The 55,250-nt window shown below is 70.9% G+C and carries 54 protein-coding genes and 1 pseudogene (1 of these 55 cut by a window edge); 34 read left to right on the top strand and 21 right to left on the bottom strand.

Annotation, left to right across the window (positions count from 1 at the left end; genetic code table 11):
* The first annotated feature begins 68 nt into the window (after positions 1–68).
* Positions 69–1,043 (top strand): phosphotransferase family protein, encoded by a 975-nt coding sequence (locus tag P2Q00_RS12185; RefSeq protein ID WP_275772710.1) that lies wholly within the window; start codon positions 69–71, stop codon positions 1,041–1,043.
* A gap of 380 nt (positions 1,044–1,423) precedes the next feature.
* Here the strand turns inward: P2Q00_RS12185 and P2Q00_RS12180 are convergent, their stop codons facing one another.
* Positions 1,424–2,347 (bottom strand): SDR family oxidoreductase, encoded by a 924-nt coding sequence (locus P2Q00_RS12180; RefSeq protein WP_275772254.1) that lies wholly within the window; start codon positions 2,345–2,347, stop codon positions 1,424–1,426.
* Positions 2,348–2,433: 86 nt separating this feature from the next.
* Between P2Q00_RS12180 and P2Q00_RS12175 the strand changes: the two genes are divergently transcribed.
* Complete coding sequence (locus P2Q00_RS12175; RefSeq protein WP_275772253.1) at positions 2,434–3,000, top strand: TetR/AcrR family transcriptional regulator; 567 nt, start codon at positions 2,434–2,436, stop codon at positions 2,998–3,000.
* 8 nt (positions 3,001–3,008) lie between these two features.
* On the opposite strand, the gene pstS is transcribed toward P2Q00_RS12175, so the two are convergent.
* On the bottom strand, positions 3,009–4,154 hold the full coding sequence (pstS, locus tag P2Q00_RS12170; protein WP_275772251.1) for a phosphate ABC transporter substrate-binding protein PstS: 1,146 nt from the start codon (positions 4,152–4,154) through the stop codon (positions 3,009–3,011).
* Positions 4,155–4,539: 385 nt separating this feature from the next.
* On the opposite strand from pstS, the gene P2Q00_RS12165 reads away from it, so the two are divergent.
* Positions 4,540–5,379, top strand: a complete 840-nt coding sequence (locus P2Q00_RS12165; protein ID WP_275772249.1) for a hypothetical protein — start codon at positions 4,540–4,542, stop codon at positions 5,377–5,379.
* 333 nt (positions 5,380–5,712) lie between these two features.
* Here P2Q00_RS12165 and P2Q00_RS12160 read toward each other — a convergent pair whose 3' ends face one another.
* Positions 5,713–6,306, bottom strand: a complete 594-nt coding sequence (locus P2Q00_RS12160) for a TetR/AcrR family transcriptional regulator (protein ID WP_275772247.1) — start codon at positions 6,304–6,306, stop codon at positions 5,713–5,715.
* Between the two features lie 199 nt (positions 6,307–6,505).
* Here P2Q00_RS12160 and P2Q00_RS12155 point away from each other — a divergent pair, with 199 nt between their 5' ends.
* The 3 genes from P2Q00_RS12155 to P2Q00_RS12145 all read left to right on the top strand — a co-directional run bounded on the left by P2Q00_RS12155 (position 6,506) and on the right by P2Q00_RS12145 (position 9,247).
* On the top strand, positions 6,506–7,525 hold the full coding sequence (locus P2Q00_RS12155) for an aldo/keto reductase (RefSeq protein ID WP_275772245.1): 1,020 nt from the start codon (positions 6,506–6,508) through the stop codon (positions 7,523–7,525).
* Between the two features lie 26 nt (positions 7,526–7,551).
* Positions 7,552–8,433, top strand: coding sequence for an LLM class flavin-dependent oxidoreductase (locus P2Q00_RS12150; RefSeq protein ID WP_275772243.1), 882 nt, complete (start codon positions 7,552–7,554; stop codon positions 8,431–8,433).
* A gap of 157 nt (positions 8,434–8,590) precedes the next feature.
* The gene (locus P2Q00_RS12145; protein WP_275772242.1) at positions 8,591–9,247 is read left to right on the top strand and encodes a DUF1326 domain-containing protein; all 657 of its coding nucleotides are present in this window, start codon (positions 8,591–8,593) and stop codon (positions 9,245–9,247) included.
* 19 nt (positions 9,248–9,266) lie between these two features.
* Here P2Q00_RS12145 and P2Q00_RS12140 read toward each other — a convergent pair.
* Together P2Q00_RS12140 and P2Q00_RS12135 are read right to left on the bottom strand one after the other, a co-directional pair.
* Positions 9,267–10,150: pseudogene (locus P2Q00_RS12140) on the bottom strand (LysR family transcriptional regulator).
* A 54-nt stretch (positions 10,151–10,204) separates the two neighbouring features.
* Positions 10,205–10,411: a hypothetical protein gene (locus tag P2Q00_RS12135; protein ID WP_275772241.1), complete on the bottom strand. Its 207-nt coding sequence runs from the start codon at positions 10,409–10,411 to the stop codon at positions 10,205–10,207.
* Between P2Q00_RS12135 and P2Q00_RS12130 the strand changes: the two genes are divergently transcribed.
* Complete coding sequence (locus tag P2Q00_RS12130) at positions 10,403–10,585, top strand: SRPBCC family protein (RefSeq protein WP_275772239.1); 183 nt, start codon at positions 10,403–10,405, stop codon at positions 10,583–10,585. The two genes, P2Q00_RS12135 and P2Q00_RS12130, sit on opposite strands and share 9 nt — an antisense overlap.
* A gap of 21 nt (positions 10,586–10,606) precedes the next feature.
* Here P2Q00_RS12130 and P2Q00_RS12125 read toward each other — a convergent pair whose 3' ends face one another.
* On the bottom strand, positions 10,607–12,907 hold the full coding sequence (locus P2Q00_RS12125) for an FdhF/YdeP family oxidoreductase (protein WP_275772237.1): 2,301 nt from the start codon (positions 12,905–12,907) through the stop codon (positions 10,607–10,609).
* Positions 12,908–13,068: 161 nt separating this feature from the next.
* Here P2Q00_RS12125 and P2Q00_RS12120 point away from each other — a divergent pair, with 161 nt between their 5' ends.
* The 4 genes from P2Q00_RS12120 (at position 13,069) to P2Q00_RS12105 (ending at position 18,501) form a co-directional block, all read left to right on the top strand.
* Positions 13,069–13,980, top strand: a complete 912-nt coding sequence (locus tag P2Q00_RS12120; RefSeq protein ID WP_275772235.1) for a LysR family transcriptional regulator — start codon at positions 13,069–13,071, stop codon at positions 13,978–13,980.
* Positions 13,981–14,228: 248 nt separating this feature from the next.
* The gene (locus P2Q00_RS12115) at positions 14,229–16,496 is read left to right on the top strand and encodes an MMPL family transporter (RefSeq protein WP_275772233.1); all 2,268 of its coding nucleotides are present in this window, start codon (positions 14,229–14,231) and stop codon (positions 16,494–16,496) included.
* A gap of 122 nt (positions 16,497–16,618) precedes the next feature.
* Positions 16,619–17,824 carry a sensor histidine kinase gene (locus P2Q00_RS12110; RefSeq protein ID WP_275772232.1) on the top strand — a complete coding sequence of 402 codons (1,206 nt, stop codon included), beginning with the start codon at positions 16,619–16,621 and terminating at the stop codon, positions 17,822–17,824.
* Entirely contained in the window at positions 17,821–18,501 is a 681-nt protein-coding gene (locus tag P2Q00_RS12105; RefSeq protein ID WP_275772231.1) for a response regulator, read from the top strand. The genes P2Q00_RS12110 and P2Q00_RS12105 overlap by 4 nt, the downstream gene beginning before the upstream one ends.
* A gap of 7 nt (positions 18,502–18,508) precedes the next feature.
* Here P2Q00_RS12105 and P2Q00_RS12100 read toward each other — a convergent pair whose 3' ends face one another.
* Positions 18,509–18,865: an MmyB family transcriptional regulator gene (locus P2Q00_RS12100; protein WP_275772230.1), complete on the bottom strand. Its 357-nt coding sequence runs from the start codon at positions 18,863–18,865 to the stop codon at positions 18,509–18,511.
* On the opposite strand from P2Q00_RS12100, the gene P2Q00_RS12095 reads away from it, so the two are divergent.
* The 3 genes from P2Q00_RS12095 to P2Q00_RS12085 all read left to right on the top strand — a co-directional run bounded on the left by P2Q00_RS12095 (position 18,855) and on the right by P2Q00_RS12085 (position 21,401).
* On the top strand, positions 18,855–19,202 hold the full coding sequence (locus P2Q00_RS12095; RefSeq protein ID WP_275772228.1) for a hypothetical protein: 348 nt from the start codon (positions 18,855–18,857) through the stop codon (positions 19,200–19,202). The genes P2Q00_RS12100 and P2Q00_RS12095 overlap by 11 nt on opposite strands.
* A 155-nt stretch (positions 19,203–19,357) precedes the next feature.
* Positions 19,358–20,464 carry an NAD(P)/FAD-dependent oxidoreductase gene (locus P2Q00_RS12090; protein ID WP_275772226.1) on the top strand — a complete coding sequence of 369 codons (1,107 nt, stop codon included), beginning with the start codon at positions 19,358–19,360 and terminating at the stop codon, positions 20,462–20,464.
* A gap of 157 nt (positions 20,465–20,621) precedes the next feature.
* The gene (locus P2Q00_RS12085; protein WP_275772225.1) at positions 20,622–21,401 is read left to right on the top strand and encodes an SDR family NAD(P)-dependent oxidoreductase; all 780 of its coding nucleotides are present in this window, start codon (positions 20,622–20,624) and stop codon (positions 21,399–21,401) included.
* A 30-nt stretch (positions 21,402–21,431) separates the two neighbouring features.
* Here the strand turns inward: P2Q00_RS12085 and P2Q00_RS12080 are convergent, their stop codons facing one another.
* A complete protein-coding gene (locus tag P2Q00_RS12080; RefSeq protein ID WP_275772222.1) occupies positions 21,432–22,382 on the bottom strand; it encodes an alpha/beta fold hydrolase in 951 nt (316 codons plus the stop codon).
* Positions 22,383–22,528: 146 nt separating this feature from the next.
* On the opposite strand from P2Q00_RS12080, the gene P2Q00_RS12075 reads away from it, so the two are divergent.
* Positions 22,529–23,326 (top strand): SGNH/GDSL hydrolase family protein, encoded by a 798-nt coding sequence (locus tag P2Q00_RS12075; protein WP_275772221.1) that lies wholly within the window; start codon positions 22,529–22,531, stop codon positions 23,324–23,326.
* A gap of 33 nt (positions 23,327–23,359) precedes the next feature.
* Here P2Q00_RS12075 and P2Q00_RS12070 read toward each other — a convergent pair whose 3' ends face one another.
* Positions 23,360–23,521, bottom strand: a complete 162-nt coding sequence (locus tag P2Q00_RS12070; protein ID WP_275772220.1) for a hypothetical protein — start codon at positions 23,519–23,521, stop codon at positions 23,360–23,362.
* 139 nt (positions 23,522–23,660) lie between these two features.
* On the opposite strand from P2Q00_RS12070, the gene P2Q00_RS12065 reads away from it, so the two are divergent.
* The 3 genes from P2Q00_RS12065 (at position 23,661) to P2Q00_RS12055 (ending at position 25,882) form a co-directional block, all read left to right on the top strand.
* Complete coding sequence (locus tag P2Q00_RS12065; RefSeq protein WP_275772218.1) at positions 23,661–24,308, top strand: TetR/AcrR family transcriptional regulator; 648 nt, start codon at positions 23,661–23,663, stop codon at positions 24,306–24,308.
* A gap of 40 nt (positions 24,309–24,348) precedes the next feature.
* Positions 24,349–24,942, top strand: a complete 594-nt coding sequence (locus P2Q00_RS12060) for a PadR family transcriptional regulator (protein ID WP_275772216.1) — start codon at positions 24,349–24,351, stop codon at positions 24,940–24,942.
* 238 nt (positions 24,943–25,180) lie between these two features.
* Positions 25,181–25,882 carry an SDR family oxidoreductase gene (locus tag P2Q00_RS12055; RefSeq protein WP_275772214.1) on the top strand — a complete coding sequence of 234 codons (702 nt, stop codon included), beginning with the start codon at positions 25,181–25,183 and terminating at the stop codon, positions 25,880–25,882.
* Positions 25,883–25,919: 37 nt separating this feature from the next.
* Here the strand turns inward: P2Q00_RS12055 and P2Q00_RS12050 are convergent, their stop codons facing one another.
* Complete coding sequence (locus P2Q00_RS12050; protein ID WP_275772213.1) at positions 25,920–26,369, bottom strand: ATP-binding protein; 450 nt, start codon at positions 26,367–26,369, stop codon at positions 25,920–25,922.
* A gap of 225 nt (positions 26,370–26,594) precedes the next feature.
* Between P2Q00_RS12050 and P2Q00_RS12045 the strand changes: the two genes are divergently transcribed.
* Entirely contained in the window at positions 26,595–27,245 is a 651-nt protein-coding gene (locus P2Q00_RS12045) for a TetR/AcrR family transcriptional regulator (RefSeq protein WP_275772211.1), read from the top strand.
* Positions 27,246–27,346: 101 nt separating this feature from the next.
* On the opposite strand, the gene P2Q00_RS12040 is transcribed toward P2Q00_RS12045, so the two are convergent.
* Both P2Q00_RS12040 and P2Q00_RS12035 read right to left on the bottom strand, forming a co-directional pair.
* Positions 27,347–28,144 carry an LmeA family phospholipid-binding protein gene (locus P2Q00_RS12040; RefSeq protein WP_275772210.1) on the bottom strand — a complete coding sequence of 266 codons (798 nt, stop codon included), beginning with the start codon at positions 28,142–28,144 and terminating at the stop codon, positions 27,347–27,349.
* A 10-nt stretch (positions 28,145–28,154) separates the two neighbouring features.
* Positions 28,155–28,796, bottom strand: coding sequence for a TetR/AcrR family transcriptional regulator (locus P2Q00_RS12035; RefSeq protein WP_275772209.1), 642 nt, complete (start codon positions 28,794–28,796; stop codon positions 28,155–28,157).
* A 130-nt stretch (positions 28,797–28,926) separates the two neighbouring features.
* Here P2Q00_RS12035 and P2Q00_RS12030 point away from each other — a divergent pair, with 130 nt between their 5' ends.
* A complete protein-coding gene (locus tag P2Q00_RS12030) occupies positions 28,927–30,546 on the top strand; it encodes an MFS transporter (RefSeq protein WP_275772207.1) in 1,620 nt (539 codons plus the stop codon).
* A gap of 18 nt (positions 30,547–30,564) precedes the next feature.
* Here P2Q00_RS12030 and P2Q00_RS12025 read toward each other — a convergent pair whose 3' ends face one another.
* Positions 30,565–31,221 carry a TetR/AcrR family transcriptional regulator gene (locus tag P2Q00_RS12025; protein ID WP_275772205.1) on the bottom strand — a complete coding sequence of 219 codons (657 nt, stop codon included), beginning with the start codon at positions 31,219–31,221 and terminating at the stop codon, positions 30,565–30,567.
* A 136-nt stretch (positions 31,222–31,357) separates the two neighbouring features.
* On the opposite strand from P2Q00_RS12025, the gene P2Q00_RS12020 reads away from it, so the two are divergent.
* From P2Q00_RS12020 to P2Q00_RS11990, 7 genes are all read left to right on the top strand, one after another.
* The gene (locus P2Q00_RS12020; protein ID WP_275772203.1) at positions 31,358–32,476 is read left to right on the top strand and encodes a VOC family protein; all 1,119 of its coding nucleotides are present in this window, start codon (positions 31,358–31,360) and stop codon (positions 32,474–32,476) included.
* A gap of 30 nt (positions 32,477–32,506) precedes the next feature.
* Complete coding sequence (locus P2Q00_RS12015; RefSeq protein ID WP_275772201.1) at positions 32,507–33,445, top strand: fumarylacetoacetate hydrolase family protein; 939 nt, start codon at positions 32,507–32,509, stop codon at positions 33,443–33,445.
* Positions 33,446–33,464: 19 nt separating this feature from the next.
* Positions 33,465–35,075 (top strand): bifunctional 3-(3-hydroxy-phenyl)propionate/3-hydroxycinnamic acid hydroxylase MhpA, encoded by a 1,611-nt coding sequence (gene mhpA, locus P2Q00_RS12010; protein WP_275772199.1) that lies wholly within the window; start codon positions 33,465–33,467, stop codon positions 35,073–35,075.
* Entirely contained in the window at positions 35,072–37,078 is a 2,007-nt protein-coding gene (locus tag P2Q00_RS12005) for an acetoacetate--CoA ligase (RefSeq protein WP_275772197.1), read from the top strand. The genes mhpA and P2Q00_RS12005 overlap by 4 nt, the downstream gene beginning before the upstream one ends.
* A 36-nt stretch (positions 37,079–37,114) precedes the next feature.
* Positions 37,115–37,621, top strand: coding sequence for a MarR family winged helix-turn-helix transcriptional regulator (locus P2Q00_RS12000; protein ID WP_275772196.1), 507 nt, complete (start codon positions 37,115–37,117; stop codon positions 37,619–37,621).
* 52 nt (positions 37,622–37,673) lie between these two features.
* A complete protein-coding gene (gene murJ / locus P2Q00_RS11995) occupies positions 37,674–39,362 on the top strand; it encodes a murein biosynthesis integral membrane protein MurJ (protein WP_275772194.1) in 1,689 nt (562 codons plus the stop codon).
* Between the two features lie 119 nt (positions 39,363–39,481).
* Positions 39,482–39,907 carry a CBS domain-containing protein gene (locus P2Q00_RS11990; protein ID WP_275772193.1) on the top strand — a complete coding sequence of 142 codons (426 nt, stop codon included), beginning with the start codon at positions 39,482–39,484 and terminating at the stop codon, positions 39,905–39,907.
* A 6-nt stretch (positions 39,908–39,913) separates the two neighbouring features.
* On the opposite strand, the gene P2Q00_RS11985 is transcribed toward P2Q00_RS11990, so the two are convergent.
* Positions 39,914–41,050 carry a CapA family protein gene (locus tag P2Q00_RS11985; RefSeq protein WP_275772192.1) on the bottom strand — a complete coding sequence of 379 codons (1,137 nt, stop codon included), beginning with the start codon at positions 41,048–41,050 and terminating at the stop codon, positions 39,914–39,916.
* Positions 41,051–41,236: 186 nt separating this feature from the next.
* On the opposite strand from P2Q00_RS11985, the gene P2Q00_RS11980 reads away from it, so the two are divergent.
* Entirely contained in the window at positions 41,237–41,884 is a 648-nt protein-coding gene (locus P2Q00_RS11980; protein WP_275772190.1) for a phosphoribosyltransferase, read from the top strand.
* Positions 41,885–41,973: 89 nt separating this feature from the next.
* Here the strand turns inward: P2Q00_RS11980 and argG are convergent, their stop codons facing one another.
* The gene (gene argG, locus P2Q00_RS11975; protein ID WP_275772709.1) at positions 41,974–43,428 is read right to left on the bottom strand and encodes an argininosuccinate synthase; all 1,455 of its coding nucleotides are present in this window, start codon (positions 43,426–43,428) and stop codon (positions 41,974–41,976) included.
* A gap of 134 nt (positions 43,429–43,562) precedes the next feature.
* Between argG and P2Q00_RS11970 the strand changes: the two genes are divergently transcribed.
* The 4 genes from P2Q00_RS11970 to P2Q00_RS11955 all read left to right on the top strand — a co-directional run bounded on the left by P2Q00_RS11970 (position 43,563) and on the right by P2Q00_RS11955 (position 48,710).
* The gene (locus tag P2Q00_RS11970; RefSeq protein WP_275772188.1) at positions 43,563–44,651 is read left to right on the top strand and encodes a hypothetical protein; all 1,089 of its coding nucleotides are present in this window, start codon (positions 43,563–43,565) and stop codon (positions 44,649–44,651) included.
* Positions 44,652–44,698: 47 nt separating this feature from the next.
* The gene (locus P2Q00_RS11965; protein ID WP_275772187.1) at positions 44,699–45,607 is read left to right on the top strand and encodes a fructosamine kinase family protein; all 909 of its coding nucleotides are present in this window, start codon (positions 44,699–44,701) and stop codon (positions 45,605–45,607) included.
* 271 nt (positions 45,608–45,878) lie between these two features.
* A complete protein-coding gene (locus tag P2Q00_RS11960; RefSeq protein WP_275772186.1) occupies positions 45,879–48,215 on the top strand; it encodes a molybdopterin cofactor-binding domain-containing protein in 2,337 nt (778 codons plus the stop codon).
* An 18-nt stretch (positions 48,216–48,233) separates the two neighbouring features.
* Positions 48,234–48,710, top strand: coding sequence for a (2Fe-2S)-binding protein (locus P2Q00_RS11955; protein ID WP_275772184.1), 477 nt, complete (start codon positions 48,234–48,236; stop codon positions 48,708–48,710).
* Positions 48,711–48,722: 12 nt separating this feature from the next.
* Here the strand turns inward: P2Q00_RS11955 and P2Q00_RS11950 are convergent, their stop codons facing one another.
* Entirely contained in the window at positions 48,723–49,682 is a 960-nt protein-coding gene (locus P2Q00_RS11950; RefSeq protein ID WP_275772182.1) for a LysR family transcriptional regulator, read from the bottom strand.
* A 152-nt stretch (positions 49,683–49,834) separates the two neighbouring features.
* Between P2Q00_RS11950 and P2Q00_RS11945 the strand changes: the two genes are divergently transcribed.
* Entirely contained in the window at positions 49,835–50,527 is a 693-nt protein-coding gene (locus tag P2Q00_RS11945) for a type 1 glutamine amidotransferase domain-containing protein (protein WP_275772180.1), read from the top strand.
* Between the two features lie 3 nt (positions 50,528–50,530).
* Positions 50,531–51,097, top strand: a complete 567-nt coding sequence (locus P2Q00_RS11940; protein ID WP_275772178.1) for a TetR/AcrR family transcriptional regulator — start codon at positions 50,531–50,533, stop codon at positions 51,095–51,097.
* On the opposite strand, the gene P2Q00_RS11935 is transcribed toward P2Q00_RS11940, so the two are convergent.
* From P2Q00_RS11935 to P2Q00_RS11915, 5 genes are all read right to left on the bottom strand, one after another.
* Positions 51,094–51,267 (bottom strand): hypothetical protein, encoded by a 174-nt coding sequence (locus P2Q00_RS11935; RefSeq protein WP_275772176.1) that lies wholly within the window; start codon positions 51,265–51,267, stop codon positions 51,094–51,096. The two genes, P2Q00_RS11940 and P2Q00_RS11935, sit on opposite strands and share 4 nt — an antisense overlap.
* Positions 51,268–51,413: 146 nt before the next feature.
* Positions 51,414–53,165, bottom strand: coding sequence for an RICIN domain-containing protein (locus tag P2Q00_RS11930; protein WP_275772175.1), 1,752 nt, complete (start codon positions 53,163–53,165; stop codon positions 51,414–51,416).
* 43 nt (positions 53,166–53,208) lie between these two features.
* Positions 53,209–54,030 (bottom strand): carbohydrate ABC transporter permease, encoded by an 822-nt coding sequence (locus tag P2Q00_RS11925; RefSeq protein ID WP_275772174.1) that lies wholly within the window; start codon positions 54,028–54,030, stop codon positions 53,209–53,211.
* Positions 54,027–54,998 carry a carbohydrate ABC transporter permease gene (locus tag P2Q00_RS11920; protein WP_275772173.1) on the bottom strand — a complete coding sequence of 324 codons (972 nt, stop codon included), beginning with the start codon at positions 54,996–54,998 and terminating at the stop codon, positions 54,027–54,029. Before P2Q00_RS11920 ends, P2Q00_RS11925 begins: the two co-directional genes overlap by 4 nt.
* Before the next feature lie 7 nt (positions 54,999–55,005).
* Positions 55,006–55,250: the final stretch of a sugar ABC transporter substrate-binding protein gene (locus P2Q00_RS11915; RefSeq protein ID WP_275772172.1), read on the bottom strand. It continues 1,003 nt past the right edge of the window; only the last 245 of its 1,248 coding nucleotides appear in the window; its start codon lies beyond the right edge, outside the window; it ends in the stop codon at positions 55,006–55,008.

Here is a 55,250-nt window from a genome sequence, read left to right as displayed (position 1 = left end):
CCGCTGCTCCCGTAACGTGCGCGAGTCGTCGTGGCGAAGGGGAGGTCCGGAACGTGGAGCTCAGGGGAGTGACGCGGGAGCAGCTGGCGAGTGCGGCGCGGGACGCGCTGGGCGCCCGGCGGCGGCTGGAGGCGGTCCGGCGGATCGCGGGCGGCAGCAAAAAGGGCGTGTACCGCCTGGTGATGGACGATGCCACCACCGCGATCGCCTACTTGTGGGACGACGCCGAGAACTACTGGCCGGCGGCCGAGGGCGACGACGACCTCACCGACCCGTTCTCGCCCGGTCTCGGGCTCGACCTGTTCGAGGCGGCACACGCGCGGCTGGACGCGCTCGGAGTCCGCGTCCCCGCGATCCGGCTCGTCGACCGTGACGGCTCCCACTGCCCGGCCGACCTGGCGATCGTCGAGGACCTCCCGGGCGAGAACCTGGAGCAACTGCTCGCGCGCGATCCGCGCGCGGCTGCTCCGGTCATGGCCCGGCTCGGGGAGGCGTTGGAGACGATGCGGCGTCATCGGGCGCCCCGGTACGGCAAGGTGGCCGTGGTCGACGCAGGAGGAACCTCGCGCGGGACGTCGTGCGAGGGTGTCGTCCTGGAGCGCGCGCTGCGGGACCTCGCCGAGGCGGCGTCGCGCGATCCGCGGATCGCGGCAGCCCGCGACCGGCTGGAGGAGCGGCTGCTCCGCCTGGCAGCGGCGGTGCAGCCGCGAACGGAGTACGCGGTCGTACACGGCGAACTGGGCCCCGACCATGTGCTGGTGGACCCGGACGGGAACCCCGTGGCGATCGACATCGAGGGCACGATGTACTTCGACGTCGAGTGGGAGCACGTCTTTCTGCAGATCCGCCTGCACGACGCCTACCAGCCGCTGGCGGTCGACGCACTCGACGAGGACCGGCTCGCGCTCTACATGCTGGCCCAGCGGCTCTCGCTGACGGCGGGTCCACTGCGGCTGCTCGACGGAGACTTCCCCGACCGGTCGTTCATGGCAGGGATCGCCGAGCACAACCTGAAGCAGGCGCTGGAACTGATCCGCACCTGAACGCCCCTGGCGTCCTGCCTGTTCTCGAACGCCAGGGCGTCCAGATGGGCCAACTGGTCGGCCGCAGCGGCCCGTTCGCCGTCCGCACCGACCACCACGAGCACCGGCACCTGCATACGGCCGGGCGGCTCCACCGGCATGGCGACGACCGAATCCAGCACGTGGAGCAGGGCGACCGGATCCACGCCATTCGACGGGAGTCACTGCATTCAGCAGCGTCGGCGGCGCACGCGTACCGCTCAGTGGCCGGCGGCCCCGGTCGCGGAGGGAGCCCCGGCCTCCGCTGCTATCGGGCTGCCCGAGGCCTCCACGCGACAGGGACATGTCTGGCCTGGACGAACCTGACGCTCCCACCGCCGGCGGTGGATACGACCGCCCGGTCAGGTGGTCGTAACAGGAGTGTGGAAGTAGTGACCCTTGTCGAGGTCTTCGAGGAGGCCGGGGCCGGTCGGCTGCCAGTCCAGGACTTCGCGGGTGAGGGTGTTGGACGCCGGGCCGTCGAGTCCGAGGAAGCGGCCCAGCCACGCGAAGTGCTCGACCGCGGCCTCGGGGGCCACGGAGGTCACCGGCACGTCGAGGTGACGGCCGATCACCTCGGCGACGTCGCGAATCGGGACGCCTTCCTCCGCGACGCCGTGCAGTACCGCGCCCGCGGGGGCCTTCTCGACCGCCAGGCGGAACAGCCGTGCGGCGTCGAGGCGGTGGACGGCCGGCCAGCGGTTGGCGCCGTCGCCGATGAATCCGGAGACCCCCTTGGCCCGGGCGACGGCGACCAGGGCCGCCATGAACCCGTTGTCTCCTTCGCCATGGCAGGTCGGAGACAGCCGCACCACGGACGGGCGTACGCCGCGCGAAGCGAGTGCGAGCACCTCCGTGGCGGTCGCCGAGCGGATGGAAACCGGTGAGCCGTCGACCGCGGGCCTGTCCCGCTCCGTCGACACCTGCCCCGGCTTGAGACCGACCAGCCCGGAGGCGAGGACGAAGGGACGGCCGGTGCCGGCCAGTGCCTCGCCGAGGGTCTCGACGGCGCGGCGGTCGGCCTCGGCAGCACCCTGGAAGTCGCCGGAAAAGGCGAGGTCGTGCTTGAAGGCGAGGTGGACCACGCCGTCCGACGCGGCGGCGGCGCTGCCCAGGACGTCGAGGTCGTCGACGGTGCCGCGGACCACTTCCGCGCCGGCGGTGGTGAGCGCAGCGGCAGAGGCATCGGAGCGGGCGAGCCCGGTGACCCGGTGCCCCGCGTCCAGGAGTTCGGGAACCAGGGCGGAGCCGATCCAGCCGGACGCGCCGGTCACGAAGATGCGCATGGGTAGAGCCCCAAACTGTCGATGTCAGTGACTGTCATCGACGCTAACATGTGATGTCAGGGACTGTCATCACGTAGGATCTGCTCATGAGTAGATGGGAGCCGAACGCGCGCGAACGCCTGGCGAAAGCGGCGTTGGAGCTCTACAGCGAGCGCGGCTACGAGCAGACCACGGTGGCGGAGATCGCCAGACGGGCCGGCCTCACCGAGCGGACCTTCTTCCGGCACTACGCCGACAAGCGTGAGGTGCTGTTCGACGGCGCGAGTGCGCTGCAGGAGCTGTTCGTCAACGCGGTCGCCGGGGCTCCGGAGTCCGCGGCGCCGATCGACGCGGTGGCCGCGGGGCTGGAGGCGGTCTCCACCGTGTTCGTCGGCCGCCACGGACACTCTCGGCGGCGGCATGCCGTCATCGTGGCGAACGCGGTACTCCAGGAGCGCGAGCTGATCAAACTCGCCTCGCTGTCGGCCGCGCTCGCCGACGCCCTGCGCCGGCGCGGCGTGGCGGAGCCGGCCGCCAGCCTGACCGCCGAGGCGGGGGTCGCGGTCTTCAAGGTCGGCTTCGAGCGCTGGATCGCGGTGGCCGAGGAACGCGCCATGTCGCAGTTGATGCAGGAGTCACTGGACGAGCTCAAGGCCGTGACCGCGGGCGGCTGAGAGCGGGGTCAGGACAGGCTGTTGATCTTGCTGCGGACCTGGTTCACGATGGCGGCCGGGAGTGTCGCATAGCCCTGGAAGCTCAGGTCCTGCTGACCCTTCACACCGGCGATGTACGTGAGGAACGCCTTCGTGGCGGGCCACGTCTCGGGCTTGTTGCCCTTGTCGCAGACGATCTCGTACGTGACCATGTCGATCGGGTAGGCGCCCGGGGTCTTGGTCGCGTAGTCGAGCTGGAGCACTAGGTCGCCACCGGTGCCGGCGACTTTGGCAGTGGAGATCGCCTTGGAGGCCGTGAAGACACTGGCGTCGACGGGAGTGGCGGCTCCGGTGTCGATCGAGACCGTGGGAATGCCGCGGGCGATCGCATACGACAGCTCGACGTAGCCGACCGCACCCACGGTCTTCTTCACCTGGTCGACGAGGCCCGAGGAACCCTTGGCGGACTGGCCGCCCTTGGCCGTCCACTCCTTGCTGTGCCCGTACGGCCAGGCGCTCGGTGCGGCGGCGCTCAGGTAGGAGGTGAAGTTGTCCGTCGTGCCGGAGGAATCGGAGCGGTGTGAGGGGTGGATCGGTGTCGACGGCAGTTTGGTGCTGGGGTTGAGCTGCGCGATCGCCGGATCGTTCCACTTGGTGATGCGTGAGTCGAAGACCTTGGCGAGTGTGGGGGCGTCCAGGATCAACCTTCTGACCCCTGGCAGGTTGTAGCCGATGGCGATCGGGCCGCCGACCGTCGGTAGGTGGACGGCCTGACCGCCGCCCGAGCAGACGCTCTTGGACTGGGTGATCTGGGCGGCGCTCAGCGCGGAGTCGGAACCCGCGAAGGCGGTCCTGCCCTTCAGGAAATCGGTCTGGCCGGCACCGGAGCCGTTGCTCTGGTAGCTGATCCGGGTACCGGGGCAGGCCCGCATGAAGTTCTTGATCCAGAACTGCATCGCGAACTCCTGCGCAGTCGAGCCGGACGCCGACACATGGGCCGCCTTGCCGCACTTGACGCTGCCGGTGCCCGTGGCGGCCGGAGGGTCGGTCGTGGACGATCCGGCGGACGGCTGGGAACTGGCGTTTGAGCCGCAGGCCGTCAGAAGCAGGGCGCCGGAGACAACCGCAGAGCCGACCGCCAGGGTGCGCAGCCTGCTCTTCCGCTGAAGCTTCACTCTTCGGCTCCATCCTGTACGCGGCCGGGTCGGCGCGGAGAGGGGTGTGACGCCGCGTGATGCCTGCGGCGTACGTCTGAGCGGCAATGTCTGAGCGTGGGCCAGCTGACCGTGGGTCGGGCGGCGGTCGCGGCCCTCACCTCCGAGGGACTATAGCCATCAAATCGATCAATTTCGGTGATTATCGCTCCGGTGGCGCCGTCGGAGGTGCCGGGCTTCCCTGGCCGTCGCTCGGGCCAACTGGCCTCCCGAGCTACACCATCCGGTGGCTTATGACCGTCAGAGCGTTATTCACGTGTCCGATTTTCTGATCATTCCACTATCCGGCTCTTGGTACTGACCGGCCGTCACGAAGCCCCGAACCAAGTTGAGGAGAGTGGAGAACATGACGAAATCGCCGCGATGGCGATCTGTTCTGGCGCCTGCTGCCATGGCTGCCGCGCTCGGCGCAGCCGCGCTGGCGAACGCGGGAACCGCCTACGCCCAGGACCACACCACCCCGCACCCGCCGTACCCGGCGCCGCCCGCCTATCCGGAGCATCCGGCCCAGCCGGCGTATCCGGAGCACCCGGTCAAGCCTGAGCATCCCGCGAAGCCGGCGTATCCGGAGCATCCCGCGAAGCCGGCGTATCCGGAGCATCCCGCGAAGCCGGCGTATCCGGAGCATCCCGCGAAGCCGGCCTATCCGGCTCAGCCCGTGAAGCCGTCCTATCCGGAGCATCCCGCGAAGCCGTCTTATCCGGCTCAGCCGGTGAAGCCCGCGTACCCGGCTCAGCCGGTGAAGCCCGCCTATCCGGCTCAGCCCGTGAAGCCGGCGTACCCGGCCCAGCCGGTCAAGCCCGCGTACCCGGCTCAGCCCGTGAAGCCCGCCTATCCGGCCCAGCCGGTGAAGCCCGCTTATCCGGCTCAGCCGGTGAAGCCCGCTTATCCTCAGCAGCCGGTGAAGCCTGCGTATCCGGCTCAGCCTGCCTATCCGGCCCAGCCGGTCAAGCCGGCATATCCGGAGCACCCCGCGAAGCCTGCCTATCCTCAGCAGCCGGTGAAGCCTGCGTATCCGGCTCAGCCGGTGAAGCCCGCCTATCCGGACCACCCGGCGAAGCCGGCGTATCCGGAGCATCCCGTGAAGCCGGCCTATCCGGCTCAGCCCGTGAAGCCGGCGTATCCGGACCACCCGGCGAAGCCTTCCTATCCGGATCAGCCGACGAAGCCGCACCACTCGAAGTAGCCGTCGAAATCGCACCATCACCACCACTGGACGCGGAGCATGGGCATCCCTCGCTCTGCTCGCGAACACTGGTGACCACGACAAGGAGAAGCTGATCCTGGGTGGGTGGCCGTCGGCGGCCCAGTGAGAGTTCCGGCGACGGCCAGGCCCCCTTCCCGCGCGTGACGGCGACGGGTGCACTGTGCCTGCCCCCCGCCCCTTCGGCCTGGCGGCCACCGACGCCGGCAGCAAAGCCGGGCCCGGACACACGGGCCCGGCACACTGCTGACCGAGCCGACGCGCCCCGCACCGAGCTGGGCCAGTTCAAGGCCGCGAAACCCACTCGACGGTGTGTCAGTTCGGTCGGCGTAGTCCTGCGATGAGGAGTTCGACCAGTCGGCGCGCGTCGTAGCGGGGATCGCTCTCCGCGCCGATGCAGAGGTTTCCGACGCCGCGCATGAGCTCGTAGGCCTCCAGGTCGGATCGAATCTCGCCGGAGGCGGCTGCGGCGTCGAGCAGTTGGGTGCACACGGGCACGAGGCGGTCGAGGAAGTAGGCGTGCAGCGTGTCGAAGCCGGCGTTGTCGGACTGCAGTACGGCGGCGAGTCCGTGCTTGGTGACCAGGAAGTCGACGAAGAGGTTGATCCACTGTCCCAGCGCGGCGTGGGGCGTCCCGCTGCTTGCCAGCAGGGCCGGACCGGCCTCGGCGCAGGCCTCCACCTGGTGCCGGTAGACGGCGATGATGAGATCCGCTCGGGTCGGGAAGTGGCGGTAGATCGTGCCCATCCCGACGCCGGCCCTGGCCGCGATGTCGCGCACCGGCGCTTCCACTCCCGACGCGACGAAGACCGCGGCGGCCGCGTCGAGCAGAGTCTGCTCGTTGCGCCGGGCGTCCGTCCGCTTGGACCGGGCTGCGCGTCCTGTGCCCTTGTCGCTGTCGTTGACCATGCCGCTCCCTCTGCCATTGGCCTTGCTAAAACGGAGCAGTGTTCCGTATCGTAATCGGAGCGACGTTCCGTTTTGCGCATGATGCCAGAGCAGGAGCCTGGCATCCAAGCCATGCCATACAGGCCATGCCATGCCATGCCATTCAAGCGATGCGTGTCACCACGCACTCCGCACCCACCCGCAATGGAGGAACACGGTCATGCAGTACCGCACCTTGGGCCGCACCGGTGTGCAGATCAGCTCCCTCGCGCTCGGCGCGATGAACTTCGGCAGGATCGGACGCACCACTCAGGAGGAGGCCACCGCCATCGTCGATGCCGCTCTCGAAGGCGGGATCAACCTCATCGACACCGCCGACATGTACGGCGACGGCGAATCGGAGGAGATGGTCGGAAAGGCCATCGTGGGCCGCCGCGACGACATCGTGCTGGCCACGAAGGCGGGCATGCCCATGGGCGACGAGCCCAACCAGCGCGGCAGTTCGCGCCGTTGGCTCATCACCGAGCTGGACAACAGCCTGCGCCGTCTCGGCGTCGACCATGTCGACCTCTATCAGATCCACCGGTGGGACCCGAGCACCGGCGACGAGGAGACGCTGTCAGCTCTGACCGATCTTCAACGGGCAGGAAAGATCCGCTACTTCGGCTCCTCGACCTTCCCCGCCCACCGCATCGTGCAGGCCCAATGGGCCGCCCGCGAGCATCACTTGAGCCGTTACGTCACCGAACAGCCCAGCTACTCGATCCTCCAGCGCGGGATCGAGACCCATGTGCTGCCCGTGACCGAGGAGTACGGGCTCGGTGTGCTGGTGTGGAGCCCGCTGGCCTCGGGCTGGCTGTCGGGCGCGATACGCGCGGGCCGGGACATCACCACGAGCCGCTCGGCATTCATGCCGGAACGCTTCGACACCACCATCCCTGCCAACCGGGCCAGGCTCGATGCCGTCGAGCAGTTGGCGACGGTCGCCGAAGAGGCCGGCCTGACCATGATCCAGCTCGCGCTCGGGTTCGTGACCGCGCATCCCGCTGTGACGAGCGCGCTCATCGGCCCCCGCACGGTGGACCATCTGCACGCGCAGCTCGCCGCCGCCGACACCGTGCTCCCCGCCGACGTACTCGACGCGATCGACGCGATCGTCGCTCCCGGTACCGACCTCGCCGCACACGAGAAGTACGACACCCCGCCCGCGCTGCTCGACCCGGCACTCCGCCGCCGGTGAACGCCGTCGAAAGGACCTACGTCTCCATGCCGTACACACCCCGGCCTCGTTTCGGAATCATGACCGCCCCCTCGCAGGTCGACTACCACGACGTCCTGAGGGTCTGGCGCGAGGCGGACACGATTCCGGAGATCGAGCATGCGTGGCTGTTCGATCACCTCATGCCGATCGGCGGCGACCCGGGCGGACCGGCCTACGAAGGGTGGACGCTGCTCTCGGCCCTTGCCGCCCACACCCGGCGACTGCGGCTCGGAGTGCTGGTGACCAGCAACCGGTTCCGGCCGCCCGCGATGCTGGCCAAGATCGCCACGACCGTCGACATCGTCTCCGGCGGACGGCTCGACTTCGGCATCGGCGTCGGCTCACGCCCCGGTCATCCGCTGGCCCGGCGTGAGTACGAAGCACACGGCCTGCCCTTCCACGACTCCGCGCACGCCGTGGGGAGCCTCGCCGAAGCCTGCACGGTGATCCGGCGGCTGTGGACCGAGGAGGAACCGTTCGATTTCAACGGGACCCATCTCCGTCTCACCGGAGCGTTCGGCAACCCCAAACCCGTCCAGCGCCCCCACCCGCCGATACTCATCGGCGGACGTTCCTCCTCGACGCTTCGTGTCGTCGCCGAGCACGCCGACCTGTGGAACATCCCGGGCGGCGACATCGACGACGCCGTCCGCCGCAGCGCACTGCTGGACCGCTACTGCGCCGAGATCGGCCGTGACCCCGCCGCCATCATCCGCTCGATCCACCTGCCCGTCTCCTACGAGCAGCCCGGCGCAACCCGGGACGCGATCGGCGAAGCGGTCGACGCCGGCTTCCGGCACATCGTCCTCGGACTGGCGCCGCCGTACCCCGCCGCCGTCGCGCGGTGGGTCACCGACGAGCTCATCGGCGCGTCGGTCGCCGTATGAACCACTCGCCCCGGACACCACGACGGCCGGTTTCCCCTCCCGGGTGGTGAGGTGCAAGCTGGTATGGAGGCCGCTTCGCGATCCCGCGAGCGGGCTCGGGAATCGTGCGGTCTCGCCACTCCGATGAGCTCCCTGGGCTCGACAGGAGGGAAGCGAGATGACAGAGCAGACCATCACCGGTACGCAATGGCATGTGACCGGCGACTGGTTCGATGTGTGCAAGTGCGCCATACCGTGCCCCTGCACGTTTGCCCAGCCCCCGACCTACGGTGACTGCGAGGGCGTGCTGGTCTGGCACATTCGAGAAGGCAACCTCGGCGACGTGCGGCTCGACGATCTCAACGTTCTGATGCTCGGCTCCTTCGTCGGCAACCCATGGGCCGGCACGCACACCGACCCGTACGCCGCGGTGTTCCTCGACGAACGAGCCGACGAGCAGCAGCGCGGTGCACTCGGGGCGATCTTCGGTGGAGAGGCCGGCGGATGGCCGGCGCAGTTCGGGGCGATGTTCCACCCCGAGATGCGCGGCATGGACGTCGCCCCCATCCACGTGGAGATCGACGACGACCTCGCCACCTGGCGAGCCGAGATTCCCGGCCGGGTCACGGCCACCGCCGAGGCACTCACCGGTCCGACGACTCCGGACGGCGCACGCGTCCAGGTCCACAACGCCCCTGGCGCCGAGGTCGGGCCGGGCCAGGTCGCCACCTGGGGGCGGGCCACAGTCGACCGCGCCGACGCATTCGGCTTCTCGTGGGAGCGCTCGGGGAAGTCGAGCAAGTACTTCCCGTTCGACTGGAGCGGGCCCGACTGAGCGGAAACCTCGGCGGGGCTCACCAGTCCCGAGCCGCCGACCGCAGGAGGTCCCGGACGCGGATGACGTCCGGGTTGGTGTCGGCGCCCGGCCGCTGGACCAGGAAGAGGGTGTTCAGCGGCGGCTTCTCCGGTTCGTGGAGGAGGGCCAGCCGGCCGGAGTCCAGGTACTCCTGGCACAGCGAGCGGGGCAGCACGCTGTAGCCGGCACCGGAGTTGACCGCCGACAGCACGGCGTACAGGTTCGGCACGGTGACGGCTGCGCGGGCGGTGAGCTGCTTGCCGAGGACTGTCCGCCAGTAGCGGCGCACGATGGGCAGGTCCTCCGCGTAGGTGACCAGCGGGACCTCTCGGAGGGCGGCGCACGGGTCGTCGGCGTCGGGGTGCCCGGCGACGTGCCGGGCCCAGCCGGGGGCCGCGACGAGAACGTACTCCTCGTCGGCAAGGGGAACCGAGGCGAGGGCGCGGCCGCGGGGGCGGCGGGTGGCGATGACCAGGTCGTGCCGACCGGAGCGCATCTCCTCCAGCAGCGCTTCGGTGAGGCCCTGGGAGACCCGCAGTTGGACGCCGTCGGCGACGAGGGGGGCGAGGCTGGGCAGCACGCGCACGCACAGCAGCTCCGAGGGGCCCGCAAGGCGGACCGGGGAAGCCTGCCCGGAGAGCGGGCCGCCGCCTTCGAGGGCGGCGAGCGCGTCCAGCGGCGCCGCGACCTGCCCGGCCAGCTCATGCGCCGACGGGGTGGGCTCCACCCCGCGCGGCAGTCGGGTGAACAGCTCCCGGCCCGTCTGCTGTTCCAGGGTGCGGATCTGTGCGGTCACGGTCGGCTGGGAGAGCCCGAGCAGGGGGCGGCCGCGGTGAACGAACCGGATCGGTAGACGTCCAACGAGGTCGTCGTCCAGGGCATCACCGCCGCCCAGGTATGGCACCACCTCACCGACACCTCGACCTGGGAGTCGTACTACGACAACGTCGCGGACATCTCCTTCCCGCGGGGCGGTGGCCCCGAGCTGAAGGAGGACATCGTCTTCAGCTTCGGCACCTTCGGCTTCCCTCCGCTCGCCGCCCGCGTCGTCGAGTTCCGGGCCCCGCCGAGGGCGTCCCGGGCCGTCTGTCCTGGACGGCCCGGCAGGACGGCAGGCCCGAGGAGCAGCTCGACGTGCTGCACGCCTGGCTGGTGGAGGACCTGCCCGGCGGCCGCGTGCGCATCCTCGCCCAGGAGACCCAGATCGGCCGGCCCGCCGCCGAACTGGCGCGGCAGATCCCGAACCCGATGCTCAACGGCCACCAGGCATGGCTCGACGGCCTGGTCCGCGCCGCCTCCGGCGGGCTCAGCGCCTGACCGCCGCCGAGCCCAGGGTGCTCACACATGTGCCGGCTCGGCCGTCCGCTCCAGACGTACGATCACGCTCTTCGAGGTCGGGGTGTTGCTGATGTCCGCGACGCTGTCGAGCGGCACCAGGACATTGGTCTCCGGGTAGTACGCGGCGGCCGAGCCCGGGGGAGTGGAGTAGCCGACGACGCGGAAGCCGTCCGCGCGGCGCTCCGAACCGTCGGACCAGACGCTGACCAGGTCGACGAGGCTGCCGTCGGCGAGACCGAGGTCGGCCAGGTCGGCCGGGTTCACCAGGACGACGCGCCGGCCTCCCTTGATGCCCCGGTAGCGGTCGTCCATCGCGTAGGGGATGGTGTTCCACTGGTCGTGCGAGCGCAGGGTCTGCAGGACGAGATGGCCCTTGGGCGCCTGGAGCATGGCGAAGTCGTTGACGGTGAAGACGGCCTTGCCGCCGGGCGTGCGGAAGACGCGGGAGTTGACCGGATTGGGCAGGCGGAAACCGCCGGGCTGCCGCACGCGCTCGTTGAAGTCCTGGAATCCGTCCACGACTTGCGCGATACGGTCGCGGACGAGGTCGTAGTCGCCCTCGAAGTCCGCCCAGGGGATGGCCGGTTCGGACCCCAGCACCTTGCGGGCGAGGCGGGTGATGATCGACACCTCGCTCAACAGGTGCGGGGACGCCGGCGCGAGGCGGCCACGGGTGGCGTGGACCTCGCTCATGGAGTCCTCGACCGTCATGAACTGCTCGCCGCCCGCCTGGACGTCACGGTCGCTGCGGCCGAGCGTCGGCAGGATCAGCGCCGTGCGTCCGCACACCGCGTGGGACCGGTTGAGCTTGGTCGAAATGTGCGCCGTCAGACGGCAGTTGCGCAGGGCGCGCTCGGTGACGTCGCTGTCAGGGGTCGCACGGACGAAGTTGCCCGCGACGCCGACGAAGACCTTGGCCCGTCCGTCGCGCATGGCCCGGATCGAGTCGACGGAGTCCAGGCCGTGCTCGACCGGCGGGGTGAACGCGAACTCCCGTCCCAGCCGGTCCATGAACGGCTGCGGCATCCGCTCCCAGATGCCCATCGTGCGGTCGCCCTGCACATTGCTGTGTCCGCGCACCGGGCACACGCCCGCGCCCGGGCGGCCGATGTTGCCGCGCAGCAGCAGGAAGTTGACGACCTCGCGGATGGTCGGCACGCCGTGCTTGTGCTGCGTCAGTCCCATCGCCCAGCAGACGATGACGCCGCGGCCGGCCAGGACCCGCTCATGCACCTGCTCGATCTCGTCGCGGGTCAGCCCGGTGGCCTCCAGGACGGCATCCCACGATGTCTCACGGATGTTCGCCACGAAGGCGTCGTAGCCCGTCGTGTGCGACTCGATGAACTCCCGGTCCAGGACGGTGCCCGGCTCCTTGTCCTCCGCCTCCAGCAGGAGCAGGTTCAGCGCCTGGAAGAGGGCGAGGTCGCCGCCGGGCCGTATCTGCAGGAACTGGTCGGCGATCTGCGTACCGCGCCCGATGACACCACGCGCCTTCTGCGGGTGCTTGAAGCGCAGAAGTCCCGCCTCCGGCAGGGGATTCACGGCGATGACATGGCCGCCGCGACGCTTGGTCTCCTCCAGCGCCGACAGCATGCGCGGGTGGTTGGTGCCCGGGTTCTGCCCTACGACGAAGACCAGGTCGGAGTTGTACAGATCGTCCAGGCTGACACTGCCCTTGCCGATGCCCAAGGTCTCGTTGAGGGCCGAACCGCTGGACTCGTGGCACATGTTGGAGCAGTCCGGCAGGTTGTTGGTGCCGAAGGCGCGCGCGAACAGCTGGAGCAGAAAGGCCGGTTCGTTGGCCAGCCGCCCGGAGGTGTAGAACAGCGCCTCGTCCGGGTGGTCCAGGGCGCGCAGTTCGCCGGCGAGCAGGTCGAGTGCCTCGTCCCAGCCGATCGGCTCGTAGTGGGTCGCGCCCTCGCGCAGCACCATCGGCTCGGTCAGCCGGCCCTGCTGATTGAGCCAGTAGTCCGACTTCCGGCTCAGCTCGTCGACCGAGTACTGCCGGAAGAAGTCCGCGGTCACCCGATGTGAGGTGGCCTCGTCGCTGATGTGCTTGGCGCCGTTCTCGCAGTACTCGTTGCGGTGCCGCTCACCCGGCGCGGGCTCCGGCCAGGCGCAGCCCGGGCAGTCGAAGCCCTTCGCCTGGTTGATGTTGAGCAGGGTCAGCGCGGTGCGTTTCGGCGAGGTCTGGCCCAGCGCGTACTTCAGGGCATGGACGACCGCGGGAGCGCCGGTGGCCCACGTCTTGGGAGCCGTCACGGACAGCCCGTCCTCGCCCGGATCCTCGATGTCCCGCATCGGCCACCACGCCCTCTCCGCTCATTCGCCCCCACACTGTTCGGCAGCGCGCCGGGCCAGGTCAAAGCGGCAGTTCCGATCGCCTGACAGGCAGCACCGATCAGTGCTGCTTGACCGGGCCCACCGGCGCCGTACGACCGGGTTCGGTGGATCATTGAGGCGTGCTGCTCCGCCAACTCGAGTACCTCGTCGCCCTCGCCCGCGCCCGTCACTTCGCGAAGGCGGCGCAGGCCTGCTACGTCTCCCAGCCGGCCCTGTCCGAGGGAATCCGCAAACTGGAGGAAGAACTCGGCATCCCCCTGGTCCAGCGGGGCCGCAGGTTCGACGGCCTCACCCCCGAGGGCGAGCGCGTCGTCCTGTGGGCACAGCGCATCCTCGCCGACCGCGACGCGATGCAGGGAGAGATCCAGGCACTGCGCGCCGGGCTGAGCGGCCGACTGCGCATCGGGGCCGTCCCGACCGCGTCCACGGCGGTCGCCCTGCTCACCCAGCCGTTCTGCGCCGCCAACCCCCTCGCCACGGTCCAGGTCTTCGCCGACCTGCAGGCCGAGGACATCGTGAACAGACTCCGGACGTACGAACTCGACGCCGCCGTCACCTACCACAGCTCCGTCGTCGGCCACGACTTCAAGTTCGTCCCGCTGTACCGGGAGCGCTACGTCCTGCTGACCCAGCGCTCCGCCCCCGACTCGGGCCCCGCCGAGATCTCCTGGGAGGAGGCGGCCCAGTACCCCCTGTGCCTGCTGCACCCGATGATGCAGGGGCGCCAGGTCCTCGACGCGGTCTTCGAGACAGTGGGCGCCGCCGTGACCCCGCGGGTCGAGACCGACTCCATCGCCTCCCTGTTTGCTCAGGTCAGGGCAGGTCAGTGGGCCAGCATCGTGCCGCATGCCTGGCTCCACGTCTTCGGAGTGCCCGCAGGCATGCACGCCGTACCCCTGGTCCGCCCGGTCCGCACGGAGCGCATCGGCCTGGTCCTCCCGGCGCGTGAGCCCGTCTCGGTGATCGGCCAGGCGCTGATTGACTCCGTCGGTCAGGCGGGTGTGGCGGCCACGTTGGAACGTCTGCCCTGAGCGCTCCGCTGGAAGCGCGGTCATGAATCCGCGGGCCGGTGGGGGCTGGTCGCGCAGTTCCCCGCGCCCCTTCGGGGCGCTTGGCGTCGTACCGGCGTACGAGTCGGCCGACCGGGCGTGTACTGCGGATTCAGTAGACGGTCCTGCGATTTCAGTAGGCCGCAGTCCCAGTAGCCGCACGACGACGAGAGGGCCCCCGCCACGACAGCCTGGATGGGCAAACCAGAGCGGATGTGGGGTTCCCTGACGTGGCTACTTTTCTGTATCGGCTGGGCCGGCTGGCCTTCCGGCGGCGCTGGTACGTCGCCCTGATGTGGGCGGCGGTCCTGGCTGCCGTCGGTTTGAGCGCCATGAAGGCCCCGGCGGCCGCCGACGAGGGGTTCTCGATGCCGGGCATCGAGTCCCAGAAGGCCTTCGACCTGCTCGGCGAGCGCTTCCCCGGCACGACCGCCGAGGGAGCCACGGCCCGGGTCGTGTTCGTCGCCCCGGACGGGCAGCGGGTGACCGCGTCCGACAACCGGGCGGCCGTGGAGAAGACCATGGCCGACCTGGCCGACGGCTCGCAGGTCGCCGACGTCGCCGATCCCTTCCGGTCGCAGGCGGTCAGCAAGGACGGCTCGACGGCTTACGCGACCGTCACCTACAAGGTGAAGTCCGCGGATGTCACCGACGCCAGCCGCACCGCCCTGGAGAAGGCCGCCGACCAGGCACGGGAGGCAGGTCTGACCGTCGAGGCGGGCGGGTCCGCGATGGACAGCGGCGGGGGACCGGGCGGGGTGGCCGAGATCATCGGCATCTCGGTGGCCGCCGTCGTACTGCTGGTCACCTTCGGTTCGCTGGTCGCCGCGGGGCTGCCGCTGCTGACCGCGATCCTGGGCGTCGGCGTCAGCCTGTTCACGATCATGACCCTGGCCGAACCGCTGGGCCTGTCCACGACGACCAGCACCCTGGCGATGATGCTGGGCCTGGCGGTCGGCATCGACTACGCGTTGTTCGTCGTCTCCCGCTACCGCGAGGAGCGTGCCAAGGGCCACGCCCCGGAGGAGGCGGCCGGCCTGACGGTCGGTACGGCGGGGTCGGCGGTCGTCTTCGCGGGGCTGACGGTGGTCATTGCGCTGGCCGGTCTGACCGTGGTCGGCATTCCGATGCTGACCAAGATGGGCCTGGCCGCGGCCGGGGCGGTCGTCGTCGGTGTACTCGTCGCGCTGACCATGGTTCCGGCGCTCCTCGGCTTCTGGCCCAACAAGGTGCTGTCGGGGGCCGTACGCAGGCAGGGGCGGCGCGGACGCCTGCCCCGGTTCAGGTCCCGGGCCGGCAGGACGCCCAAGGCCGCGAGGAGCGGGGACAGCAACGGAGGAACCCGCTGGGCGCGGCTCGTCCTGCGCCGCCCGGTCCCCGTACTGCTCCTGGGCGTCCTGGGCCTCGGAGCCCTCGCGATACCGATGACGGGCCTGCAACTGGGCATGCCCGGCGACGAGGCCAAGCCCACCTCCACCACCGAGCGCCGCGCCTACGACGACCTGGCCAAGGGCTTCGGCCCCGGCTTCAACGGGCCGCTGACCATCGTCGTGGACGCCAAGGGGGCCGGCGACGCCAAGGCCGTGGCGAGCACGGTCAGCGAGAAGGTCGGCGACACGAAGGGGATCGTCTCGGTCTCCCAGCCCCACTTCAACAAGGCAGGTGACACGGCCGTGTTCACCGCCACGCCGTCCACCAGCCCCACCGACGAGAAGACCAAGACCCTCGTCAAGACCATCCGGGCCGAGCGTCCCGCCATAGAGTCGGGGACGGGCGCATCCTTCGAGGTCACCGGCACGACCGCACTGAACATCGACATCGCAGGGAAGGTCCAGGCGGCGCTGGTCCCCTATCTCGTCATCGTCGTCGGCCTCGCCGTCGTGCTCCTGCTGGTGGTCTTCCGGTCCCTGCTCGTCCCGCTCAAGGCGGCGCTCGGCTTCCTGCTCTCGGTGCTCGCGGCGCTGGGCGCGGTCGTCCTGGTCTTCCAGCAGGGCCATGGGGCGGGCCTGTTCGGGGTGGAACAGACCGGGCCGATCATGAGCCTGATGCCGATCTTCCTCGTGGGCATCGTCTTCGGGCTGGCCATGGACTACGAGGTCTTCCTGGTCTCGCGGATGCGGGAGGCGTACGTCCACGGCGAGTCGGCCCCTCAGGCGGTCGTCTCCGGGTTCCGGCACAGTGCCCGGGTGGTCGTGGCCGCCGCGCTGATCATGATCGCGGTCTTCGCCGGGTTCATCGGCGAGAACGACTCCATGATCAAGATGATCGGCTTCGGCCTGGCCTCCGCCGTGCTCTTCGACGCCTTCGTCGTCCGGATGGCGATCGTGCCCGCCGTGCTCGCCCTGCTCGGCGACCGGGCCTGGTGGCTGCCGAAGTGGCTGGACCGGCTGCTGCCCCGGGTCGACGTGGAGGGCGAGGCCCTCACCCGGCCCCCGGCCGAGCCCGTGGCCCCCGACCCGGCCCCCGCCCACGACGAGCCGGCCGACGCACGCGTCTGATCGGCCATTCACCCCCCCCGCCCGTCCCTGGGCCGCTCCTGGCGAAAGCCACGGGCGGCCCATACGGCACTCCGCGCCGCACCTGGTCCACCATGGACTCACCCTCTTCACCTGGAGAAACGATGACCACCAGCCCGGAGCGTCCCGCCGGGCGCCACCAGCGTGTCGTGGACGCGGTGCTGGTCCTGGCACTGTTCGGCTGTGTGGCTCTGGGTGCCTCGCTCAACATCCCGGGCGTCGACCAGCCGCGCGAGCAGTGGCCCGCCGAGCTCCTCGCCGCGATCTCGTGCCTGGCCGTGCTCAAGGGGCGCAACCACCCGCGCACCGCCGTCGCCGTGGCCACGGTCTGTACGGTGATCACCGCCGTCCTCGGCTATCTGCTCACCCCGCTGCTGCTGGCCCCCCTCATGCTCGCCCTGTACTGGCTGGCCGCCGGCACGGATGTGCGGACCACGCGCAGGTGCGGCGCTGCGACCATGGCCGTGGTGGTGATCACCGCCGTAGCGAACAATTCCAGTACCGAGATGGTGCTGCTGCGCACCGTCGGCCCGATCCTGTGGCTGATGCTGCCCCTGGTCGGCGGCAGCAGGGAGCGGCTGAGGCAGGCCTACATGGAGTCCGTGCATGCGCGTGCCGCGCATGCCGAACGCACCCGGGAGGAGGAGGCCCGGCTGCGGGTCGCCGAGGAACGCATGCGCATCGCCCGCGAACTGCACGATGTCGTCGCCCACCACATGGCCGTCGCCAACGCCCAGGCGGGGACCGCCGCCCACCTGGCGCCCACCCATCCCGAGCAGTCGCAGAAGATCCTCTCCGAACTGGCCGCCACGACCTCCTCCGCGCTGCGCGAACTCCGCGCCACCGTGGGGGTGTTGCGCCAGGTCGGCGATCCCGGCTCCGACTCCCTCGAACCCGCTCCCGGCCTGGATCGCCTCCCCGAACTGATCTCCGCGTGCGAGTCGGCCGGCCTCGATGTCTGCGTCACCACCGACGGAGCGCCCCGGCCCCTGTCGCCGGGCGTGGACCTGACGGCGTACCGCATCATCCAGGAAGCCCTCACCAACGCCACCAAGCACGCCAGCGACCGGGCGGCCCACGTCAGGCTCGCCTACTCCGACTCCCGCCTGCTCATCACGGTCACCAACGAAGGCACCGACACCGCTCCGGCCGTCCCGGACGGCGGCTTCGGCCTCATGGGCATGCGTGAACGAGCCCACTCCGTCGGCGGGGACCTGCGGGCGGGCCCCCGCCCCGAGGGCGGCTTCGAAGTCGCCACCGCCCTGCCGTTGCAGCCCCAAGTCCTGGAAGAACACGAGGCAACCCCGTGACCATCCGTGTCCTGCTCGCCGACGACCAGGCCCTGCTGCGGGGCACGTTCCGGCTGCTGATCGACTCCTGCGCGGACATGGAGGTCGTCGGCGAGGCCGCCAACGGCCAGGAAGCGGTGGAGCTCACGCGCGCCCACCACCCCGACATCGTGCTCATGGACATCCGCATGCCGGGCACCGACGGGCTGGCCGCCACCGCCGCCATCTGCGACAAGCCCGAACTCTCCGGCACGCGCGTCCTCGTCCTCACCACGTTCGAGACGGAGGAGTACGTGGCCAAGGCACTGCGCGTCGGCGCGAGCGGCTTCCTGGGCAAGTACGTCACCGCCGACGTCCTGCTGGCCGGGATCCGCACCGTCGCCTCCGGTGAGGCCCTCCTCTCGCCCGGTGCCACCCGCGCCCTGATCACCCGCTTCCTCACCGGACCGGCCCCGGGCGCCCTGCTGGCACCCCCGGAACGCCTGAGCGACCTCACCCCGCGCGAACGCGAGATCACCGCCCTCGCCGCCGAAGGCAATTCCAACGACGAGATCGCCCGGAAACTCTTCCTGAGCGTGCTGACCGTCCGCTCACACATCCAGCGCGCCCTGACCAAACTCGGCGCGCGGGACCGCGCCCAACTCGTCGTCATCGCCTACCAGACCGGCCTGGTACGCCCCACGCCCCGCGGGATGTGAAGGGGCGTCACAGCAGCCGGGCGAGGCCGGCCGCGGAAGGGCTTCCCCGGGCCGCCTGGTAGACGATGATCACTTGCTGCTCGGCGCCGCCGACGGTGAGCGCCTGCCGTCGCAGGGCGAGCTCGCCGACGACCGGATGCACGAACCGTTTGAGCTCGTCACGGGAGGGCCGCGCGTCGTGCCGCGCCCACAGGCCGCGGAAGCCGTCGTCCGCCTCCAGCTCGGCGACGAGCAGTGCGGTCTTCGGGTCGCGCGGGTCGGCCGCTGCGCGCAGGGCCGCGGCGGTCTGCGCGGCGATCTCCGGCCAGTCGGGGAACAGCCGACGGGCCGCGGAGGCCTTCGGCCACCTGGACGTGGTCGTCAACAACGCGGGCTACGGCCTCTTCGGCATGGTCGAGGAGACCACCGAGGAACAGGCCCGCGCGCAACTCGACACCAACCTGCTCGGCCCGCTCGGCATCCACGTCACGATCGTCGAACCCGGCGCCACCGCCCACCCCACAGGATCCGCAGCCCACCGCCGACGTCATCCTCGAACTGGCCGACACCGACGAACCACCCCTGCGGCTCTTCCTCGGCACCCAGCCCTATCCCGTCGTCGAAGCCGCCTACCGGCAGCGCCTCGACACCTGGAACGCGTGGCGACCGCTCGCCGCCAGAGCCTGACCGCCGTAAACGGCGCACATTCAACTGTGACTTGAGGGCCGCAGGCATCCCTGTCTTCGCTTCACGGAATACCCACATCGGTTCACGAGAGCTTTAAGTTTCAAGCGGTACGCTCGTTCGCAGTTCGAGTGGCCGAGGAAGTCCACACATCGCGTCGCTCACATCCCCCCACAGGCACAGGAGACGCGTTGTGCGCGACGGTGACGTAGTGGTGATCGGCGGCGGCTACGCGGGAGTGCGGCTGGCGAAACGACTGGACTCGGTGGCGCGGGTCACGCTGGTGGACCGCAAGGAGGTCTTCTTCCACCGTATCGCCTCGCTGCGCGCGGGAGTTCGCCCGGAGTGGTCGGCGACCCCTTTCATCCCGTACGACCGACTGCTGCGCAACGGCCGGGTCGCCGTGGGCAAGGCGGTCCGTATCGACACCGCCGAGCGGCAGGTCGTCCTGGCGACGGGGGAGCGGCTCCCGTACGACGTGGTGGTGATCGCCACCGGCGCCGACTACCCCGAACCGGCCCGCTTCACCGGCACCACCACCGACGAGGCGGTCAAGTCCTTCACCGGGCACCAGCAGAAGATCGCCACGGCCGGGCACGTCCTCGTCGTCGGCGGAGGCCCCTCCGGTGTCGAACTCGCCGCCGAGGTACGCCTCGCCCGGCCGGATGCCCGGGTCACGCTCGCCCATTCCGGGACGGCGCTGCTGCACTCCACGGGCGTCGAGCGGGCCGGGCGCAAGGCGCGGGCCTGGCTGGAGTCCCACGACGTGGAGGTACGGCTCGACTCGTTCATGTCCCCCGGCAACGACTTCGGCACCTACCGCGACGGGCACGGCAACGTCATCGACGCCGACCTCTCCTTCTGGGCGACCGGCACCACGCCCAACACGCTCTGGCTGCGCCTGGGCGGACACGGCGACTGGCTGAACCCGGCCGGGCATGTCAAGGTCGACCGCACCCTGCGGGTCGAGGGGCGGCTGGACGTGTTCGCCGTCGGCGACGTGAACGACGCCACCGAACTCAAGATCACCCCCGCCGCGCTGGCCCAGGCCGACCTCGCCGCCTGGAACATCCGCGCCTATCTGAACAGTTCGGGCAAGCACCGCAAGGAGCCCCGCCTCTACCGGCCGATCCACCGGACCCCGCTCATCGTGCCCTTCGGCCCGGCCGACGGGCTGACCCTGCTGCCCGTGCCGGGCGGCGAGAGCGCGGTCCTCGGCGGCCGCACCTCCGTGCTGGCCAAGGCGAAGACCCTCATGACGCCGTACATGAGGCGCCAACTCGGCTACACCGCCGCGTGACGCTCCGCCGGGCGTGCGGTGATGGTGGGTGCCGCGACGTGTCGTAGTTCGTCCGCGACGGCGTCGTGGCTGGTCGCGCCCGCGCTGCGGAGCCGCATATGGATACCGCCCCGCGCCCCTTCGGGGGCGCTGTGCTGGGCGTGTTTAGAGTGCAGGCATGACCTCGCAGACGTACCTCTCCGAACTGTTCTCGCTGGACGGCCGGACCGCCGTGGTGACCGGCGGCAGCTCCGGTATCGGGCGGGCCATCGCCGGGGCCCTCGCGCGGGCCGGGGCGAGTGTCGTGGCGGTGGCGCGCAAGGAGGCCGAACTGGCGGACACCGTCGACGAGTTGACGGCGGACGGCTGCCCGGCGGCCTGGGTGAGTGCCGACCTGGGCAGCCGTGACGGCGTGCGCGCGGCGGCCGAGCAGGCGGCCGAGGCGTTCGGGGAGCCCGACATTCTCGTCAACAGTGCGGGGATCAACCTGCGGCCGACGATGGGGGAGTTGGGCGAGGAGGTGTGGGACACCACGATGGCGGTGAACCTGGAGGCGCCCTTTCTGCTGGGACAGCGGTTCGGTCCCGGCATGGCCGAACGGGGCTTCGGACGGATCATCCACATCACCTCCCAGCAGGCGCACCGGGCATTCGTCCAGAGCGGGGCCTACGGGGTGTCCAAGGGGGCGCTGGAGTCCCTGGCCCGTTCCCAGGCCGAGGCGTGGTCGCCGTACGGTGTCACCTGCAACACGCTCGTGCCGGGTTTCGTGATGACGCCGCTGAACGAGCGTCTGTCGTCCGACCCCGAGAAGGTTGCGGCACTGGCCGCGCGCACCATGGTCGGGCGCAACGGCCTGGCCGACGACTTCGCGGGTGCGGCGGTGTTCCTGGCGAGCCGCGCCTCCGCCTACGTCACCGGGCAGGCCCTCTTCGTCGACGGCGGGCTGTCCGTTCACTGAGCGGGGCGGGGCTCGCCTCAACTGAGCTGCTCAGCCCCGGAGTTCGGTGAGGAAGTCGATCAGCGCCTCGTTCACCTCGTCGGGGCGCTCCTGCTGCGTCCAGTGGCCGCAGCCCGCCAACTCGATCGGTTTGCGGCGCAGGTTGGGCATCAGGTCGGGCAGCGCGGCGATGAGGTCGGGTGTGCCGGGGAAGGCGGGGACCAGGTCGCGGTCGCCGTAGATGTACAGGGCGGGCGGGCTGACGACGGCGTCGTGCCAGGGGGCGGTCAGTTCCCAGTTGCGATCGATGTTGCGGTACCAGTTGAGCGCCCCGGTGAAGCCCTGGGAGAAGCTCTCGGTGAGTGCGTCGAGGTCGCCCTCGGTGAACCACTCCGGCAGGATCTCCGGGTCCGGCATGGTCGCAAGCCAGCCCTGGCCGGGTTCGATCAGCGGCTGGTTGCCCGCGCCGGCGCCGGGAGCGTCGCCGGAGGCCATGTAGAAGAACTTCCGCAGCGTCGTGCGGGTGTCCTGCGCGAACTCGGCGTCGGCGACGCCGGGTTGGTTGAAGTAGTTCCAGTAGAAGCGGCCGTCGAACCTCTCGTCCATCACGGCCAGCGGCGGCCGGGTCCCGCGGAACGGCGGCGGCACGCTCAGCCCGGCCACACCGAGCACGACGTCCGGCCGCAGCAGCGCGGTGTGCCAGGCCACGGGGGCACCCCAGTCGTGCCCGACGACATACGCCTTCTCCTCGCCCAGCGCGTGGATCAGCCCCACGACATCGCCGACCAGGTGGAGGATGCTGTAGGCGTGCACCTCGGCGGGGTGGTCACTGCGCCCGTATCCACGCTGGTCGGGGGCGACCACCCGGAAACCCGCGGCGGCCAGCGGGCCGAACTGGTGGTGCCAGGAGTGCCATGACTCGGGGAAGCCGTGCAGCAGCACGACCAAGGGGCCCTCGCCCTCCTCCGCGATGTGCAGCCGAACCCCGTTCACGTCAATCATTCGATGCGCAACCATATGCATGAGCATACGTCCGTCATGATCTCCGGGACGCGGCACGTCCCCTGATATAGTCAACAATGCGAGTAAGGGATTAGTCACCTATGTCGGTCGGTGGTCGTGCGGTGCCGGCGGAAGGCGGTAGGTCCGTGACCAGCAACGGATATCTGCGGTACGTGGCTGTCGGTGACAGTCAGACCGAGGGCGTCGGTGACGGTGACGACGTCCAGGGCCTGCGCGGGTGGGCGGACCGGCTCGCCGAACTGGTCGCGCGGGAGAGCCCGGGCCTGCTGTACGCCAACCTCGCCGTGCGGGGGCGGCTGGCGGAGCAGGTGCGGGCTGGGCAACTGGCGCCCGCCCTGGCCCTGCGGCCCAACCTCGCCACGGTCGTCGCCGGCCTCAACGACGTGCTGCGGCCCCGGTTCGACGCGGACGAGGTCGCCGGCCACCTGGAGGCCATGTTCGCCGCGCTCACCGCACAGGGCGCCCGCGTCGCGACGGTCACCTTCCCCGACATCGGCCGGATCGCCCCGCCGGCCCGGCCCCTGGCGCCGCGCATCGTCGCCCTCAACGCCCGCATCCGGGAGGCGGCCGGACGGCACGGCGTCGCCGTGGCCGACTCATGGCCGTACCCGGCGGTGACCGATCCCCGGATGTGGAGCGCCGACCGGCTGCACGCGAGCCCGCGCGGCCACGCCCTCATCGCGGCCGCCGTCGCCCACGCCCTCGACCTGCCGGGCGCCGACGACGGCTGGACGCGGCCACTGCCTCCCGGGGCGGTGCCACGCACGGGCCTGCGGGCGGTCGGAGCCGAACTGCGCTGGGCCGGCGCCTTCTTGGGGCCCTGGATCGTACGGCGGGTCCGTGGGCGCTCGTCCGGCGACGGGCGGCAGGCCAAGCGGCCCGCGCTGCTCCCCGTGACCGCACTCGCCGACGGCCCCTACTGAGTCGTAGGAGGAGTAGGGCCTGCGGCGGCGCCGTCAGGGTCGCGGGGCGCGTGGCGGGCGAGAGGCCCGTCGCCAGATCGCCCTCATTCCGAGCGCCAGGATGCCCAGGGCCACGACCACGATGCCGACCTTGATCGCGCGGTCGAGCAGCAGATGCTGCAGAACGTCCGACGAGCCCGCGCCGAGGGTGGTCATCGCCGGCCGTCCTGCCGTCGAGACCAGGACGCCCCTTGCCTGCCGCCCTCAAGCCGCCGGGCGGCGGCGCGCAGCCCGGCCCGCACAAGCGCAAGGGCAGGCTCGACGAGGTACGCAGGTATGCGGACCCCGCGGCTCCATGCCCAAGCTCGTGGACCCGGACGCCCGCCGCCGCCATGTCGTCGATGCGCTGTTCCGAGTCGTCGTCCGGGAGGGCCTGCAACGCACCTCGCTGCGGGCCGTCGCCGACGAGGCCCGGCTCAACATCGGCTCCCTGCGCCACTACTTCGCGAGCCAGCAGGACCTGATGCGCTTTGCGATGCAGTCCATGCTCGACCGGGTCGGCAGCCGGATGCTCCAACGCGTGGAGGACATCGGGGACTTGGGCCGCCACCCCCGCCCCGAACAGCTCCGGCTGGCGGCCGGGCTCCTGGCCGAGCTGCTGCCCCTCGATGAGCAGCGCCGCGCCGAGGTCACCGTTTTCCTGGACTTCAACACCGCCGCCCGCACCGACCCGGCCTTCAGCGGCCTGACCCGTCAGACCGCCGAAGGCACCAGGGCGCTGGTACGCCGTGTGCTCACCCGGCTCGACGCAACAGGCGCCCTGCGTCCGGGCCTCGACCTCGACCTGGAGACCGAGCGGCTGACGGCGCTTCTGGACGGGCTCGGCCTCGGCGCCGTCCTGCATCCCGGAATCCTGACCCCGCAGGCATGCACCGATGTGCTGGACGCACACCTGGGCGACCTCTCGCGGCCCGTCGGGGCGCCGGGCTCGACGCCGTCGTAGTCGTCCCTTTGAGTAATCAACAAGGTGTTAAATTGGGGCAATGGCTCTGCGTAACGCGGTGATGGCCGCGCTTCTCGAGGGTGAGGCGTCCGGATACGACCTCGCGAAGGGCTTCGAGGCCTCGGTCGCCAACTTCTGGATGGCCACCCCGCAGCAGCTCTACCGCGAACTGGAGCGGATGGAGAGCGAGGGGCTCGTCTCCGCCCGGGTCGTCCAGCAGGAGCGCCGGCCCAACAAGCGGCTCTTCTCGCTCACCGAGGCCGGCCTCGACGTCCTGCGTGACTACGTCGGCGAGACTCCGGCCAAGCCGCTGGCCCTGCGGGACGAGCTGATGGTCAAGGTCCAGTGCGTCGACATCGGTGACGCCGGGGACTTCGAGGCCGTACGGGCCTCGGTGGCCGAGCGCTCCGAGCGGGCCACCGCCAAGCTGGCCCGCTACCTGCGCATGCAGGAACGCATGCTCGACGGGCGCAGCGAGGAGGAATACCTCGTCAGCGCCGAGCGCATCGGCCCTTACCTCACCCTGCTGGGCGGGATCGCCCTCGAGCGGGCGAACCTCCAGTGGGGCGAGACGGTCCTGAAGCGGCTCGAACAGCGCGCCGCGACACTCGCCGAACCGCCGGCCGGCGACTGAGGGCCTGCGATCGGGGCGGGGTCGGCCGCCGTTTCGACGGTGGCTGCCCGCCGCCCGCGACTTCCTTGTCCTCGCCGTCGGGCACTGTCTGCAGGCGGTCGGCGAACTTGCTCATGAACTCCCGGTAGTTGCGCGTCGCACAGGCCGGGCGGTCGAAGCTGCCCTTGAATGCGGTAAACCGATCGGTTTACGATGTCCGCAGGAAACCGATCGGTTTACCGTGATGGGAGATGCACTCATGACCGCGATCAAAGACGCCGTCGTCCTCGTCACCGGCGGCAGCCGGGGCATCGGCAAGGCACTGGTGGAAGAGTTGTACGCCCGGGGCGCGGGCAAGGTGTACGCCACCGCGCGCGACCCCCGGACGGTGACGCACCCCGACGCCATTGCGCTGGCGCTGGAGGTCACCGACCCGGACTCGGTGGCAGCCGCCGCCGCGCAGGCCCAGGACGTCACCGCCCTGATCAACAATGCCGGGGCCTCGGTCGGCGGATCATTCCTCGACACCTCGGTGGCGGACGTGCGCCGCGAGTTCGAGATCAACTTCTATGGTCCGCTGCTGATGACCCGCGCCTTTGCCCCGATCATCGAGCGCAACGGCGGCGGCCACATCCTCAACGTCCACTCCGTGCTGTCCTGGCTCGGCAACGCCGGTTCCTACAGCGCCTCGAAGGCCGCCCTGTGGCAGCAGACCAACTCCCTGCGCCTGGAACTGCTGCCGCGCGGCATCGCCGTCACCGGTCTGCATGTCGGATACGTCGACACCGACCTGACCGCCCGGATCGACGAGCCCAAGGCCAAGCCCCGCGACGTCGCCGCGCTCGCGCTCGACGGCATCGAGGCGGGCGCGCACGAGGTGCTGGCCGACGACATCTCACGGCAGGTCAAGGCGGGACTGTCCGCAGAACTCGCGGCGCTGTACCCGCAGTTGACGCACTAGCGGCGGGTGCCCGGTCGTCGTCCGTGTCGGCGTGGCGTCAAGGCCGCCAGGAATCCGTGAGGGTCCGGGCGGCGGCGGTGCGCGGGCGTGGGTGGCGGACCAGGGCCCACACCGTCTTGCCGTGGCGGCCCCGGGGTCGTACGCCCCAGGTCTGGGCGAGCTGGTCGACGAGGTGCAGGCCGCGGCCCCTCTCGTCGTCGCCGGTGGGTGCGGCCTGCAGGACGGGCTGCGCCGGGCTCTCGTCGGAGACGGCGATGAAACAGGAGCCGTCCGCCCTCGCTGTCACCGCCAACTCGAACTCGCGCTCCAGGATGGGGCCGTGACGGACGACGTTCGCCGCCAGCTCGGAGGCGAGCAGGACGACTCTCTCCGTGATCTCGTCGTTCCTTGCGTGCCCCCAGGTGGCCAGATGCTGCCGTACCCGGTACCGGGCGAAGCCGACCGAAGCCGGATGCCGGGGAAGCCGGAACGTCTTACGCCTCAGCACACGCATCCCTCCCGAATGACATCGAAAATCTCGACACTGGTATAAGCGTCACCTGACAGATGAATGTCACTCTCCGGGACATCCATACGGCTCCCGGTCGGCAGACGAACTCGTGGTCTGTAGGCCATCCCCTCACGTGGCGGTCCGAAACCGGCGCCGTGCCAAAATGGATGTGCCGTTCCGCCTGCACTGCCGTTCCGCCCCCGCATCTGCCGAGGTTGATCCGTGACCAAGCCCGCCGCCCGTGAGCCGCTGCGCCGCAACTCGCGGTCCAACCGGGCGCGCATCCTGGCCACGGCCCGCCAGGAGCTCGGGCGGAATCCCGACGTCACCCTTGAGGAACTCGCGCGCGCCGCAGGTGTCGTACGGCGCACGCTCTTCGGTCACTTCCCCGGCCGCCCGGCCCTGCTGGAGGCGCTCACCGAAGAGGCGTCCGAGACGCTCAAGGAGGCGCTGGTGCGCGGGGCGCGGCCGGAGGAGCCGGCCGAGCGGGCGCTCGCGTACTTCGTGCTCTCCATCTGGCCGGTGGGGGACCGCTACCGGATGCTGCTGGGGCTGGCCCGCCGGGACCTGGGCGCGGAGCGCGTGACCGAGGTACTTGCCCCGGCGCGCGAGGCGGCCACGGCCATCCTGGAGCGCGGACAGCGGGACGGCGTCTTCCACTCCCATCTGCCACCGGCCGTGCTGAGCGCGGGACTTGAGGCGATGACGGTCGCGCTGCTGGAGGACGTGAACACCGGGGCGCTGGAGGACGACGGGACCCGTACGGCCGTCGCCACGCTGATCGCGGCCGGCGTGCCGGAGAAGCGGGCGAGCGCGGTGGTCGAGGAGGTCGCGGCGGTCTTCCCGCCCGAGGAGCCGGCCGCGGACGCGTGAGCTGCGCACCCGGGTGATCTCGTGCCGGGCACGGATCGGTTGCGGCCCGGGCTTCTCGCCGTCGGGTGGGGAGCAGCACGGCGACACATGAGCCGAGACCGCTACGTCGACCTCCTGGAGCCGTCGTCGGCGTGGAAGGTCACCGACCGGCCCGAGAAGCGGGCGCTGAGCCCGGTCGCCGTGGTGGTGACGGAACGCAGATGCAGGCCGTCGGGGATGTTCCGCAGCTGGATCGGCCGGGTGAAGACCTTGTCGAGCAGCACCTCCCCGGCGGCGGGCAGCGCGCCGCCCACGACCGTGAACCTCCCGAACGCGATGCGGTTGCCGGAGGCTGCGGAGACGGTCGTCGTCACGGTGGCCGCGCCGCCGAAGGGAAGCTGGACCTTCGCGCCGATCCGGCCGGGGCCTGCTCCCCGCGACACCTCCAGGCCGAGGGCGGCGGAGAGGTCCGGGTAGGACAGGAAGGCGGTCGCTTCGGCCGAGCGGGCCTGCGCCTCGGTGTCGTCGTCGGACTTCGTCAGTCCGTCGAGATCGAGGTCGAGCCGGGACACCGGCAGCGGGCGGTCGGCCCCGGCGGCCGGCAGGTCGTGCGCGGTGATGTCCACGTGCCGCAGGGTGCCGGAGGCCAGCTGGGTCAGCACGGGGAAGCCGTGGATGCGGACGTCGGGCCGCTCGGGTGTGCCCATGCCCTGCTGGAAGGCGGTCGCCGTACGCGCCTGTGCGCGAGCCGCCGCAACCCGGTCGACCGCGAGGGGCACGAGGATCAGCGCCGCCAGGGCGGCGCCGGCGACGAAGGCCGGCCGTCGGCTCCTGCGGGGCGGCGGCAGGGGCGGATCGAAGGACGCGTACGTGGCGTCGTCCTCGTAAGCGTGGTCGTATCCGTGGTCGGGCCGGTACATGAGCTCTCCTTCAGTGGGGTGGGTGTGCCTGCCCGGTGTTGTGCAGACGGTGAACCGTGGTGGCTGCGATGTCGGGCCCGACTCCCGCGGCGATCAGTGCCGCGGTGGCGGCGTGTGTGCCGTCGTCGGCCCAGGTCCCGGAGTTGACGCCGTCCAGGAGCGCGAACAGAAGCGCTTCGAGGGCTCTGCCGAGCGGGGCGGGCGGAATGCGGGTGTGGAAGACGCCCTGCTGCTGCCCCAGGGCGAGGATCCCGGTGACCGTCTCGCGGGCGGGGGAGAGGACCTCGAGCCGATCGGGCCCGAGGTCCTGGCGGGCGAGTCCGATCAGGACGCGATAGCGGTCGCCGACCGGCCACAGCGTGAGGACGAAGCGGGCCAGGGCGGTCGCGGCATCGGCAGCCGGAGCGCCGGCGTCGGCGACGGCGCGGCGAATCGCCTCGGCGGCGTCCGCGGCGATGCCCTCGATCAGCGCGGACCGGCCGGCGAAGTGGACATAGACCGTGCGACGCGCGACCCCGGCCGCCTCGGCCATGTCGGCGAGGGTGCTGTCGGGCTTGCGGCCCAGTTCGTGCAGGGCCGCTTCCAGGATGCGGGCACGCGTGGCGCGTGCCGCAGACCGCCGGGGCGCGGGCGGGGCGGATCGGCTGGTCACATCGGTACCTCGGTCGGGAGCGGGAGCGGGGGGCATCTGCAGTCGGGCCGTCGAAATATTTGCACACCAGTGGGCAATAAACTAGTCTGCACATCGATGGGCAATTAACTCGTCCCGCTAGGAGCCCCAGATGCCCTTCCTTGCCAACACCCCCGTCGAGAAGACGACCGGCCCGTATGCGCGGCGCTGGTGGGCCCTGCTGGTCCTGTGTCTGAGCCTGCTGATCGTCGTCATGGCGAACACGTCGCTGATCGTGGCCGCGCCCGGCATGACCAAGGACCTCGGCCTGAGCAGCAGCGACCTGCAGTGGGTCATCGACGGCTACACCGTCCCGTATGCCGCGCTGATGCTGGTCCTGGGCTCGATCGGCGACAAGTACAGCCGCCGTGGCGCGCTCATAACGGGCCTGGTGATCTTCGCCGGTGGCTCGGTCATGGGCAGCCAGGTCGACCAGACCGCTCTGGTGATCACGGCCCGCGCGATCATGGGCGTCGGCGCCGCCGTGGTGATGCCGGCCACCCTGTCACTGCTGGTCGCGATCTTCCCCAGGCGTGAGCGCGCCAAGGCCATCACGGCCTGGACCGCCACCTCCGGCCTCGCCATCGCCGTGGGCCCCCTGGTCGCGGGCTGGCTGCTGGAGGACCACGCCTGGGGCTCCACCTTCCTGATCAACGTCCCTATCGCGGTCGCCGCCGTCATCGGTGCCCTGGCGCTGGTGCCGCCGTCGAAGGCGGAGAAGATGGGCCGCATCGACTACGTGGGCGGTCTGCTGTCGATCGTCTCCGTCGGTTCCCTGGTCTACGCGACCATCGAGGGCCCGCACTTCGGATGGGGCGCCGGCCCGATCGCCGCGGCCGTGGTCGCCGGGCTCGGCCTGTTGGCCTTCATCGGCTGGGAGTTGCGCCACCCGCACCCCATGCTGGACGTCCGCAAGTTCCGGCTGCGTCCCTTCAGTGGCTCCATGCTCGCGGTGCTGTTCTTCTTCTTCGGCACCTTCGGCGCGATCTACTACGCCACCCAGTTCCTGCAGTTCGTCCTCGGCTACGACGCCCTGGAGACCGGCATACGGCTGCTGCCGCTGGCCGGTGCCGTCTTCGGCGGCGCCGCGATCACCGGCCGGCTGACCCCGAAGCTGGGCATGAAGCCGATGGTGACGGCCGGCATGGCGATCGGCACCGTGGGAGTCTTCCTGCTCACCCAGATCGACAAGAACTCGACGTACACCGACTTCCTGCCGACAATGCTGCTCCTCGGCTTCGCGATCGGCCTGAGCGTCTCCCCGGCCACGGACACCATCATGGGCTCCTTCCCGGAGAGCGAGCTGGGCGTCGGCGGCGGTGCCAACGACACCGCGCTGGAACTCGGCGGCTCCCTGGGCATCGCGATCCTCGGCTCGCTGCTCGGCACCGCCTACCGCGACAAGCTGACCGACATGATCGGCGGCCATCTTCCGGCCGCCGCGCTGGACACCGCCAAGGACTCGGTGGGCGGCGGCCTCGCGGTCGCCGAGCAGGTCGCGAAGAGCCCCACCGGCGGGGTGCAGCAGGCGCAGGCCCTGGTCGACGCCGTGCACGAGTCCTTCGCCCACGGCGTCGCACAGACCAGCCTGGTCGGCGGGATCATCATGGCCGCCGGGACGATGATCGTCCTCGCGGTGCTGCCCGGCCGCCGTACGGCCGGCAAGCACCGCACGGCAGAGCCGGTGGTGGAAGAAGAGGGCCGGGAGCGGGAGCTCACCGACTCCCTCTAGGAAGCCTGCCCGGCCCCCTCAGGGCTTGTGAACCGGCTCTCGGTCGAGGTCGGGCAGCGGGCGCCGGGCGACCTCGCGGGCATCGTCCGGCGCCATGCCCAGCATGCGCAGCACCATCTCGACCAGGTTTGCCGCGGTCTCGTCCCCGTCGAGGTCGGGCCGGGCGAACCGCAGCTCCACCAGCGCCAGCAGGCTGCCGCCCAGCGCGGAGAGGGCGACGGTGGGATCGACGGGGGTGAAGCGTCCGGAGGCGATGCCGGTCTCCAGGTCGCGCAGCGCGCGGGGGGCCAGCCCCTGGTCGGAGTGCAGATAGCCGAGCCCGCGGTGGCGCAGGATCTGCATCAACTCGGGGTGCGAGTCGGCCATCCGCGCGCTGAGCCGGAAACCGGCCGCGACGAGCTCCGCCGGATCGTCGATGTCCCGCAGATGCTCGTCGAAGGTGCGGCCGAACTCCTCCAGCGCATCGACCACCGCCGCGTCGAACAGCTCCGTCTTCGACTCGAAGTGGTTGTAGAAGGACCCGAAGCCGACGTCCGCGCGTTCCGCGATCGCCTGGATGCTCGCGCTGGTGTCGCCCGTCTCGGCGAGGATCTGCCGGGCCGCACGGACCAGTGCCTGCCGGGTCTCGGCGCGGCGTCGTTCGAACCGGTTGCTGGGCGGGGCTGAGGTCGGCATGCGGCGAGTCTAGCCGCGCACACCAGGGCGATCACAGTTCTGATGAATCCATCATTTTCTCTCGCCGAGACCCTTGACGAGAGAAACGTCAAACTTGATGATTTCATCAATACGGCAATGTTGCTTGGAGGGCACCATGTCCCGGACGGCCCATCAGGACCTCCACAGCGAGCAGGGCGCCCTGCGGGGCGAACACCCCGGCCGCTCCCGGAATCCCGTGATCAAGGCGGCGGACCTGGCCTGGCTGGAGTTCGAGAAGCCCGACCTGGACCGGGCCGAGGTCTTCGCCCGCGACTTCGGCTTCCGGACCGCCGCCCGCACCGAGCGCGAGCTGTGGCTGCGCGGCACCTTCGCGGGCCCGCCCTGCATGGTGATCCGGCGCGGGCGCACCTCCCGCTTCATCGGCCCGGCGTTCCGCGCCGCCGAGCGGGCCGACCTGGACCGGCTCGCCCGGGCGACGGGGACGGACGTACGGGACGCGGACGTACCCGGCGGCGGCAAGGCCGTGCACCTCCTCGACCCCTCCGGCTTCCCGGTCCGCGTAGTCCACTGCGCCGAGCAGCTGCCCGAACTGCCCGGACAGCGGCAGCTGCTCCTCAACTCCGGCACGGACCACCGCCGTGTCAACGCCACGCAGCGACCGCCGCGCGAGCCGTCCCGGATCCAGCGCCTGGGCCATGTGGTGCTGGAGACCAGGGTGTTCGCCCGCGCCCTGGACTGGTACCTGGACACCCTCGGCATGATCGTGTCCGACTTCCTGTTCCTGGACGGGCAGCGCGGCCGAGGCCCGACAATGGCGTTCATCCGCTGCGACCAGGGCAGCCTGGCAGTCGACCACCACACCCTGGCCATGCACCTCGGCCCCGGCAACGGCTACGTCCACTCCGCCTACCAGGTCACCGACCTCGACTCGATCGCCGCCGGTGGCGAGTACCTGGGCGAGCGCGGCTACAAGCGCAGTTGGGGCATCGGCCGGCACATCCAGGGCAGCCAGCTCTTCGACTACTGGCGCGACCCCGACCGCTTCATGCTGGAGCACTTCGCCGACGGCGACCTGTTCTCCTGCGACATCGAGCCCGGCTGGGCACCCATGTCGACCAGCGGGCTGGCCCAGTGGGGCCCGCCGGCCACCCGCGACTTCCTGGGCGCCAGTCCCTCCCCGCAACGCGTCCGCGATGTCATCGAGGCCCTGCGCGGCGACAACGAAATGGACCCGGCGCGCCTGCTGGGTCTGCTGAAGGCCGCGAACTCCTGATGCCCCCAACTCCCTCACAAAGGCACTGACATGAGCACCAATGTCCTGCGCACCGCCGACGGCTGGTGGGTCGTCCTCGGCGACCGCGCCGTCCCTGTCGACACCAAGGCCGTCACCACCGAGGAACTGCTTGCCGACCGGGCCGCCGTACGTGAGGCGGCGCTGTCGGGCGAGGCTGGCACGCCGGTCGCCGACCTGGCCGTTCTCTCCCCGGTCACCACGCCCTGCCGGGTGGTCGCGCAGATGGTCAACTACCGTAGCCACGCCCGCGATTCGGGCTTCACCGGCGACATCCCGCCCGCCTTCTTCCGCAAGGCGTCCGGCTCGGTCAGCGGCCCGGGCGAGAGCATCGTCCGCCCGCCGCATGTGAAGTTCCTCGACTACGAGGTCGAACTCGGCCTCGTCATGGGCGCACCCCTGCCCGTGGGGACCGTGGTCGAGGAGCGCGACCTGCCGTCGTACGTCGCCGGACTCGTCATCACCAACGACGTCAGCGCCCGCGACGTACAGCTGACCAAGACCCAGTTCTACGAGAGCAAGTCGTACCCCACCTTCACACCCACCGGGCCCTATCTGGCCCTGCTGGAGCCGGACGACTTCGCCCATCTCCTCGATCTGCGGCTGAAGTTGTCCGTCAACGGAGACCTGCGCCAGGACCGCACCCTCGCCGACATGATCGTCCGCCCGGCGCAGGCACTGACCCTGCTGGCCCGCTTCCAGGCGCTCGACCCCGGCGACCTGCTGCTGACCGGCACCCCCGGCGGCACCGCACTCAAGGCCCCGCCGAAGGCCGTGGAGAAGATCGGCGCGCTGCTGCCGCCCGCCGCGAAGTGGAAGGCGTTCTTCAAGAGCCAGGCCCGCAACCCGCGCTATCTGCACCAGGGCGACCTGGTGACCGCCACCATCGCCACTCCGGACGGGCGCATCGACCTCGGTGAGCAGCGGACGCCCGTCACCGACGCGAACTGAGAGCCTGGGTGAGCCGCATATGACCGAGGACCAGACCGGACCACGCGACAGCGTGTCCGGGCCCTCGCAGCACGTACCCGTCGTGATCGTCGGAGCCGGACCCGTGGGCGTGACCGCCGCCCTGCTGCTCGCCCGGCGCGGCGTCCGCAGCGTCGTCCTGGAACGCCACCGGGACGTCTACCCCCTTCCGCGCGCCGTCGCCACGGACGACGAGGTGTGCAGGATCCTCCAAGCCGCCGGAATCCACGAGGAGTTCGCCGGGCTCGCCCGCCCCGCGCGCGGACTGCGGCTGCTGGACGCCCGGCACCGGGTGATCGCCGAGTTCCTGCGCTCCCCGCGCGGCCACCACGGCTTCCCGCAGACCAGCATGTTCGACCAGCCCGAGCTGGAGCGGCTGCTGCGCACCGCACTGGCCCGGCGCCCGGAGTGCGAACTGTGGGGCGGGGCCGAGGTCGTGGGTGTACGGCAGGAGGGCGCCGAAGGCCCGGTTCACGTGACCATCCGCCAGGACGGAAGCGAGCGACGGCTGTCGGCCGACTTCGTGCTCGGCTGCGACGGTGCCGGCAGCCTCACCCGTGAGGCCGTCGGCGCCGTATGGGAGGACCTGCGCTTCGAGGAGCACTGGACCGTCATCGATGTACGCACCGGTCTCCCGGTCCGCTGCTGGGAGGGCGTCGACCAGGTCTGCGCCCCGCACCGGCCGGCCACCTTCATGCGCATCGGCGAGAACCGCTACCGCTGGGAGTTCCGGCTGCGGAACACGGAGCAGCTCGACCGCGAGCTCCTCCGTGAACTGGTCGCCCCCTGGGTGGACATCTCCCACGCGGACGACTTCCACGTCATCAGGGAGGCCCAGTACACCTTCCGGGCCCGCATCGCCGACCGCTGGCGCCGGGGCCGTGTCTTCGTGCTCGGCGACGCCGCGCATCTGACCCCGCCGTTCGTGGGGCAGGGGCTGTGCACGGGACTGCGGGACGCGCACAACCTCACCTGGAAACTCGCCCGTGTCCTCCAACAAGGCGCGGACGAACGGCTGTTGGACAGCTACGAACGCGAACGCAAGCCGCACGCCCGCCAGGTGATCCGCCTCGCGGTCGCGGCCGGCTGGGCCATGACCGGCGGCCAGGACGCCGCGGCGGCACTGCGCCGGGCGGCCGTGGGCGCGGCCTGCCGCATCCCCGGCGTGACGGGCCTGGCGAACCGCAACCTCAACCACCCTCTGCCGACGGGCCCGTTGACCCGGCGCAGCAGACTCGGCGGCACCCATGCACCACAGCCCTGGGTGAGCGCCGACGGCGGACGGGCGCGCCTCGACGACGTCCTCGGCGACTCCTTCGCCGTCCTGACCGCCGTGCCCCTCACCCCCTCACTGCGGGCCGTCGCCGACGGGCTCGGCGCGCGCATCGTGCATCTGCAGGAGACCGGCGACGACGGCACCCTCGCCGCCTGGCTCCGCGCCGGCCGCGCGGACGCCGCACTGCTGCGCCCCGACCGCGTCGTCCTGGATGTCGTCCCGGCGGGCGGGGGCGATTTCACGGGCATCGCCGCCTGGGCGCCACTGCTGAGCAGCATGCGCCGGCCTATCGAACAGCCCGTATCCGCCCCCCTCTTGAGGAGCACGACGCGATGACCACGCCGCACGCAGAACTCTTCTGGACCCCGGATCGGGAGGCCGTCGCCGCCAGCCGCATCGCGGACTTCGCCCGCTGGGCCGCCCGGCTCCGGGGCGTCGACGCCGGCCCCGACTACGCCTCCCTGCACCGCTGGTCGGTCACCGACCTGGAAGGGTTCTGGGGCGCGGTCTGGGAGTACTTCGACGTCGACGCCGACACCCCGTACGAGAGTGTGCTGGCCGAGGAGAGGATGCCCGGCGCCCGCTGGTTCCCCGGCGCCACCCTCAACTACACCCACCACGCGCTGCGCAGTCTTCACCCCGACCAACCGGCGATCATCGCCCTCGACGAGACCGGATCCGGCCACGAGGTGTCCGGGGACGCGCTGCGCGCCCAAGTCGCCTCCGTCGCCGCCACCTTGCGCGACCTGGGCGTGGGGATCGGGGACCGGGTCGTCGGCTATCTGCCCAACACCCCCCACGCCGTCATCGCCTTCCTGGCCGCCGCGAGCCTCGGTGCCGTCTGGTCGGTGTGCGGCCAGGACTACGCGCCCAAGGCAGCCGCCGACCGCTTCGCCCAGCTCGAACCCACCGTCCTGATCGCGGCCGACGGCTACCTCTTCAACGGCACCACGCACGACCGCCGCGAGGCCGCCCTCGAACTGGCCCGAGCACTGCCCACACTGAAGGCCACGGTGCTGGTGGACCACCTGGGCCTGCCCCGGCCCGACGCCGCCCACCCCTCGCTGCTCATCCCGTGGGAGGACGCGGCCACCCGCACCGAGCAACTCACCTGGACACCCGTGCCGTTCGACCACCCCCTGTGGGTCGTCTTCTCCTCCGGCACCACCGGCCTGCCCAAGGGCATCGTCCACGGCCACGGCGGCGTCCTGCTGGAGCACCTGAAAACCCTGGGCCTGCACTCCGACCTCGGTCCCGGCGACCGCCTCCTCTGGTACACCACCACCCACTGGATGATGTGGAACCTGGTCGTCTCCACCCTCCTCACCGGCGCCACGACCTGCACATACGACGGCAGCCCGGCACCCCTGGCGCGCCCCGGCCTGCTCTGGGAGCTGGCCTCCCGCCACCACGTCACCCTCTTCGGCACCAGCCCCCAATACCTGCTGGGCATGGCCAAGTTCGGCATCGACCCGTCCGTGCACGACCTGTCGGCGATCCGCGCCGTCGGCTGCACCGGCTCCGCGCTGCCCGCCCCCGCCTACCCCTGGGTCCGCGACCACGTCGGCGCCGGCGTACAGCTCGCGTCCATCAGCGGCGGCACCGACGTCGTGTCGGGCTTCGCGGGCTCGGCGCCCAACACCCCGGTCTGGGCGGGGGAGTTGTCCGCACCGCACCTGGGGGTGGCGCTGGCGGCCTACGACGCCGAGGGCTTCCCGGTCGTGGACCAGGTCGGCGAGCTGGTCGTCACCCGCCCCATGCCGTCGATGCCGCTGTCCTTCTGGAACGACCCCGACGGCAGCCGCTACCACGACACCTACTTCGGGGCCTACCCCGGCGTATGGCGGCACGGCGACTGGATCACGGTCACGGGGCGCGGCTCGGTGATCGTCCACGGCCGCTCCGACTCCACCCTCAACCGCAACGGCGTACGGCTGGGCAGCGGCGACATCCACGACGCCGTCGAGCGGCTGCCGGAGATCGCGGAGGCCCTGGTCATCGGCGCGGAAGAGCCGGACGGGGGCTACTGGATGCCGCTGTTCGTGGTCCTCGCGGCCGGGGCGGTCCTGGACGACGCCCTGTGCGACAGGATCCGCCACGCCATCCGCACCGGCGTCTCACCCCGGCATGTCCCCGACGAGATCCTCCAGGTCCCGGCCGTCCCGCACACCCGCACCGGGAAGAAGCTCGAAGTGCCCGTCAAGCGGCTGCTCCAGGGCGCGCCCGTCGAGCAGGTCGTCAACCCCGCCGCGGTGGACGCCCCGGACCTCCTCGACCACTACGCCCGCCTGGGTGCCGAACGCAGAACGCGCGGGCGTCAGCCGACAGGCAAACTGTGATTTAAGCTTCAAACGCATGCGGGATAGCATGTGCCCATGTCCACGACGCCACGCTGGCTCAACGCCGACGAACGACGGGCCTGGCTGGCCTACGTCGACTTCTCCACCCTGCTCGGCGACTATCTGAACCGGCAGCTGCGGCGCGACGCCGGCATGACGCACGCCGACTACAGCCTGCTCGCCCACCTCTCCTCCGCGCCCGACGGCGCCCTCGGCATGTCCGAACTGGCTCAGCGGCTCAAGATCACCCGCAGTCGGCTCACCCACGCGGTGAACCGGCTGCGCGAGATCGGCCTCGTGGACCGGCGGGAGGACCCCGCCGACGGCCGCGGCCAGCTCGCCGTGCTCACCGACGAGGGCATCGCCCTGCTGGAACGGGCCGCCCCGGGCCATGTGGAAGCCGTACGCCGTGCGGTGTTCGACGCCCTCACCCCGGAACAGGTACGCCAGTTCGCCGAGATCGGCGAAGCCATCAGCGAAGCCCTGCACCGGGCCGAGAGTGCCGAGACCGACCCGGCGGTGCTGCCGTGGCGGCGCCGGTAGGAAGCGAACACAGCCGTCGAGCCCGGGGATCTTGATGGCATAGGTTGGCGCAATGAAGCAGGGGGAACAGCCCGCGACGCCGACCACGTCGCCGGGCGAACGGGCAAGGGGGCGGCATGTCGCCCGGCGGACGAAAACGGCGACGGGAGGACCGGTCCGGTCGTCCGTGCTGATGGCGGTGGCGACCGTCGTGTCACGCGCCACGGGACTGATACGGCAGGCCCTGCAGGCCGCGGCACTGGGCGCCGGCCTGCTGGCCACTACGTACAACACCGCGAACACGGTGCCGACCAGCCTGTACACGCTGCTGGTCGGCGGAGCGCTGAACGCCGTACTGGTGCCCCAGCTCGTGCGAGCGCGCGCCACCCATCCGGACGGCGGCCGGGCCTACGAACAGCGCCTGGTGACCCTCGTGGTGTGCGTGCTCGGCGTGGGCACCGCACTCGCGGTGTGGGCCACGCCGCAGATCGTCGCCGTGTACACCCCGGACACCCCGCACCAGCACCAGGCCTTTCAACTCACCGTGACATTCGGGCGGTTCCTGCTGCCGCAGATCTTCTTCTACGGCGTGTTCGGCATCTACGGCCAAGTACTCAACGCCCGCGAGAAGTTCGGCGCGATGATGTGGACCCCGGTCCTCAACAACGTCGTCCTGATCGGCATGTTCGGCGCCTACCTGGGCCTGATGACCGTCCCGGAGCGGGTCGAGGACATCACGGCGACCCAGGTGCGGCTCCTGGGCATCGGCACCACCGTCGGCATCGCCGTACAGGCCCTGGCCCTGATTCCGTTCGCGCGGGCCGCCGGTTTCCGATTCCGCCCACGGTTCGACTGGCGCGGCACCGGCCTGGGCTCCGGCATCAACGCGGCGAAGTGGACTCTGCTGTTCGTCCTGGCCAACCAGGTCTCCCTGGCAGTGGTCACCAACTACGCCAACTCCGCCGACCAGCAGCTGCCGAAGGCCGGCGTGGGCTACTCCGCGTACACCTACGCGCAGATCATCTGGATGCTGCCCCAGTCGATCGTCACCGTGTCCCTGGTGACGGCGCTGCTGCCGCGGATGAGCAGAGCCGTCACCGAGGGCCGCGTCGCGGACCTGCGCGCGGACCTCTCCCGGGCCCTGCGTGTCAGCGGCGTCGTCATCGTGCCCGCGGCCTTCCTCTTCCTCGCGCTGGGCCCGCAGATCGCCACGCTGGTGTTCGCCCACGGCGCGACCGACCCCACCACGGCGCGGCCGCTCGGACACATGCTGCAGATGTTCGGGCTCGGCCTGATCCCGTTCTCCGCCCAGTACCTGCTGCTGCGCGGCTTCTACGCCTTCGAGGACACCCGCACCCCCTTCTTCATGGCCGTGTGGATCTCCGCGGTGAACATCGCCCTGGCCACCGCCTGCCATGTGCTGCTGCCGGCCCGCTGGTCGGTGACCGGCATGGCCGGCGGGTACGGCCTCGCCTACCTCGCCGGCTTCGCGCTCACGGCACGGCTGCTGCGCCGCAGGACCGGCGGCCGCCTCGACGACGGGGCCCTGCGCCGCACCTACCTCAAACTGCTGTCCGCCGCCGCCCTCGCCGCGGCCGCGGGCTGGGCCACCGCACACGCCTGCACCGCCTTCCTGGGCGGCGGTACCTGGGCCACCGCGGGCGCCCTCGGCGCCGGAACGCTCGTACTGGCCCTGGCGTTTCTCGCCCTGGCCCGGCTCCTGAAGATCGAAGAGCTGCGCAGCCTTCCCGGACTGCGGTGACGCCCGAGCCGCCCACCGGGCCAAGGCTTCGCCTGCTCACCGGTGGCCGGTTTACCGATCCCGCTGCGGGCTACGCGGGCGACATGCACCGCCTCGCCGATCGAACATCTGGAGGTGCCATGACCCGGAAGATACGCGACGTGATGTCGCCCGGCGTGGCCGCCGTCGAGCCCATGACCACGGTGGCGCGCGCGGCCCGCGTGATGCGCGAGCAGGACGTCGGCGACGTACTGGTGGCCTACGACTGCGACCTGTTCGGTGTGCTCACCGACCGTGACATCGTGGTCCGGGCACTCGCCGACGGCCGCGACCCCGCCGACACGACCGTCGGATCCGTATGCACGCCACCGCCCGTGGTGACCCTGACGCCGGACGACACCACCGACCGCGCCCTCGATCTGATGCGCCGCCACGCCGTGCGCCGCCTGCCGGTCGTCGAGCGCGGCGGCTGCCCGGTCGGCATCGTCAGCCTCGGCGACCTCGCCACCACGGAGGAACCGCTCTCCGTACTGGCGGACATCGGCAAGGCGGCCCCGAGCCGCTGAAGGGCTTCACGGGCCGGTCCCCGTGTGCCGTGCCGGGCCGGGATGCGTCAGCACGAGGATGCCGTCGGGATCCAGGGTCACGTGCACGGCGTCGCTGATGCGGTTCAGGGTGGTGCGCAGCCAGCTGCGGTCCGCGTCCGGGGCGGGCTCCAGCCGCATGCGCCGGGCCTGCAGGGGCACCATGCGCAGGCCGGTCAGCCGCCCGGTGTCCGCCGCGACCGTGACGAGGTAGGCGATCCGGAGGTCGTCGCGGTACTCCGCGTACCCGCCGATGCCCTCGTAGTCGTCGATGAAGTCGCCGCAGCCGTACAGGATCAGCCGGTCGCGGTACACCTCGATCCGGCGGGGATGGTGCGAGGAGTGGCCGTGGACCACGTCGACGCCGCCGTCCACCAGGGCGCGGGCGAAGGCGACCTGTTCCCGGGGCACGCGGTACCCCCAGTTCGAGCCCCAGTGCACGGACACGACCACGACGTCGCCCCCGCGTTTCTCCTCCCGCACCCGCCGGACGACCTCGGCGGCCGCGGCGGCCGACACCTCGGGCAGGTAGGCGACCCCGGCCAGGTCGGAGGTGGCCGCCCAGCCCGGCGGAATACCGCTGGAGTGTGCCCCGAGGGCGAACACCAGCACCCGGCCCCCGGCCGGAACGGGCACCGCGGCGGGCGCGTATGCCTCTTCGGCGGAGCGCCCCGCTCCCGCCGTCCGCAGACCCGCGCGGGCGAGCGCGTCCAGGGTCTCCTGCAGGCCCTCGCGGCCGAAGTCCAGCACATGATTGTTGGCGAGGACGCAGACGTCCGGCCGGGCCACGGTGAGGGCGGGCAGGTTGGCCGGGTGCATGCGGTAGTGGATCGCCTTGCCCGGCGCGAAGTCGGCGTTGCGCGTCACGGATGTCTCCAGGTTCACGATCCGGACATCCGGGGCGGCCTCCGCCAGCAGGCGCAGCGCTTCGCCCCACGGCCAGGACGGGATGACAGGCGCGGGGATCGGACCGTTCGCCGACTCCACCAGCCGGACGTAGGAGCGGGCGTCCTCGACGTATCCCTCCCGCAGTTCCGGTTCGCCGGGATGCGCCAGGATCTGGTCGACGCCGCGCCCCAGCATCACATCACCGCACAGGAACAGCGTCACCGCGCCGCCACCCATGCCCCCACGGTAATGCCGGTGCTGTGTCATCACGTACGGCCGCGGGTCCGGGCAGCAGGTCGCGGAGGATGACGTAGGGACGGCCGGGACCCCCGTGCTTCGGCAGGCGCGTGCGGGGTACACGGGGCACCGGATGGAGGGGGCCGCCTGCGCGGGAGAAGGAGTGGAGAAGGAGTGGCGACCGCGATGCAGTTCCATGACCGCAGACAGGCCGGGCGGGAGCTGGCCGAGCGGCTGCGGATCCAGCAGGAGAAGGGCGTCCTGCCGAACCCCGTCGTCCTGGCCCTGCCCCGCGGCGGTGTCGCCGTGGCGCAGGAGGTGGCGCGGGCGCTGGACGCCCCGCTCGACGTGCTGGTCGTACGGAAGATCGGCGCCCCGTTGCAGGAGGAGCTCGGCGTCGGCGCGATCGTCGGCGACGACGATCCGCTCTTCGACGAGGACACCCTCGGGCAGCTGGGCCTCACCGAGACAGCGCTGGCACCGGTGGTGGAACGCGAACGCAAGGAGCTCCACCGACGCGAACGGCTCTACCGCGAGGGCCGCCCCGCCGCCGACCTGACGGGCCGCACGGCCATCGTCGTCGACGACGGGCTCGCCACCGGATCGACGGCCCGGGCCGCACTGCGCTTCGTACGGCGTCAGGCCCCCGAACGGGTCGTGCTGGCCGTACCGGTCGGCTCGCCGCACGCGGCGGACCTGATGCGTGCCGAGGCCGACGAGGTGGTCTGTCTGTCGCGGCCGGCGTCCTTCATGGCCGTAGGCCTCTGCTACGAGCAGTTCGAGCAGCTGACGGACGAGGACGTGCTGCAGGCCCTCCACACTGCGGCCGGCTGAACCCTCCGGAACAACGGAGAGGCCGGCTCGACGCCAACGGCGTCGAGCCGGCCTCTCCGTCAGGGGACGGATCCGCTCGGCGGGGACAGTCAGTCCGTGCCGGACTCCATTGCGGCGCGGTCCAGCAGCGCGTCCTCCTCGGAGACCTCGCCGCGGGACGCGATGGCCTCCGCGCCGCCCTCCGGCAGCTCCGGCATGGTGCCGATCAGGCCGGTCGCGGCCGCCTGGGAGGCACCGATGGTGGGGCTGCCCGTGCCGATCAGGCCGAGGCCGACGTACTGCTCCAGCTTGGCGCGGGAGTCGGCGATGTCGAGGTTGCGCATGGTGAGCTGGCCGATCCGGTCCACCGGGCCGAACGCCGAGTCCTCGGTGCGCTCCATGGACAGCTTGTCCGGGTGGTAGCTGAACGCCGGGCCCGTGGTGTCGAGGATCGAGTAGTCCTCACCGCGGCGCAGCCGCAGCGTCACCTCGCCGGTGACGGCCGCGCCGACCCAGCGCTGCAGCGACTCACGGATCATCAGCGACTGCGGGTCCAGCCAGCGGCCCTCGTACATCAGCCGGCCGAGGCGACGGCCCTCGCTGTGGTACTGGGCGAGGGTGTCCTCGTTGTGGATCGCGTTGACCAGGCGCTCGTAGGCCGCGTGCAGCAGGGCCATGCCGGGCGCCTCGTAGATGCCGCGGCTCTTGGCCTCGATGATCCGGTTCTCGATCTGGTCGGACATGCCCAGGCCGTGCCGGCCGCCGATGGCGTTGGCCTCCATGACCAGGTCGACGGGGCAGGCGAACTCCTTGCCGTTGATCGTCACCGGGCGGCCCTGGTCGAAGCCGATCGTCACGTCCTCGGTGACGATCTCCACCTCGGGGTCCCAGAACCGCACGCCCATGATCGGTTCGACGGTCTCGACGCCCGTGTCCAGGTGCTCCAGGGTCTTGGCCTCGTGGGTGGCGCCCCAGATGTTGGCGTCGGTGGAGTACGCCTTCTCCGTGCTGTCCCGGTAGGGCAGGCCGTGGGCCAGCAGCCACTCCGACATTTCCTTGCGGCCGCCGAGCTCGGTCACGAAGTTCGCGTCCAGCCAGGGCTTGTAGATCCTGAGGTGCGGGTTGGCCAGCAGGCCGTAGCGGTAGAACCGCTCGATGTCGTTGCCCTTGAAGGTCGAGCCGTCGCCCCAGATCTGGACGTCGTCCTCGAGCATCGCCCGGACCAGCAGGGTGCCGGTGACGGCCCGGCCGAGCGGGGTGGTGTTGAAGTAGGCACGCCCGCCGGAGCGGATGTGGAACGCCCCGCAGGTGAGCGCGGCCAGGCCCTCCTCGACCAGTGCCGCACGGCAGTCGACGAGGCGCGCGATCTCGGCGCCGTACGTCTTGGCACGGCCGGGCACCGAGCCGATGTCGGGCTCGTCGTACTGACCGATGTCGGCGGTGTAGGTGCACGGGACGGCACCCTTGTCGCGCATCCACGCGACCGCGACGGAGGTGTCGAGGCCGCCCGAGAAGGCGATGCCGACGCGCTCGCCGGCGGGAAGGGAGGTGAGGACCTTGGACATAGGAAGAGTATGCATGATCTCGCATGATCATGCAAAGCCCGTGTTTGGAGGACGCTGATGCACTGCTTCCTGTGCGCTCAGGGTTCCTGCAGGTTCCTGCCCCCGGGAAGCCGCCGGTCAGGCACCATGATCGTGTGACATACGCGGTGACAGTGGACGTGGATCTCCCCAAGGGTGCCCCGGAGCTCGACGTTCTTCAGCGGGAGGGCGTGGTCTTCCTGCTGCGCAAGGGGCTCGATTCGATCGCGGCGATCGAGGGACCCGACGGCATGGAAGTCGACCTGGTGGACGACGTGATCGCCGTCCATCCCGCCGGGATCCTGCTGAAGCTCTTCGTCGACGCCCCGGCACTGGAGTTCGCCGAGGACGCCGCGCGTGAGGTCGTCGCAGAGCTGCTGGAGCGCGCCGAACCCCTCGCCGGCTGGGAGATCACCCGCTGCGGCGTGGATCTGCACCCCGAGCTGCTGCAGGAGAGCCTCGACGCGGCCGACGGCCCGGACGCCCCGCCGGCGGATCCCGCGGAACGCGCGCGCCGGCATGCGGCTGCCGAGCCCTCCACCGGATCCGGCCGCCTCGACGACGGCGAAGTCGACGCCATGCGGCACAGACTCCGTGCCCTCGCGCCGAGTCTGCGGGCCTTCCCGATGGAGGCCTTCGGCTACCGCGAGGACGAGAACGACCGGATCGTCAGCCGCGAGGCCGCGGAGATCGCGGCCGGCGCCGTCGTGTACGCCATCGATCTTCTGGTCGACGAACTCTTCACGGACCTGGCCGGTCTGGAGGAGGACGGGCCCACCGTCGCGGAGACCGACGCGCCGTTCATGGTCCTCGACGACCTGCCCCCGCACTTCGCCCTGCAGTACAGCGTCCTGTTCGTGCGCCGCCTGACCGTCACAGCCGTGACCATGACCGGCCGCCTCACCCAGCCGTACTTCGGCCGGCCCACCTGTGTGGCCGAGGAACTGCTGCTGAAGTTCCTGCTCGCCCAGGCCGAGGTGACGGCCGACCTCTACGAGCTGCTGAGCGACGAGGTCGAAACAGCCCTGGAGGTCTTCGCCGACGGCGTGTACGAGGACATGGACCACGAGTGGCTGTACGCCCCGCCCGCGGACGGCATCGGCAAGGGAGCCGTCCAGGACTGGTTCATCCCCTTCGGTGACGAGCGGTACGTCCATCCCTACGCGGCGAACGACGACGGCGATGACGGGGAGCCCCTGGACTGACTCCTGACCGACTCCTGTCGGCTTGTCGCGGTCCTACTCTGGTGCCCGTGCAGCTCAGCTTCCCTTCCGACGGCGACAACGACGGCGCCAGCGACAGCGACAGCGACGGACCGGGCGCGGCCGCGGCCAGGATCACCGGGCGCGCGGTGCACGGCGAGCGCCGGCTGTCCGGATCCCTCGCCGAAGTCGGCCTGGACGGCGGCCAGTTGGTGATGGTCAAGCGCGGTGACGATCCGGGCGCGATGCAGGCCGAGGCGGCGGGACTGCGCTGGCTGGCCGACGCCGGGACGGTCCGCGTTCCGAACGTCCATGGGCACGACCGGCGTTGGCTGGTGACCGACGTGGTCGAGCAGGGCCCGCCGACGGCCCGGACGGCGATGCGGTTCGGGCGCGAGCTGGCCGCCCTGCACGCCGCGGGCGCCCCCGCGTTCGGCGCGCCACCGCCCGGCGGTCCCGTGGACGCCTATATCGGGCTCGCTCCGATGCGCAACGTCCCCGGCACCGACTGGCCCCGCTGGTACGCCGAGCACCGTGTGCTGCCGTATCTGCGCGCCGCGGTCGACCGGGGCACGATCCGCCCCGCCGAGACAGCCGTGATCGAGCGTATCTGTGCACGGCTGTCCGAACTGGCCGGGCCCGCCGAGCCGCCCGCCCGGCTGCACGGCGACCTGTGGAACGGCAACGTGCTGTGGGGAGCGGACGGGGACGCCTGGCTGATCGACCCGGCCGCGCACGGCGGCCACCGGGAGACCGACCTGGCGATGCTGCAACTGTTCGGCTGCCCGCACCTGGCGCACGTGCTCGACGGCTATCAGCAGGCCGCCCCGCTGGCCGACGGGTGGGCGGACCGGGTGGCGCTGCATCAGCTCTTTCCGCTGCTGGTGCACGCCGTGCTGTTCGGACGGTCCTATGCCGAGCAGGCTCTCGCGGTGGCGCGGGCGGCTCTCGCGGAATGACCGGGGGCGCCGCCCGGCCGGGCCGTGGCGGCGCCCCCTGTGTGGTCACCGTTGCCCGTGGCGAGGCCATGAAGGGGCTTCCTGATCGCAGGGCGGTGCACGCCCACGCATTCGGATTCTCGTCGCACGGCGGTCCGTCGTGCTTCACATCCGGAGCGACTTATGGCGTTTCCGTGTGGAAGCGGCACGGGGATCTTCCGCGGCACGAGCCCGACGTGCACAGTCGGGGTCCGCCATCAAGGTGAGTGCCGCGCCCTCTGGAGGACAGTCGATGGGAGCCCGCCGACACCCGCAGCCGCAGGATGCCGCCCCCGCCGCGGACGGCATCGGCCGCAGACGCTTCCTGGGATACGTCGTGGCCGCCTCGACGCTGACCGTCGCCGCCGAACTCGGCGAGGCCGTCCTCGCGCCCGCCCGAGCCGCGGCGGTCGTCCCCTCCGTGCCCGGACCGGCGGAGATCTACGACCTCAACGACATGCTCACCCACGCCGCCCTGCCCACGGCGAACCTGATCACCATCCGGATCGACCCCGACGGCATCGCCTCCTTCGCCCTGCCGCGGGCCGAGGTCGGGCAGGGCATCACCACCTCCAGCGCGATGCTCGTCGCCGAGGAGCTGGACCTGCCGCTGGACAAGGTCCGCGTCACCCTCGCCGAGGCACGTCCCGAGCTCCTGTTCAACCAGCTCACCGGCGGATCCAACACCACCATCTCCACCTTCACCCCGATCCGGGTGGCGGCCGCCGTCGCCCGCGGCCGGCTCCTGGAGGCCGCGGCACTCGAACTGGGCGAGGCCCTCGGCACCCTGACCGCCAAGGCCGGGATCATCACCTCCTCGGTGTCCGGCAAGAGCCTCACCTACGGCAAACTGGCCGAGAAAGCCGCCTCGGTGACGACCAGTCAGGTATCGGTCACCCTCAAGGAGCCGTCCGAGTTCAAGGTCATCGGGACGGCGCAGCGGCGCGTCGACGCACTGGAGGCGGTCACCGGCCGCAAGAAGTTCGCCATGGACCTGCAGGTGCCGGGCGCACTGCCGGCCATGGTGTGCCGGCCGCCGACGATCAACGGCACGGTCCGCTCCGTCGACAACCTCGACGAGGTGCGGGCCATGCCCGGCATCACCGACGTCGTACGGATCTCCACCGGCGTCGCCGTCCGCGGCCGCACCTTCGGGCAGTGCATCGACGCGGTACGGGCCCTGAAGGTCACCTGGGGCCCGGGCACCGCCGAGGGCGCCTCCGACGACACCGTCCGCGAGGAACTCCGCAAGGCCGAACTCCCGCTGCCCGCCCTCGATCTGCTCACCAAGGCGGTCGACGCCCGCTTCACCTTCCACTTCGCGAGCAACAGCGCCCTGGAGACCAACTGCGCCGTCGCCGACGTACGAAAGGACTCGGCCGAGATCTGGGCCAGCCTGAAGTCCCCGATCACCGCGCAGGAGCAGATCGCGCTCACCCTCGGACTGCCGGTGACGGCCGTGAAGGTGCATGTCACCGAGGGCGGCGGCTCCTTCGGGCGCAAGCTCTTCCACGACGGCGCCGCCGAGGCCGCCGAGATCTCCCGGGCGACGGGCAAGCCGGTCCGGCTGATGTGGCACCGCACCGACGACTTCCGCCAGGGCCGCACCCACCCCATGTCCACCTCACGGGTGCGCGCCACCTACGCGCTCGGCCAGGTCCTCACCTACGACCAGCACCACACCTCCGTGGCCACCGACTTCGGCCACGGCGTCGGCGAGATCATCACCTCCGAAGCCGCCCGACTGCCGGTCGGCGACCTCACCTTCTCCGAGACGATCTTCACGCTCACGCAGCAGACCCCGTACAACTTCGGCGTCGTCACCCAGCTGCTCGCCGAGACCGACAAGGGCTTCCACACCGGCTCCATGCGCAACATCTACTCGCCCAATGTGCGGTGTGCGCAGGAGCTGGTGGTGGACGAGCTGGCGAAGCGGATGGGCAAGGACCCCTACCGGTTCCGCCGCGCGTTCCTCAAGGACGACCGGGCCCGGGCCGTCCTCGACAAGGTCGCCGAGGTGGGCAGTTGGGGACGCAGCATGCCCGCGGGCACGGCCCAGGGCATCGCCCTGCATCCCGAGTACCACGCATACGTCGCCGTCCTCGCCGAGATCGACTGCCGCCCCGAGACCACCGGCCGCAAGGTCCCCGACGCGTACACCGGACCCCGCGTCACCAAGGTCGTCTGCGCGGTCGACGCCGGGCTGGCCGTCAATCCGCGCGGCCTCCAGGCCCAGATGATGGGCGGCATCATGGACGGCATCGCGATCACCCTCAGCTCCGGTTTGCACCTGGCGGGCGGGCACTTCCTGGAAGGCAGTTGGGACAACTACTTCTACACCCGCCAGTGGAACACCCCGCCGGAGCTGGAGATCGTCGTCATGCCGCCGACCACCGGCAAGCCGGGCGGCGCGGGCGAGCTGGCCGTCGCGGGCGCGATGGCGGCCGTGGCCTGCGCGTACGGGCGCGCGACCGGCACCATGCCGACCACGTTCCCGATCAACCACGACGGCCCCCTCGGCTTCGAGCCGCTGCCCACCAGCCCGCCGATCCCGGCGTCCCCGACCGACGGCCTGAGCCGCGCCTACTAGGAGCCCAGGAGGCCCTTCGTGCCCGAACACACCTTCATCCTCAACGGCAGACCGGTGACCGTGGACATCGAGGACGACGTACGGCTGCTGTGGGTGCTGAGGGACGTCCTGGGCATCACCGGACCGAAGTACGGGTGCGGGCTCGGCGTCTGCCAGGCCTGTACGAGCCATATCAACGGCAAGGCGTTCAACCCCTGCAGCGTCCCGGTGAAGGACCTCCGCCCCACCGACGAGGTGACGACCATCGAGGGACTGCCCGCCACCGTCGGCAAGGACCTGCACCCGATGCAGGAGGCCTGGCTGGAGCACGACGTCGCCCAGTGCGGCTACTGCCAGCCCGGCCAGATCATGACGGCTGTCGCCAAGGTCCGCCAGGCCCGCGAGGAGGGCCGCGACATCAGCGAGGCCGACCTCGACGAGATCCGCAACGTCTGCCGCTGCGGCACGTACCACCGCATCCGCGAGGCGATCGTGGCGGGCGCGAAGAAGTACTGACCCGCACGGCCGTCAGTTGCCCCGCACGACCGCCAGCAGGTGGTCGCGGACCAGGGCGACGTGCGGGTTGGCAGAGGCGCCGGGGCGCTGGACGAGGAAGGCGGTGTTGATGGGCGGGTCGTCCGGGTCGTGCAGCAACACCAGTGCGCCCGAGGCCAGTTCGGCGGTGCACAGATAGCGGGGGAGCACCGTGAAGCCCGTACCGCCGACCACCGCGGCCTTCACCGCGTTCAGGTCGGGCATGGTGACGGCGGGCTGACAGACCAGACGCCTGCCGAAGACATGACGCCAGTAGCGGCGCACGATCGGCAGGTCCTCGGCATAGGCGACCAGCGGGACGCCATGGAGGGCGGCCGGCCCGTCGGCGGCGATCCGGGCCGGACCGCCGCTGCGCTCGGCCCAGGCGGGCGCGGCGACCAGCACGAACTCCTCGTCCGCGAGGGGCACGGCGGCCAGCGCACGGCCGCGGGGCCGGAACGTCGCGATCACCAGGTCGTGGCGGCCCGCCCGCAGGTCGTCGAGGAGCGGCTCGGTCAGGCCGGGGGTGATGCGCAGCCGTACGCCCCTGTCCACCAGGGACGCGAGACTCGGCAGCACGGAACGGGTCAGGAACTCGTGCGGCCCTGCCAGGTGCACCGGCTCCGGCGGCCGGCCCTGGGCCGGTCCGCCCGGACCCGTGATCGTGGCCAGGGAATCCAGGGGCTGCACGATCCGGGCGGCGAGCTCGTCCGCGTACGGAGCAGGGGAGACGCCACGTGCCTGACGCTGGAACAGCTCCCGGTCCAGCAGGCGCTCCAGCGCGCGCACCTGTGTCGTGACCGTGGGCTGCGACAGCCCGAGCAGACGCGCGGCCGCTGTGAAGGAGCCCGTGCGGTAGACGGCGAGGAACGTACGCAGCAGATTCAGATCCAGTGCCGCCGAGCCGCCGACCTGCGCGCTCTCCCCCCGGTCATTAGTTTCCCTATTCCTCATATCGACGAGCCTATTGGATTCCAATGGCAGGGCGGGCTTACGGTCGGGGACATCGCCACGCTGACGAACCGAGTGCAGAGCGTCAGTCCGTCGGCGGTCCGTCCATCAGGCTTCCGCCCAAGAAGCTCCAGCCACCCCCTCGGAGACACACCATGTCGAAGATCCTTTTCGTGATGACCGGCGTCGACTACTGGACGCTGGCCGACGGCACCCGCCACCCCACCGGCTTCTGGGCCGAGGAGGCCGTCGCCCCGTACGAGGCGTTCAAGGCCGCCGGCCACGAGATCGTCGTCGCCACTCCGGGCGGCGTCGTGCCGACCGTGGACAAGGGCAGCCTTGCCGCCGAGTACAACGGCGGGCAGGAGAACGCCGACCGTGTCGCCGGCGTGCTCGCCGCGGCCACCGAGCTGCAGCACCCCATCAGCCTGGAGGACGTGAACCTCGACGACTACGCCGCCGTGTACTACCCAGGCGGCCACGGCCCGATGGAGGACCTCGCCGTCGACGCCGACTCCGGCAGGCTCCTCACCCTCGCCCTGCAGTCCGGCAAGCCGCTCGGCGTCGTCTGCCACGGCCCGGCCGCGCTGCTCGCCGCCGAGCAGGACGGCGTCAACGCCTTCGCCGGATACCGGGTGGCCGCGTTCACCAACGCCGAGGAGACCCAGTCCGGCTTCGCCGACAAGGCCAAGTGGCTGCTGCAGGACCGGCTGACCGAGGCCGGTGTGCAGGTCCAGGTGGGCGAGCCGTGGGCGCCGAAGATCGTCGTCGACCGCAACCTCGTCACCGGCCAGAACCCGGCCTCCTCCGCCCCGCTCGCCGCGGAGCTGCTCAAGACGCTGGGCTGAGCCATGACCACCGACCGGCTCGACGAGGTCCTGGACGCCGCCTACGACTGCCTGACCCGGTACGGCGTACGGCGCACCACCATGGACGACATCGCCACCCGCATGGGGGTGTCCCGGTCGGCGGTCTATCAGTACGTACGCAGCAAGGACGACGCCTTCCGGCAGCTCGCCGCCCGTCTGCACACGCAGGCCCTGCGGCGGGCCCGGGAGGCCGCCACCGCCGAGGACACCTCCAGCGCCCACCGCATCCACGGCGTCCTCGCCGCCAAGCTCGGCCTCGTCCTGCAGCTGTCCGGCGACTCCCCGCACACCGCCGAACTCCTCGACGACAAGGCCCGGTTGTTCGGCGGCATCTGCAGCACCTTCACCATCGACCTGCGCCATCTGCTCATCGCCCTGTTCACCGAGGCCGGCACGTCTGCCGCGATCGAGCCCGCCCAGGCCGCGGACATCTGCCTCGCCCTCGTCACCGGCCTGGAGTCGGTCCCCGACGCCAGGCGCCTGCTCGGGCCCGCGACCGACGCACTGCTGCCGGGGCTGCTGTCGCGGAGCGGATACGGGGTGGTCTAGCCCGGCGCCACCGCCGCCCGGAACCCCGGCGCCAGTGCCCGCAGGGCCTCGTCGAGGAAGCAGGCCGTCGCCCCGGGACCGGCCAACCACGTGGTGGCCGACCCGTCGGCCGAGGCGACGGCCTGCGCGAAACGGATCGCGGAACTGCTGGGGCAGGCGGCGGAGAGCACCGAACGCGTCCTCGACGGGCATCCGGAACGCTCGGTGCTCGCCACCCTCGACTACGCCACGACCGCCGAGGAACAGTCCTTCCAGGCGGACGACTTCCGCGACACCCCCGCCCGGCTCACCGACCGGGAGAACCGGGCGGGACGACTCACCGGGACGTCAGCTTCCACAGATGGTCCGCCGTGCCGTTGTCGTCCCACTGCAGGACCTGGGCGCCCGAGGAGGTGCTCATACCGTTCACGCCGAGCAGCAGCCCGCTGTTGTAGTTGGCGATCTTGTAGTAACCGTCGCCGGACGGGATGAGCTGCCAGAGGTGGTCGGCGGTCCCGTTGTCACCCCAGATCAGGGCCTTGCCGCCGTCCGACGTGCTCATGGAGTCGATGCCCAGCAGCAGCCCGCTCGCCTTGTTGGCGATCTTGTACAGCCCGGAACCCGCGGCCGTCAGCGTCCACGACTGGCTGCTGCCCGTGCCCGACGTCGCCTGGACCACCGACGTGCCCTGCGCCGTGCCCGCTCCCGAGGTGTCGAGGGCGAGAGCGCTGTTCTTGTTGGTGATCTGGTACGTCCCGGCCAGCGAGGACGACGTTCCGCTCGGCGTGATCACCAGGTGGTAGCCGTCGGATGCGTTGGTCGTCACGGGGACGGTGATCTGGCCGCTGCTCACCGTGTAGTCGGCGTCCGAGATGGTGACCGGGCCGGACACCGCCGTCGTACGGCCCTTGGAGGGCGTGTACTCCAGCTTCGCATGGACCTTGCTGCCGAAGGCCGACAGCGAGCCGAGCCCCTTGACCGTGACCGCACTGGAGCCGGCACCGCCGCCGAAGATGACGCTGATCTGGTTGCCGGAGCCGCCCAGCGAGGCGGCGCCGTCGATGCCGGTCTGCGCCGGGGGAGTGGTGACCAGCATGTTCCCGGACATGTCGCCGTACCACTTGTAGAGCCAGTACGCGCCGTTCGGCGAGGCGCCCGTGTCGGTCAGGGTGTCGCCGAGGGTGCCGTAGTGGTTCCAGAAGGCCATCTCGGCGTCGTGCACGCCGGTCCGTTCGAACTTGGCGGCGTAGCTGACCATCGGCCCGGGGACGCCGACCTCGCTGGGGGTGCCGTACTCCTCGATGGCGATCGGGCGGTGGCTGAGGCCGAGGCTTGTCTCCAGCGCCCGGTAGTCGGCCACGTGCGCGGCGATGTCCGCGCTGCTCTGCAGTTCGTGCCAGGCGATGATGTCGGGCACCGCGTTGTTCGCGATGGCGTCCTGGAGGAACGACTTCATCTTGCCGTCGGTGTACGTCGCGAAGCTGGGCCCCTGGATGGGGGTGCTGGTGTCCTTGGAGCGGACCTCCTTGTACGTCCTGGACCAGCCGTCGTCGAAGGCGCCCGCCGCCGAGGTGTCCCAGGTGCCCTCGGGCTCGTTCCACAGCTCGTACGCGGCGATGTTGGTGGCGCCGGACGACCTCACGGACGCGATCTGCTTGTCCACGGCGGACAGCCAGTCGCTCCAACTCACCCACTTGTAGGGGAAGTTCGGATACCAGTCCGGCATGCGTACGACGACCTTGGCGCCGGCCCGCGCCGCCTTGGACGCCACGACGAGGGCGTCGCCCGCCGGCTTCGGCTCGCCGTTGGGCAGCTGGGAGCCGCCCGGGGCCATCTGCACGAAGGTGTTCGGCTTGAGGGCGTTGGTGAGGCTGTCGGAGGGAGTGCTCGCATCGGCGAGGCCGTACAGGCTGCCGGTCGCCACATGGGTGACGGGGCGCAGCGTCTGGTCGGCGTTGACGACCAGGGTGGTCGATGCGGTGGGGGCCGCCTGGGCGGGCGCGGCCATGGCGAGGGCGGCGGCGGTGAGGGAGATCGCGCCGACGGCGGCGGTCAGGCGTGCGGGGACGGGGGGTCTCGTGCGGCTCATGACAAAGCTCTCCTCAAGGAGGAAGGGGGGATGGGGGGTTGGATCAGTCCTTCACGGCGCCCGCGGTCACGCCCGCGGCCACATAGCGCTGGGCAAGGACCAGCAGAACAGCAGCGGGGACGGACGCGACGACGGCGGTGGCCATGATCGCGTTCCACTCCTGGTTGTTGTTGCCGATGTACTTGTAGATGCCGAGGGTGATCGGCCGTAGATCGCCGCCGCCGTCAAGGGTGTTGGCGAAGACGAAGTCGGACCAGGCCCACAGGAAGCTGAACAGCGACACGGTGACGACGGCATTGCGGCTCACCGGGAGCACCACCGACCAGAAGGTGCGGAAGGTCCCGGCGCCGTCGATGCGGGAGGCGGCGATCAGCTCGCCGGGGATGCCCGACATGAACGCCGTGAAGATCATGACGCCGAAGGGCACGGCGATGGTGGAGTCCGCGATGATCAGCCCCCACCAGGAGTTCAGCAGCCCGAGGTCCAGGAAGATGCCGTAGAAGCCCATCGCCATGACGATCCCGGGGATCATCTGCGCGATCAGCAGCCCAAGGCCGAGTGCGCCGCCGCCGCGCGGGCGGAGTCTTGCCAGCGAGTAGCCGGCCGGGGCGGCGAGCAGCAGGGTGAGGGCGACCGTGCCCAGGCCGATCAGCAGACTCGTGCCGAGATACGGCAACTGGTCGTCCAGGACGGCCCGGTAGCCCTCGAAGGTGGGGTGCAGCGGGAGCAGGTCGGGCGGGTCCTTGCGCATGTTCTGCTGCGGGGTGAGGGACACATTCAGCATCCAGTACACCGGGAAGAGCATCAGCGCGGTCAGGACGAGCCCGATGACCGTGTAACGGCCTTTCGCCGTACGGGACTTCACGCTTCCTGCCTCCTCTGGACGCGGATGTACAGCAGCCCGAAGACGAGCGCGATGAGGATGAGGATGTTGCCGACCGCGGCCCCGGGGCCGAACTTGGGCAGCAGCGTGCCGAAGCCGAGCTGGTAGGACCAGGTGGCGAGGGTGGAGGACGCATCCCCGGGGCCACCCTTGGTCATGATCCAGATCAGGTCGAACACCTTGAGCGTGTAGACGAGCCCGAGCAGCAGGGTGATCGCCGACACCGGGCGCAGCAGCGGGAAGGTGATGCGGCGGAACTGCTGCCAGGCACTCGCCCCGTCCAGCGAGGCCGCCTCGTACAGCTCGGCCGGGATGTTCTGCAGACCGCTGTAGAGGATGACCAGGTTGAACGGGATGCCGATCCAGATGTTGGCGACGATCACCGAGGTCAGCGCCCAGTCCGGCGAGGTCAGCCAGCCCACCGGGTCCATGCCGAAGAAGTGCAGGAAGTAATTCACCACCCCCGACTCGCTGTTGAACATCCACGACCACGTCGACGCCGACACGATCAGCGGCAGCAGCCACGGGATCAGGAACAGCGCGCGCAGGGTCGGCGCGAGCCGGAAGTGCCGGTTGAAGAAGACCGCGAGGGCGAGCCCGATGACGTACTGGAAGGCGATCGACACGAAGGTGAAGACCATCGTGTGCCGCATCGCCGGGCCGAACGTCGGGTCGTCCAGGACGGTACGGAAGTTCTCCCAGCCGGAGAACGGCGCGTCCCCCGCCACGAACGACCGGACGGTGTAGTCGCGCAGGCTCAGGTCGAGGTTGCGGTAGAGCGGATAGACGTAGAAGGCGGCGAGATAGGCGAGCAGGGGCGTCACGAAGGCGAGCGCGGTGAGCCGGCTCCTGCGCCGGTGGCGGCGGCGCAGGGACAGGGCGTCGGCGCCGCTCGCCCCCGCCGCGGCGGCCGGAGCCCGCCGCGGACGGTCGACCCGGGCGATGGTCATGCCGGTCCTAGCCCTTCTGCGCGCTCGACTGGGCGGTGTCCAGCGCGTCCTGCGGGCTCTTGCTGCCGGACAGCGCGCCCTGGACGGCGGTCCACATCGGCTGGGAGATGGTCGGGTACTTGGTGCCCAGACCGCCACTGGTACGGCCCCGGGCCGCCGCGACCGCGGACACCCACGGCTTGAGCTTCGGGTTCTGCTTCACCTGCTCGGCCTGCACGGCGGCCGTGGGAGCCACGTACTGCAGTGTCGTGT

It is taken from the genome of Streptomyces coacervatus (genome assembly GCF_029223485.1).
In the GTDB taxonomy this organism is placed as follows: domain Bacteria; phylum Actinomycetota; class Actinomycetes; order Streptomycetales; family Streptomycetaceae; genus Streptomyces; species Streptomyces coacervatus.
Note: the sequence above shows the minus strand (reverse complement) of the source record. Positions and strands in the feature narration are given on the sequence as shown.

Coding starts and splice junctions, on each gene's coding strand:
- P2Q00_RS11920 (WP_275772173.1), bottom strand. CDS start 54,998: ATGACCATCGCCCGGGTCGACCGTCCGCGGCGGGCTCCGGCCGCCGCG.
- P2Q00_RS11940 (WP_275772178.1), top strand. CDS start 50,531: ATGACCACCGACCGGCTCGACGAGGTCCTGGACGCCGCCTACGACTGC.
- P2Q00_RS12080 (WP_275772222.1), bottom strand. CDS start 22,382: ATGATTGACGTGAACGGGGTTCGGCTGCACATCGCGGAGGAGGGCGAG.
- P2Q00_RS11990 (WP_275772193.1), top strand. CDS start 39,482: ATGACCCGGAAGATACGCGACGTGATGTCGCCCGGCGTGGCCGCCGTC.
- P2Q00_RS12150 (WP_275772243.1), top strand. CDS start 7,552: ATGCCGTACACACCCCGGCCTCGTTTCGGAATCATGACCGCCCCCTCG.
- P2Q00_RS12000 (WP_275772196.1), top strand. CDS start 37,115: ATGTCCACGACGCCACGCTGGCTCAACGCCGACGAACGACGGGCCTGG.
- P2Q00_RS12030 (WP_275772207.1), top strand. CDS start 28,927: ATGCCCTTCCTTGCCAACACCCCCGTCGAGAAGACGACCGGCCCGTAT.
- P2Q00_RS12005 (WP_275772197.1), top strand. CDS start 35,072: ATGACCACGCCGCACGCAGAACTCTTCTGGACCCCGGATCGGGAGGCC.
- P2Q00_RS12060 (WP_275772216.1), top strand. CDS start 24,349: ATGGCTCTGCGTAACGCGGTGATGGCCGCGCTTCTCGAGGGTGAGGCG.
- P2Q00_RS12085 (WP_275772225.1), top strand. CDS start 20,622: ATGACCTCGCAGACGTACCTCTCCGAACTGTTCTCGCTGGACGGCCGG.
- P2Q00_RS12110 (WP_275772232.1), top strand. CDS start 16,619: ATGACCACCAGCCCGGAGCGTCCCGCCGGGCGCCACCAGCGTGTCGTG.
- P2Q00_RS12040 (WP_275772210.1), bottom strand. CDS start 28,144: ATGTACCGGCCCGACCACGGATACGACCACGCTTACGAGGACGACGCC.
- P2Q00_RS11950 (WP_275772182.1), bottom strand. CDS start 49,682: ATGAGGAATAGGGAAACTAATGACCGGGGGGAGAGCGCGCAGGTCGGC.
- P2Q00_RS12160 (WP_275772247.1), bottom strand. CDS start 6,306: ATGGTCAACGACAGCGACAAGGGCACAGGACGCGCAGCCCGGTCCAAG.
- P2Q00_RS12165 (WP_275772249.1), top strand. CDS start 4,540: ATGACGAAATCGCCGCGATGGCGATCTGTTCTGGCGCCTGCTGCCATG.
- P2Q00_RS12055 (WP_275772214.1), top strand. CDS start 25,181: ATGACCGCGATCAAAGACGCCGTCGTCCTCGTCACCGGCGGCAGCCGG.
- P2Q00_RS12070 (WP_275772220.1), bottom strand. CDS start 23,521: ATGACCACCCTCGGCGCGGGCTCGTCGGACGTTCTGCAGCATCTGCTG.
- P2Q00_RS11930 (WP_275772175.1), bottom strand. CDS start 53,165: ATGAGCCGCACGAGACCCCCCGTCCCCGCACGCCTGACCGCCGCCGTC.
- P2Q00_RS12065 (WP_275772218.1), top strand. CDS start 23,661: ATGCCCAAGCTCGTGGACCCGGACGCCCGCCGCCGCCATGTCGTCGAT.
- P2Q00_RS12180 (WP_275772254.1), bottom strand. CDS start 2,347: ATGCGCATCTTCGTGACCGGCGCGTCCGGCTGGATCGGCTCCGCCCTG.
- P2Q00_RS11945 (WP_275772180.1), top strand. CDS start 49,835: ATGTCGAAGATCCTTTTCGTGATGACCGGCGTCGACTACTGGACGCTG.
- P2Q00_RS12145 (WP_275772242.1), top strand. CDS start 8,591: ATGACAGAGCAGACCATCACCGGTACGCAATGGCATGTGACCGGCGAC.
- P2Q00_RS12025 (WP_275772205.1), bottom strand. CDS start 31,221: ATGCCGACCTCAGCCCCGCCCAGCAACCGGTTCGAACGACGCCGCGCC.
- murJ (WP_275772194.1), top strand. CDS start 37,674: ATGAAGCAGGGGGAACAGCCCGCGACGCCGACCACGTCGCCGGGCGAA.
- P2Q00_RS12125 (WP_275772237.1), bottom strand. CDS start 12,907: ATGCGGGACATCGAGGATCCGGGCGAGGACGGGCTGTCCGTGACGGCT.
- mhpA (WP_275772199.1), top strand. CDS start 33,465: ATGACCGAGGACCAGACCGGACCACGCGACAGCGTGTCCGGGCCCTCG.
- P2Q00_RS12155 (WP_275772245.1), top strand. CDS start 6,506: ATGCAGTACCGCACCTTGGGCCGCACCGGTGTGCAGATCAGCTCCCTC.
- P2Q00_RS12020 (WP_275772203.1), top strand. CDS start 31,358: ATGTCCCGGACGGCCCATCAGGACCTCCACAGCGAGCAGGGCGCCCTG.
- P2Q00_RS11960 (WP_275772186.1), top strand. CDS start 45,879: ATGGGAGCCCGCCGACACCCGCAGCCGCAGGATGCCGCCCCCGCCGCG.
- P2Q00_RS12175 (WP_275772253.1), top strand. CDS start 2,434: ATGAGTAGATGGGAGCCGAACGCGCGCGAACGCCTGGCGAAAGCGGCG.
- P2Q00_RS12015 (WP_275772201.1), top strand. CDS start 32,507: ATGAGCACCAATGTCCTGCGCACCGCCGACGGCTGGTGGGTCGTCCTC.
- P2Q00_RS11980 (WP_275772190.1), top strand. CDS start 41,237: ATGCAGTTCCATGACCGCAGACAGGCCGGGCGGGAGCTGGCCGAGCGG.
- P2Q00_RS11985 (WP_275772192.1), bottom strand. CDS start 41,050: ATGGGTGGCGGCGCGGTGACGCTGTTCCTGTGCGGTGATGTGATGCTG.
- argG (WP_275772709.1), bottom strand. CDS start 43,428: ATGTCCAAGGTCCTCACCTCCCTTCCCGCCGGCGAGCGCGTCGGCATC.